The following is a 45,295-nucleotide window of genomic DNA, read 5'->3' on the forward strand; positions in this document are numbered from 1 at the left end:
GGTGCACGGCTCCCTCGATCTCCCGCACGATGCGAATGGCGTTTGCTCCCGGGCGCTTGGCGATGGCCAGCGTGACGGCGGCCTCCTCCGGAGCGGTGGGGCTGCCGAAGAGAACATAGTCGGCCGGTTCGGCGGGGGATTCGATGACGTTTGCGACGTCACGCAGAAAAATGGGTTTGCCGCCAGCCGTGCCGAGGACGACAGCGGCGGCGTCCGAGGCGTCGCGCAGGTAGCCGCCGACGTCCACGAGGATCTCGCGGTTGGCGGTGGACAGCGAGCCCGCCTGGGTCCTGGCGTTCGCCGCGCGCAGGGAGTGTGAGACGTCATCCAGCGTGAGCCCCCGCGACGCCAGCCTCGCGGGATCGACCTGGACACGCAACTGACTGCGAAGTCCGCCGATGATTGTGGTTTCGGCAATCTCCGGCAGGGCCTTGATGGCGTCGTCAAGCTGCGCGGCCAGACGCCTCAAGGCATGATGATCCTGGGTTGCGCTGTGAAGGGTGAGTGCGGCGACAGGCACGTCATCTATCGTGCGCGGTTTGACCAGGGGCGGTGAGGCTCCCGGCGGGATTTGGTCGGCGTGCGCGTCGAGCTGCTTGTGGAGCCGGACCAAGGCGGTCTCGAGGTCGGAGCCGACCTTGAAGCGGACAATGACCATCGCCTGTCCGGGGCGCGACGTCGAGTAGAGGTACTCGACGCCGGGAATCTCCCAGAGAAACTTCTCCAGCGGTCGGGTGACGCGGTTCTCAATCTCATGCGCCGTAACACCCGGCATGGCCACAAGCACATCGATCATGGGCACCTTGATCTGCGGTTCCTCCTCGCGCGGGAGCATGATCACGGCGAAGGTGCCCAGCAGCAGCGAGGCCACGATCGCAAGCGGCGTCAGCCGCGATGCGGTGAATGCAGTGGCCAGGCGGCCGGCAAGAGTGTCGCGCGCTGGCGGAGCGGGCAGGCTCATGGCTCGGTTGTGACGGGTGAGCCGTCGCGAAGTGCCGCAGGCGGATTGAGGATGACGCTTTCGCCCGCCGAGAGGCCGGAGAGAATTTCGACCCGTTCGCCGATTGTCCTGCCGACCTTGACGAGGCGGAGGACGGCGTGTTGTCCAACGACAACGAAAATGCGTTCCATCTGGCCGAAGGAGGTGACGGCACTGGCAGGGACGACGATGGCCGTGTCTGATGCGCTTGGAATGAGCAGCCGCGCAAACTGACCGGAGAAAGCCTCGGGTGTCGAGAAGGACAGTTTTGCGAAGCGTGTGTGGGTCAGCGGGTCAGCCGAGGCGATCTCCTCTATGCGCCCGGTCACCGGCGGTGCCTTGCGATCGAGCTGGACGCCGAGCTCCGTTCCGACAGCGAAAGAGGCCGAGAACTCCTCGGGAAGAGAGCCTTCCGCGCGGAGGTCCTGCGTGGATTCCATGACAAGCAGCGATGCGCCCGGTGTGGCAAGGTCGCCGGAGAGTTTGAACTGCGTTGTGACCCGGCCTGCGAATGGTGCGGCGATCCGGGTGTGGGCGACGAGTGCCTCAGCCGCGGTGACGCCCGCCCGGGCGATGCGGAGTGCATCGGTGGCTGCGCGCAGCGCTTCGGGAGGGCTGACGCGGCGCTCCACCAGGTCGGTTTCACGCGCGACGGCGCGCTCCGCCTCGGCGAACTGGGCGCGGGCGAGGCCGAGCCGGGCGTCCGCGTCGGGCGACGAGAGGCGCACGAGTGGATCACCGGCGGACGCCTTTTGCCCCAGCAGAGCGATTTCAACGATGGCGCCCGTAATCTGGGAGGAAATGTCCGCGCGCAGGGCGGGGCGCACCACAGCGGGAACCTCGACGAAAGCGGGGATGACTTCGGCGGCGGCGCGCGTGGTTTTCACCGCAATGGCAGCCTGGTCCCGCGCGTCATGCGCCGGCGGCGACTTGTGGCAGGCCGCAAGTGCCAGGACTGCGAGCAGGGAAGGGAATGCCCGGGTGCGCATGTTGGTCTTCAGGCGCGGGGACGGCGGATGCAGCTCGTGGTCGGATCGATCCATCCCAGTTTCTTCAGGATCAGCAGCGGTGGACAGAAACCGGTGAAGGCCGACTGGATCAGATTGAAGCCCACGAAGGTGGGGAGGAGGAGCCAGCGGAAGTCCACGAAGACGGTGAGGGCGCATCCCACCAGGACAACTGAACCGGCAAGAACGCGGATGAAGGATTCGGTTTTCATGAAGTTATGTATGAGCAAACAATCAAATACTTGAGTTATAGTCAAGACCTGATATGGTCTGGGAAATGAGCAGGCACTCCCTTTTCTCCGACGAGGCCCTTGAACTTGTCGCCCGTCGTTTTGCGGTGCTGGCGGAGCCGATGCGGCTGCGCATCATCCAGTCCCTCTTCGACGGCGAAAGAAATGTCTCCGAGCTGGCGGCGGCCACGGGCGGCACCCAGGCGAACGTGTCGCGCCACCTGCAGACGCTGACCACCGCCGGCGTGCTGGGCCGGCGGAAGGAGGGGCTGCAGGTGTTCTATCGGATAACCGATCCGACGATCCCCAAGCTGTGCGACCTGGTCTGCGGCAGCCTGGAGAAGTCGCTCAGCCGCCAGATGGCGAGTCTGGGTTGAGAAACCCGGGGGCCCGGGCTTCCCGGCTGGCCACAGCGGGCACTTTACGTCCGGACTGCGGGCGTCTATCGATCGTTCATGCGTCCTCTGGAAGGAATCCTTGTCCTCGATTTTTCGCAGTTTCTTGCCGGCCCCATGGCCTCGCTGAAGCTCGCCGATCTGGGGGCGCGCGTCGTCAAGATTGAGCGGCCCGGCACGGGGGACCTGTGCCGTCAGCTTTTCATTTCGAATCTCGAGCTCGATGGGGACAGCACGCTTTTCCACACCATCAACCGCAACAAGGAGAGCTATGCGGCGGACCTGAAGAACCCGGTTCATTTCTCCGCCGTGAAGCGGCTCATTGCACGGGCCGATGTGATGATCGAGAACTTCCGCCCGGGCGTCATGCAGAAGCTCGGGTTCGGCTGGGATGCGATGCGCGAATTGAATCCGCGGCTCATCTACGGCTCGGTGACGGGCTATGGGAGCAGTGGTCCGTGGGTGGACAAGCCGGGCCAGGATCTGCTTGCACAGTCGCTTTCCGGTGTCACCTGGCTCAGTGGCGACGCCACCCAGGGACCCGTCCCCATGGGTCTCGCTGTTGCCGACATGATGGCGGGCAATCATCTCATGCAGGGCATCCTTGCTTGCCTCGTGCGCCGGGGAGTCACGGGCGAGGGCGGCCGTGTGGAGGTGAGCCTGCTTGAGTCCGTCATTGATTTCCAATTCGAGGTGCTCACCACGTACCTCAACGATGGCGGGCGCGCGCCGCGGCGCAGTTCGGTCAACAATGCCCACGCCTATCTCGGCGCGCCCTATGGGATCTACGCCACGGCGGACGGCTTCATCGCGATTGCGATGGGATCCGTGCCGGTGCTCGGCAGGCTCCTGGGCTGCGCGCCCCTGCTGGCGTACGAGGACCGAAAAAGCTGGTTCACGGAGCGCGACACGATCAAGGCCGCGCTTGCGGCGCACCTGTTCGCGCAAGGCACGGCGCACTGGCTCGCGATTCTCGAGCCGGCGGACATCTGGTGCGCCGATGTGCTCACCTGGGAACGGCTGTTTGCGCATGAAGGCTTTCGCGCGGCTGACATGGTGCAGGAAGTCACCCGCGCCAATGGCGCACGATTCCGCACGACGCGCTGTCCCATCCGCATTGACGGCGAGGTGCTGAAGTCGCCTGCCGGCGCCCCAAGGGTGGGCGAGCACAATGCCGCGCTTGCGGAGGAGTTCCTGACCTGAAGGGTGGGCGTCCGCAATGGCTCGCGCGGTTCGCGCAACGATTCTCAAGAACCATGAAAAATCCGAATCCCGATCCGACGAAGCATGCTGAGATTCCAGTTTGGAATGCCGAGAACTGGTTTTACGAGGACATCGTCATTGGCAGGAAGATCCGTTCGATCCGGCGCACGATCAGCGAAGGAGAGAGCATGCAGTTCAATGCGCTTGTCCTCGACATGCATCCCTATGTGGCGGATGAGCTGTTTGCGAGCAAGGAGGGCCTGTTTGGCCGGCGTCTTGTAGCCGGCGCCTTTGTGTTTTCCGCCGGCCTGGGGCTTGTCGCGACGAATTGCGTCAACGCCTTCAGTTACGGCTACGACAAGCTCCGCTTCATCAAGCCGGTCTTCATCGGCGACACGATCTACGCCATCAAGACGGATCTGGAGAAGACGCCCAAGTATCCGGAGATGGGCCTCTGCCGCGCGGCCTATGAGATCTTCAAGAATGACGGGGAGCTCGTCCTCTACTGCGAGCATTTGCAGACGGTGAAGTATCGCAATGCGCCGGGCTGCGCTGGGACGAAGGAGTGATGCGGGTGGGACATTGCGAGAATGAGACCTGGCGACACGGGAGTGAAATGCGTGGAAGGGAATATGCACCGGCGTTGTGGCGCGACGCGCGATCCCTGGGCATGCATGCCGGCCCATCGGTCGGGGTGCGGCGCTTTCTGGCTTTTCCAGGCGCGAAGGCGGGGCTTTTCCTGACCCGCCGCAAGGCATGGCGCTGCCGCCTGCGCTACAGTGCGTGAATGGCGCTCTTTGAGACGGCGAGGCCTGCTTCCTTCAATGCCTCGCTCATCGTGGGATGGGCGTGGATCGTGCGGCCGAGGTCTTCGGCGCTTCCACCGTATTCCATGTGGGCCACGATCTCGGAGATCAGCTCGCCGGCATTGGCCCCGAGAATCTGGGCGCCGAGAATCCGGTCGGTCTTTGAATCCGCGATGATCTTCACAAAGCCGTCGGTAGCCCCGGCGGCGATTGCGCGGCCATTGGCCGCGAAGTTGAACTTGCCGACTGTTACTGAAAGGCCCTGTGCCTTGGCCGCATCCTCGCCGAGCCCGACGGAAGCAACCTCCGGAGCCGTGTAGACGACGCCCGGCACAAGGTCCCAGTTGATGTGGCCCGCCTTTCCGGCGATCCATTCGGCGACGGCGGCACCGTCCTCCTCGGCCTTGTGCGCGAGCATGGGGCCGGCGACGACGTCGCCGATCGCCCAGATGCCGGGCGCGCTGGTTTTCAGGCGGGCGTCGACCTTGATGCGCTTTTTCTCGTCAAGAATGACTCCGGCCTTTTCAAGGCCGAGTTCATCGGCAAAGGGTCGCCGGCCCACGGCCACGAGCACCTTGTCGGCGGGAAACTCGAGCGGCTTGCCATCGCGTTCGGCGGTGAGGACGCCCTTGGAATATCCGGTGACCTTTGCTCCAACCTCGATCTTCAGGCCCTGCTTCTGCAGGATGCGTGTGAAGCTGCGGATGACATCGTCGTCAAAGGTCGCGATGATCTTTGGAAGAAACTCGACCACCGTCACCTCGCTGCCCAGGCGCGACCAGACCGAGCCCAGTTCGAGTCCGATGACGCCTCCACCAACGACAACGAGCTTCTTTGGAACCTCCTTGAAGGCGATGGCGTCGTCGCTGGAAACCACGGTTTTCCCATCGAACCTGAGGAAGGGAAGCTCCACCGGCACGGAGCCTGTGGCGATCACAATGTTTTTGCCGGAAATTTCGGTGACCGCGCCGCCTGGGGCGGTTATGTTCACTGTGGATGCGGAAGCAAAGGCTGCTGCGCCGGTGAAGACCGAGACCTTCCTGCCCTTTGCCAACTGGGAGACGCCGCCGACAAGTTTGCCCACGACGGCGTCCTTGCGTTTCATCATGGCCGCGAGATCAAAGTCGACCGCTCCCAGCTTGATGCCGTGCTCGGCGGCGTGCTGGCGGGCGAAGACAAGGTGCTCGCTCGAATGCAGCAGGGCCTTGCTCGGAATGCAGCCCACGTTGAGGCAGGTTCCCCCGAGCGTCGCCCGCTTTTCGATCAACGCCACCTTGAGGCCGAGTTGAGACGCGCGAAACGCGCAGACGTAGCCGCCGGGTCCGGCGCCGATGACGATGAGATCGAAGGATTCCATGGCAGAAAGACTGGTGGACAGGCGCGACGACAGCGGCCGTCGCGGGGTCCGGACAAGGGTGGATGCGCGCCTAGATGGACAGCAGCAGGCGGGTGGGATCCTCGATCGCCTGCTTGACCTTGACGAGGAAAGTGACGGCTTCCCTGCCATCGACGAGCCTGTGGTCGTAGCTCAGCGCAAGATACATCATCGGGCGAATGACGACCTGGCCGTTGATGGCGACGGGGCGTTCGTTGATGGCATGCAGGCCGAGGATGCCGCTCTGTGGGGCGTTGAGTATCGGCGTCGAAAGCATCGAGCCGAAAATGCCGCCATTGGTGATGGTGAACACGCCGCCTTCGAGGTCGGCGAGCGTGATCTTGTTGTCGCGGGCCTTTTTCGCCGCCTCACCAATCGCCTTCTCGATATCCGCCATGCCCAGCCTGTCGGCATCGCGGATGACCGGCACCATCAGGCCCTTTTCGGTCGAGACGGCGACTCCGATGTCGAAGTAATGATTCTGGATGATCTCGTCGTCCGCGAACTGGGCGTTGATGGCGGGCACCTCCTTCAGCGCGTGAACGACCGCCTTTGTGAAGAAGGACATGAAGCCGAGCTTGATGCCGTTCTTCTTCACGAAGTCGTCCTGGTATTTTGCGCGCAGGGCCATGACGGCGGACATGTCGACCTCGTTGAACGTTGTGAGCATGGCGGCCTCGTGTTGCGCCTGCACCAATCGTTCGGCGATGCGTTTCCGGAGCGGGGAAAGCTTTCTGCGGGACTGCCTGGCCGCCGGTGATGCGATGGCAACCGCGGCAGGCGCTACGGGAACCACCTCGGCGGAGCTTCTGGCTGGGGCGGACATTTCGCGCGGCGCGGATTCGGCGGCGGCGAGGACGTCACCCTTTGTGACGCGTCCGCCCTTCCCCGATCCGGCAAGGCCGGACGGATCGATGCCGGTCTCCTCCGCCACGCGCCGCACGGCTGGCGACAGCGGGAGGGATGCGCCCTTCGCCGCGGAGGGCACGGGTGCGGTCTTGCTTTCGCCGGCCTGTGCGGCAGGCGCCGCGGGGGCGGCGGCATCGGTGTCGATTGTGGCTACGACCTCGCCGATCTTGACCTCCGTTCCAACCGCGACCTTGAGCGCAATCCGGCCGGCGGCCTCCGCGGTCCCTTCGGACGTTATCTTGTCGGTTTCGAGTTCGAAGAGAGGCTGATCCCTCTTGACGGTGGCGCCGTCGGCGACATGCCACTTTGCGAGCACGCCGGAATTTATGGATTCGCCGAGGGGGGGGATCTTGACTTCGAGAAGAGGCATGAGGAGTTCGGTTGAGAGTGCGCGCGGCGGAGAGGGCCGTCAGATCGAGAAGGCGGTCTTGAGAAAATCAGCGAGTTCCCTGCGATGCAAGGCCAGGGCTCCCACGGCGGGCGATGCGGCGGGTTCGCGCCCCGCGTAGGCGGCCTTTTGTTTGAAGATTTCCTCAAGCGATGGAGCGATGTGGCTCCACGCGCCCATGTTGTGGGGCTCCTCCTGCGCCCAGACGAGACGGGCGCCCGCATGCTGGCTGGCAAGTTCGGAAAGCCGGTCCCGGTGCAGCGGGTAGATCTGCTCCACGCGAACGATCGCGGTGTCGGTGATCCTGTTCTTCTCCCGGTAGTCGGCGAGATCGTAGTAGACCTTGCCCGCGCAGAGAATGAGGCGGGCCGCCTTCGCCGGCCCGGCCGGATCGTCGATGATCTCCTGAAACGAGCCTGTAGTGAATTCGTCGATACGCGAGACGACCGCGGGATGGCGCAGCAGGGACTTGGGTGACATCACCACCAGCGGCTTGAGGAAATCGCGCTTCATCTGGCGCCGGAGCACGTGAAAGAAATTGGCCGGTGTCGTGATGTTCACGACCTGGATGTTGTTTTCGGCCGCAAGCTGAAGAAAGCGCTCCAGGCGGGCGGAGGAATGCTCGGGGCCCTGGCCCTCGTAGCCATGGGGCAGCAGCAGCACGATGCCGCTCGTGCGCTGCCATTTCGACTCGGAGCTCGCGATGAACTGGTCGATGACGACCTGCGCCCCGTTGGCGAAGTCGCCGAACTGCGCCTCCCAGATGCAGAGCATCTGGGGATAATCGAGCGAGTAGCCGTAGTCGAATCCGAGGACGGCGGCCTCGGAGAGGAGGGAGTTGTACACGCAGAACTTGGTGGGTCTGCCGTCGTCGAGGTGCTTGAGCGGCGTGTAGCTCTCGCGGGTCTCGTGATCGTGAAGGACGGCGTGGCGGTGGCTGAAGGTGCCGCGTTCGCAGTCCTGTCCGCTCAGGCGCACGGGCGTGCCGTCGAGCAGGAGGGTGCCGAAGGCGAGCGCCTCGCCCAGGGCCCAGTCGACCGGACCGCCTTCCTTCAGGGCGTGCAGGCGCGCGTCGAGGAGCCGCCTGATCTTGGGGTTCACATTGAAGCCGGCGGGGAGCGTGGTGAGGCCGCGGACGACTTTTTCGATCTCGGCGTGGGGCACTCCCGTGGGAACGGGAGCGTGGCTGAAATCGGGCTGAAAAACGGCGGTGGATCCGGCGAACTTCGCCTGGGGATCCGCCGCCTTCGCCTTGCGCCTCGCGGTTTTTTCCGCCTCGCGGGCCTTCGCCTTCTCGAGGTTCGACTCCAGGGCGGCGAGGTACTCGGCCTTGATGGCCTCGCACTCGGCCGGGGTGAGGCTGCCCTCCGTCGTGAGTTTCTCCGTGTAGAGCGTCGAGACCAGCGGATGCGTCGCGATCTTCCGGTACATTTCGGGCTGCGTGAAGGCGGGCTCGTCGGACTCGTTGTGTCCGTGGCGGCGGTAGCAGTACATGTCGATGACGACATCCCGCTGGAACTTCACGCGGAACTCGAGGGCGAGCTGGGCGACCATGCAGACGGCCTCGGGGTCGTCGCCGTTGACGTGGAAGATCGGCGCCTCGATCATCTTGGCGACGTCGGTGCAGTAGCGTGTGGATCGCGCCTCGCTGGGCAGCGTCGTGAAGCCGATCTGGTTGTTGATGACGAAATGAAGCGTGCCGCCGGTGCGGTAGCCGGGCAGCTGCGAGAAGTTCAGGGTTTCAGCGACCACGCCCTGGCCCGCGAACGCGGCGTCGCCGTGCACCAGGAGCGGCAGGACCTTGCGGCGCTCGACATCGCCGCGGATGCGCTGGCGCGCACGCGCCTTGCCCTCGACCACCGGGTTGACGATTTCGAGGTGGGACGGATTGGCCGCCAGCCTGATCTCCACCTTTCCGCCGGTGGTGGTGTCGAGTATGGACTCGTATCCCAGATGGTACTTCACGTCGCCGTCGCCGGCGACCGTCTCGGGGATGTAGTTTTCCGAGAACTGCTCGAACAGCAGCTCGAAGGGCTTGCGCAGGATTGAGGTCAGGACGTTCAGGCGTCCGCGATGGGCCATGCCCATGACGATCTCGGCGACGCCCTGGGCGGGCGAATGCTCGACGATTGCATCGAGCGCAGCGATGAAGGTTTCGCCGCCTTCGAGCGAGAAGCGTTTTTGTCCGACGTATTTCGTGTGAAGGAAACGCTCGAACAACTCGGCCTTGTGCAGGCGTCGCAGGATCCTGGTCTTTTGAGCCTTGGAGAACTGAGGCTGGTTGCGCGACGTCTCCATGCGGGTTTGCAGCCAGTTGCGGACTTCGGTGTCCTGAATGTGGAGATACTCCACCCCGATGCGGCCGCAGTAGGTTTGCTGCAGGGAGTCGATCAGGCTTTGAAGCGTCATCTGGCCTTGATCCAGGTAGTGGCCCACGTCGAAGGATCGGTTGAGATCAGCTTCGTCGAGGCCGAATTCACCCAGCGCCAGCCGTGGAGACGGCGGCGGGGGATCGCTGAGTGGATCGAGATGGGCCTGAACGTGCCCGATCGAGCGATAGTGATAGATCAGGCTGTGGACCTGGGACTGTTTCAGGCTTTCGGCCAGTTGGGCGGGCTCCGCTGCAACCCGCATGGCGGCGCCGTTTCTGGACGTGGCTTGATTTCCAAGGGAAAAGCCCTGGAAGAAGGCCTGCCAGGTCGGATCAACGGAGTCAGGATTCTCGAGCCAGGCGCTGTAGGCGGCATCGAGGATGTCGGCGTTTGCACGCGTCGGCAACGGAAGTGGTCTCATGGAAAGTGATGAGAATCAGGGTGGAGGGAGGTGAGGGTGGATCGGAAAATGCAGGTTGCGGAAACACAATGGAGGCTCTCATTCAAGCTTCTGACGGTTCGAGAGGCAAGCGGGTGAAGGCCGGGGAGCCTGATTGAAAACTCGCTTAACGAACTTAGCATGAACATTAGAAACGGGTTTCTCGACCATGGAACAAGCGATCAAAGATTCACTAATGGAGTTGATGGAGGGCATCAAGCAATCTGATGCCGAACGGATTGCTTTGGGATTGAAGCGTTTGGATGAACTGATGGAGGCCTCCCGGGATGAACTTCATCCGCAACTCATTCACTACCTCGAAGGACGCAGCTATGCGAAGGCGATGGCTTTCCTTGGCGGCGAAGGTGGGATCCCGGCGGGAATCTGCAGGGGACCCGGAAGAAACCCGCGGTCATCATGAGTGCGCCAAGGAAAGTTTCAACTTCCGGCGGCGACGCCTTGGGGCAGAATCCGTTTGCGGCGCTGGATACGGTTCGAAGCGACCTTCCGCCTGCCCGGGCTTCAAGCCCGGATTCAAGTCGGGGGAATGGCGATGAAGGCGGTGGAGCACGAAAGAACCGCGGTCGTGTGGATATTCGCCGGACAACGGCGGGACGCGGAGGCAAGACCGTGACGGTGATCGATGGCTTTGTCGGAATTGGCGTCGCGGAGAAGGAAAGTCTGGCCAAGACAATGCAGAAACGCTGCGGCTGCGGCGGCACCGTGAAGGATGGCCGGATCGAAATCCAAGGGGACAAGCGGGAAGCGGTTGCACAGGTGCTCGAGGCCGCTGGGTTTCGCCCGGTGTTCGCGGGAGGATGAGCGTGAGCGCGAATGTTCCGCCGGTCACCGTGCTCTGCGGGTTTCTCGGAGCAGGGAAGACGACGGTGCTGAATCATCTTCTCCCACAGAGTGAGGGCCGGCGCTGGGCGCTCGTGGTCAATGATGTCGGATCGATCAATATCGACGCCCGCCTCATTGCGCAGCGGACGGTTGAACTTTCCGGAGGTGCGGGTCGAGGGCAGCCTGTGATCGAACTCGGCAACGGGTGTGTCTGCTGTTCGATCAAGGACGAACTTGCGGAGTCGCTCGCGGAACTGGCCATGACGGGCCGCCCGGGCGGACCCCCGGGCGATCCCTATGATCACATCATCGTTGAGGCGACGGGCGTGGCTGAACCGAGGGGCGTGGCGCAGTTGTTCATTCAACGGAATCCCTTCGGCCGATCGCTCGCCGACCTCGCCGCTCTGCGCTCGCTCGTCACCGTGGTTGATGCGTCCCATTTTCTCGGGCTTTGGAATGCCCGTGTGACAACCCGCCCGCGGGGAGAAATCGCCGGCGCCGGGGAAACCGCCAGGGACCTCTTCGATCTGATGCTCGACCAGGTGGAGACGGCGGATCTGATCGTCGTGAACAAGTGCGATCTGGTGTCGGAGGATCAGCGCATGATGCTGAGCGCCGCCATTGAGGGCGTGAATCCGAGGGCGGAGCTGCAATTCGTGGAGCACGGGCGGGTCTCGCGCGATGTTCTGCTGGACCACCAGCGATTTGAGCCCCGCACGACACTGTCCGGCGCGCGCTGGCTTCAGAGTCTCAACGCCGTTGCGCCGCAACTCCGCGGAGCTGCGGGCGCATCGGTTGTCAAGCCGCGCGCAGCGGCGCCTTCCTACGCGTTGAAATACGGCCTCTCCAGTTTTGTCTACCAGGCGCGCCGTCCGTTTTCGCGGGCGCGCTTTGAGGCGCGGATTCTCGGGGGCTTTCCCGGATTGGTGCGGGCGAAGGGATTCTGCTGGTGGGCGGAGTCGCCTGACGAGATGGGATTCCTGTCCGTCGCGGGGAGTCGTGCAAAACTGGATACGCTGAATTTCTGGTGGGCGTCGCTGATTGAGCATGGGCGCGCATCTCCCGGGGACAGGCCTGAGATGATTCGGGCGCTCTGGGTCGAGCCCCATGGAGACCGCCGGCAGGAACTCGTGTTTATCGGGCAGTCCATGGATGAAGCGGCGATTCGTTCGGCGCTGGATCAATGTCTGGTGGACGGCTCTTGAATGACCGTGAGGGCTGCAGTCTCGTCGGACTCCTGACAACGCATCGATTTCCGGGAAGGGAGGGATAAGTTGTTTGTGATTAGGAAAGTGGCGTTCGGACAAGCGGGGTGTGGGCTCAACCGCGTCGAATTGGCTTACACTCGCACGAAAGCGCAAACACGAGACGTTTTGGAAAAAACTTGAGGGGTTCTGAGAGTAACCAATTCAGATATAGCCACATATATCTACGTAGATTTGCAGCTGGTAGAAACACGTAGATTGGAATGCGACGTGCTAAGGATGCGCCGTTCCCATGTTGTTCTCACCAAATCGAGTCCATCAGTTGTCCGCTGTTTCAGGCAGTGCGTTGTTGTTGGTGGTGCCCATGCGCCTTGGCGCGCAGACGGTGCCCACGGCGCAGGTGAGTGAAGGTGGCTACACGCTGTTTTTTCTCGGACTCGGGCTGGTGGCGCTTGCCGTATACAATCTGCGCAAGCGGAAGTCGCGGGAATAGCGCGGTCGCACCAGCGCGGTTGTGAACGCCAGCGGGTGACGCAGCCACAACGCGCACTTGCATTGCCGCGACCTCGTCGCGACCGTGAAGCATGGATACCCCTTCGCGGCTTCCGGTGAGACGTCGGGAGATTTTCGGGTGGTGCTGCTTCGATTTCGCGAATTCGTCGTTCACGACGATCATCATCACGGTCGTCTACGCGACGTACTTCAGCAAGGCCGTGGCGCTCGGCGATCCGGCTGCCTCGAGCTGGTGGGGAAGGGCGCTGTCGTTGTCGCAGGTCATCGTGATTCTCTTCTCTCCGTGGATAGGCGCAGTGGCGGATTTTACGGCCAGGAAGAAGCGGTTTCTCATGTGGTCGGCGGGTGTGTGTTCGATCGCGACGGCATGCCTCTATTTCACCGGGTCGAACGACGTGCTGCTCGCGCTCTCGATCGTCGTGGTGGCCAACATTGCGTTTTCCGTGGGCGACAACCTGTGCGCGAGTTTTCTCCCGGAGATCAGCACACCGGAGAACGTCGGTCGCATCTCGGGGTTCGGCTGGGGTTTCGGATATGTCGGCGGACTGCTGAGCCTGGGGCTGGCGCTTGTCATCATCGAGGGACTGAAGGCCTCGGCGAGATGGACGTTCCTGATGACGGGCCTGTTCTTCCTGCTTGCGAGCCTGCCCACGCAGATCCTGCTTCGCGAGCGCGCGGTGCCGAAGCCGCTGCCTGCGGGCGCGAGTCATTTCTCCGTGGGGTGGGGTGCGATTGCGAGGACCCTGCGCGAGCTTCCGGCGCATCGCACGCTGGCGATATTCTTTCTTTCCTTCACGGCGTTCATGTCGGGGCTGATGGCGGTCATTGTCTTCGCGTCACTTTTCGGCCAGAATGTCCTTCATCTGACGCAGTCGGAGAACATCATGCTTTTCGCCGCGCTGCAGATCACGAGCACGCTGGGCGCGCTTGGCTTCGGCCTCCTCCAGGATCGTGTGGGGGCCAAGCCGTCCCTCGTCATGTCGCTCCTGATGTGGCTGATCGTTTCGGTCTGGGCGGCGTATTGCCGGACCAAGATGGAGTTCTTTCTGATCGGCGGCATCGCGGGCTTTGCGATGGGTTCGCTGCAGGCGACGAGCCGCGCGGTGGTGGCGTCGCTGACACCGCCCGGAAGAAGCGGGGAGTTTTTCGGATTCTGGGGACTTTTCGGCAAGCTCGGCGCGGTGATCGGCCCCCTGGCGATGGGCGAACTGGCCACCCTGCTTGGCTACCGCACGGCGGTGCTTCTCAACGGGATTTTCTTCCTTTTGGGTTTGATGATCGTCCTTCCGCTCTCGCTGGCGAGGCCATCGAGGCGGTAGCGCCGCGCGGGCGTTTGGGAGAGCAGCCTCACGGACGCGTCTGACCGATCGCTGCGGGTGTGGTGACGCGAAGGATCCGCCTCCACACCAGGAACAGGATCCAGGCAATGAGAGCCGTCACCACCGTGTGGCTGAGAAAATGCGCACCTTTCGCCATTTGATAAAACCCCATGATGCAGCCTGCGGCGAGTCCCGGGACGATCGTCAGGACGCGTGCACGCCGGGAGCTGGCGAGACCCACGAGGCCCAGCAGCGCGAAACCGCCGCTGGCGTGACCCGCCGGAAAGCAGTGTCCGCACCGGGTGGGCCTGTCTGAATCGGAATGGCGCTCGAGAACCCGGACGTAGGGTTGGTCCCCTCCATAGGCGCGTATTTCAGACGGGCAGAAAACATTCGTGACCGACTTCAATTCCCCGATGAAGGCGGGAACCGTTCCGAGGGTTAGGAAGGCGACGAGCAGATTTCTTCGGACCGGCTCCGGAACGTGAAGACGGTTCCGCCAGGATTGCGGTCCGACAACGAGCGCGATGAGCGCGACCCCCATCGTGATGAGCACCAGCTTGGGACCGGTGTAGAACAATGCCCGCGGCACTGCGGCATGGGCATCGATCAGCCAGCGCCTTGCCGCGAAGTCATACAGATGATTCTGGACGAGCAGATCGAGAGGCGTGACCTCGAACAGCAGGAATGTCAGCGCCAGTGTGCCGACGGCTGGCCACAGTGTCCGGTCAATTCCTGTTCGCGACATGCTGCATGCTCTCCGAACTCTGGATTGCGCCCTGGCCGCCGTGCGCGAACAGCCAGCTCGCCGATTGATAGTACGCGATGGCATCGTCGACCAGCGAGGGGTCCGTCGGCTGGGGCGTGCCTGACTGCCGCATCTCGTCGTACTTGAACGCGAGTGACTGCCGGACAGGTTTGAGCACGGTCAGCGTGCCGTCCTTGAAGTATCCAAGCTTCTGGTAGTTTCCCAGCAGGGCCCGCCCGGAAAATCCGTCGGGCTGGTCGATCACATTCCATCCGTAGAACCGGCTCGGGTATGTCCACCCGAGCAGAGCCAGAAGCGTGGGAGCGACGTCGATCTGACTCGTGATGGTCTTCACGACACCCGGCTTGATCTGTCCGCCGGGCGCATAAATCAGCAGCGGGATGTGATAGTTCTGCAGTGGCAGCTCGGATTTGCCCGCGCTTGAGGCGCAATGATCGGCGACGATGATGAACACGGTGTTCTTGTACCAGGGCTTTGACTCGCAGTCGTGAAGGAGCTTCGCAATCGCGTAGTCCGTGTATTTCACCGCTCCCAGCCTTCCGGAAATCTTGGAAGGCAGGTCGATGCGCCCGGCCGGATACGTGTAGGGGCGGTGATTGGACGTGGTCATGACGAATTGAAAGAACGGCTTGTGCTCCTGATCGCTGCGATCGGCGCTTGCTATCGCCCAGCGGAACAAGTCCTCGTCGCACGCGCCCCAGACGTTCGCGAAGGTGACTTCGCTCCCGGGCACGGCGTTTCGGTCGATGATCTCGTAGCCGTTGCCGCCGAAAAAGTGGTTCATGTTGTCGAAGTAGCCGAATCCCCCGTAGATGAACTGCGTGCTGTAGCCGCGACTTCGAAAAACCGACCCGAGGGTGAACAGATTTTCGTTTCCGGGCCTCTTGATCAATGAGCGGCCAGGGGTGGGCGGGACGGAGAGCGTCAGCGCCTCCATGCCGCGGTCGGTCCGGTTTCCGGTCGCATAGAACGCATCGAACACCAGGGCGTGAGGCACCAGTGCGTCCAGGTTGGGGGTCACGTTGTCCCGGCTGCCGTAGCGTGCCATGAAGCTGGCGCTCAGGCTTTCAACCGTGATCTGGATGACATTGAGGTGTTTCTCCGGCCCGTGATTTGAGACCAGGCGCAGCAGGTTGTCCTCGGCGCCGCCAAGGAAGCTGGAATGATCGCCCGCGGTGATGCCGCGCACCCGATGAAATGCGGCCTCCGTCGGCAGTGTCGGATAGAAGCGATCGTAGTCGATCTCGTTGGCGCGAAATGCGGCAAACAGGGACCACAATCCGTTCCTGGCCAGTTCGCGGTTGTAGTTGTTCGAGAAATTGGGAATCGCCCCCTCGCTGAGCGCCAAACCAAGGGTGAGGCAGAACAGGCATGCGAGCGCTGCGGTTCTCCAGCGGCGGCCCGCGGGTTCATCGGCATTGTCCAGCCAGAGCGACAGCCATCCGAGATTTCGGACAGCCAGATACATCGCCGCCGCGCCCACCGCGATTCCGGAAAGTATCAGCGGCATCGGATAGGATTCCCGGATGTTTCCAATGACCTCGGTTGTATAGACAAGATAGTCGACGGCTATGAAGTTGAAGCGAACGCCGAATTCGTCCCAGAACACCCATTCGGCAACGGCGCCAAAGAGCAGCGCATAGGAGATGACAAACACGAACAGGTGGACTCCAAGGCGCGCCCAGGCGGAGGAGAAAAAGCGGCGCGGGAGGGCGGCGAGGATGAGCATGAGCGGGATGCAATACCATGCCGCGCTGCCGAGGTCGAAAAATTCGCCCAGGGCAAAGGCGCCCAGCAGGCTGCCGTTCCAGGACACCTCTCCAGCGGACTTGACGAGAAGGGCGATGCGCACCGCCAGACTGACGGTGAGCGCGAGAAGGGCGACCAAGAACGCCAGACCGCAGCGCTGCTTCAGGCCCGCCTTGGCGACGCTCACGATGTTTGTTCGAGTCGTGTGTGCTTGCACGCCTTGTAGGAGCGGCGTTCGCGGCAAATGTTAGAAAGATTACGCGATCGTAATGTTTTCGACATGCTCCCGTAATCCTCTCCCAGAGATCGTCGGAGCGGCGTTGAATGCAATGAGCATGCGGCATGGGAGAGGCCCCCGCTTTCATGTCGCTCTGCATCGGGATTGCCAGCTGGCGGAGCTTCCTTTCTATCGACCGTGGCGTCGCGCAAGCGTCATTGTCGCGACCCGTACCCATGCGCATCCTGGTGGTTGAGGACGAAAGGAAGGTGGCGGCCATGATCAAGGCCGGTCTGGAGGAGCGCGGATACGCTGCGGAAGTGTGTCATGATGGCGAATCGGCGATGGCGCGGGTCCTCGGCGAAAACTTCGATGCCATGATACTCGACGTCATGATTCCCGGCCGGGACGGCCTCAGTGTCCTGCGGAAACTGCGGGATGACGGCTGCGTGGTCTCGATCGTGCTTCTCACCGCGAGAGGGGAGCTCAACGAGCGCATTGAGGGCCTTGATCTCGGGGCCGATGACTATCTGTCGAAGCCGTTCTCGATGACCGAGCTCTTCGCGCGACTGAATGCGGTGCTGAGGAGGCGCACGGGCGTCGGGCTCAACATTCACCGCTATGCGAATCTGACGCTGAACCTGGCGACGCGCGAGGTGCGGCGCGGCGACCAGGAGATCGAGCTCACGATGAGGGAGTTCGCGCTTCTCGAATGCCTCCTTCGCACGCCGGGCAAGGTTGTCAGCCGCGTCGAGCTGAGCCAGAACGTCTGGGGACACCAGTTTGATCCGGGCACCAATTTCGTCGATGTGGCGATGCAGCGCCTGCGCCGGAAGGTGGACGATCCATTTCCGGAGAAGCTTCTCCAGACCCATCGGGGAGTGGGCTACGCGATTCGCTCTGAGTCATGAAGCCGCTCCCCATCCGCTGGAGGTTTGCCGTCTGGACGTCGGGCATGACGACCTTCATTCTGCTCATCTATTCCGGATTCACGCTGCTCAACTTCTTTCAGGAGCAGATCGAGGCGGTCGATCTGGAGATAGCGGCGGAGGGAAACCGCCTGCTTGGCATGAAGGACCTCGCCGAAATGGAAGAGGAGGCGAGGGAGGTTGAATTGTATGCCCCCTGGCTCGGGCATGCGGTGCTCGATGACATTGGATCGGTGAACTTCCGCAGCGCCCGGCTGACGGACAGGCTGGTGCGGGCCGCGCACGAGACGGGCGTGCCGCGAACGTTTCAGGAAGGCGGGGACAGCTGGAGGATCGCGGTGTTTTCCCGTTCGGGGATGTCGGTTCTCATTGCCTACAACCTGGACGAGGTTTGGAGCACCCTGGAGGACCTCGTGATGGCGTATGCGTTTTCGCTGGCAATCGTGGTGGGCATCACGGCCGCATGCGGCTGGTGGATTTCCGGACGACTGCTTCGGCCGCTTGGGGAACTCACTGCGGCGGTGGAGCGGGTCGAAACGGAGAAACTTGGCGAACGCATGTCTGTTCCGGCTGCGCGGGACGAACTTCAGCGCCTCACCATCGTTTTCAATGCGATGCTTGCGCGGCTGCAGGAGAGCTTCGAACAGGCGCAGCGATTTGCCGCCGACGCATCCCACGAGCTGCGGACACCGCTCACGATCATGCGGGGTGAGGTGGACGGCTTGATGCGCGCGCAGGACATTACCCCGGAGCACCAGAAAAGGCTGGTGAGCGTCCAGGAGGAGATTGCGCGCCTGCACCATATCACGGACAATCTGCTGTCGCTGGCCCGGTTCGACACGGGATCAGTGCAGATTCCCATGCAGGAATTGGATCTATCCGCGCTCGTTGCGGAGGCCTGTGACGATGCTGAGCTTCTCGGGGAGAGCCGGCATGTCCGGATCGAGCGAGATTTGAACGGGCCGCAGAGGGTCGCCGGAGACAAATCTCACATCCGCCGCGTGGTGCTCAATCTGCTCGACAATGCGATCAAGTTCAACGTGCCCGGCGGGGTCGTACGCTGCTCGCTTGCCGCCGAGCGCACGGGAGCCGTGCTTCGAGTCGGAAACTCCGGGCCAGGCATCCCGTCCGAGATGAGGCCCCGGCTCTTTCAGCGTTTTTTTCGCGCGGATCTAAGCCGGGGTGACACTGATCGGGGGCATGGTCTCGGCCTGAGCCTCAGCCGCGAAATCGCGCGGGCGCACGGTGGCGACCTGCGGTTGTCGGACTCCACGACGGCCGATTGGACGGAGTTCGAGTTCACGATGCCCCCGGCGTTTGGAATCCCGGGATCCATGCGATCGTGAATGCCGGATCGAGCGCGAGCCATTGACGCAACCACGGGACAACCTAGCTTGGGCGGGTGCGTCTTGATGAACTTTCCAGCTTGCAGCAGTTGGTGCTGCCGGACCGGTGGCAGGCGGAGGCCATTCAGGCGCTGCGGGCGGGAAAGGATGTGATCGTCGACGCACCGACGGGGGCGGGGAAAACCTATGTTTTCGAGCGGTGGGCGGAGCAGACCAATTTTTCTAGGCGCGCGCTTTTCACCGTGCCGACGCGCGCGCTCGCCAACGACAAGTACGCCGAGTGGCGCGAGCGCGGCTGGCGGGTCGGCATCACGACCGGCGATCTCACCATCGACTCCCAGGCCCCCCTGGTTGTCGCCACGCTCGAGGCGGTGCAGCACCGGGTTGCGGCTCCGCGACACGAGTCGGGCGGCGATACGCCGCCGGAGTTCCGGCTGCTCGTTGTCGACGAATACCAGTGGCTCGCGGATGAGCACCGCGGCTCCCATTACGAGGGAGTTCTGCTTTCCGCCGCGCGAGGCCTGCAGTTGCTGCTGCTCTCCGGCGCGGTCGGGAATCCGGAGGATGTCGCAGCCTGGCTGAGGCGGCTCGGTCGCGACGTTGTCGTTGTTCAAACACGGCGGCGTCCCGTGCCGCTCGAGGAAGTCGAGGCTGATGATCTTGTGCGCGGTCTCCCGCGAACGGTGGAGGGATTCTGGTCGCGGCGCGTGGCGGGGGCGCTGCGCGAGGGGCTCGGGCCCGTGCTTGTCTTTGCTCCGCACCGCTCCGAGGTGGAGCGTCTGGCGCGACAGTTTGCGCGTGAGCTTCCCCTGCCGGATCCCCTGACATTGTCGCAGGAACAGGAGAGCGTCTGCGGACCTGGGCTGGCGAAGCTGCTGAAGGCGCGGGTGGCGTTTCACCACAGCGGTCTGACCTATGCGCAGCGCGCGGGTGTGATCGAACCGCTTGCGAAGGCCGGGCAGCTGCGCGCCGTCGTGGCGACGCTTGGTCTGAGCGCGGGCATCAATTTTTCCCTGCGCTCCGTCATGATCACGGCGGGAAGCTATCGCCACGGCCAGCGCGAGCACGAGATCGAGCCGCATGAACTCCTGCAGATGGCGGGACGCGCGGGACGCCGGGGCCTCGATGAGATGGGATACGTGCTCGTCAGCAGCTCGACGCCGCGGCTGCGGCGCGCGGCGCAGATGCGTTTGAAGCGTGCAGGGCCGCTGCCGTGGGCCTTCATGCTCCGGCAGCTCCGCGCCGGGGAAAACGTGCGCGCTGTGACGGCCGCCGCCGCGCATCGTTTTTTCACCGAGCAGCCGATGGTGCTTGGTGCGGAGCAGACAGGTCGGCGGCGATCCGGCGGTCTGCCGTGCGACCAGCGCACGGACACGGGACGCGCGAGACTCGTTCGACGGGAAAGGAACCCCTTCCCGGCGTGCCGCACCTGCGCGCATCGCGCGGAGTGCCTGGCACTTTCGCCGCAGCCCACGCTGCTCTGGCAGCTTCAGCGCGTGGGCGTGCTGGACCAGGAGCTCAGGCTCACGGCGCGCGGGGAGATTGTATCCAATTTTCTAGGACCGGAGGGGCTTGCGATCGCGGCGGCGCTGGAGGATCGTGCCTATCCCCTGGATGCGATCGTCTTTGACATCGCGAACATCACGTCCGGCGAACGGTTTTCCGGAACCAACCCGCGCGTGCTCGGACGGCTCTCAGCGGTCTGTGAGAGGACCTATCGACGCCAGACAATCGAGGGGTATCTCGAGAACGGCATTCCACCGCAGTATGGATTCGGTGCCGCGGACGTTGTGAAGGCGCGCGTTGAAGGCGAGCGCCTTCGCGCGCTTGTCGATGCGCAGGAGACCGCCGGTCGTGGGGACATTGATCGATTGATGACGGAGTGGCGCTCGCTGCTGAAACAGATCGCATCGGCTTCGCCGATCAGCGAAACGGCGGTCTCTCACGGTTCCTGCTCACGACAACCCGGTGGAGAAGCGGCTGCGATTCGACTCATGGAACGGTGGGACAACCTTCGCTCACTCGCGCATGCTCACCTGAGTGAACTGCGCCCTGGGAGCCTGCCGGAACTGCCCGCGCTTCTGGCTGAGCAGCGGCGTCCGATCAATCATCGCTTCCACTCGCGAACGCATGCGCAGACAATGAATCCCCTGGCGCGAAGGCCTGCGGTTTCCGCCTGAGCGGAGCGGCGGATCGCAGCGTGAAGAAGCTGGAAGCTCGTGCCGGGTTGCCAGCGGGGCGTGTGCATCAGCCGGTTTTCTCAGGACCAGCCGGACGCGAAGAGAAACCACCGGTCATGGGCGGCGGCGATTGAACTGCCGGTCTCCGCCGATTGGAATGGCAGCGTTTCGAACCGGGGAAAATGCCCTGACAGGAGGCGTTCGAGTTCGATGCGCGCCGAGGTTCCGGAATTTTTCCCGCTCAGCATGAGACCCTCCGTGGCGAGGCGCTTGAGCTCCGGCATCCAGGGCTCAAGTTCCGCGGGCGTGGTGTCGAGTGCGAGCGCGAACTTGAATCCTCCGGAACGGTAGGGTGTCGAGAAGTTCCGCGGCCGCGCGTGGGGCAGGCCCATCGCCGCGAGAAACTCGCAGGCTTCAGGACGGCCCTCGATGCCATGCCAGTGAATTCCGGACAGGCAGAGGCTGCGCCCCACGTCACCGCGTCCACAGTTGAGCTCAACGATGCGATCCGCCGGTGAATGCAGGCTGCGTTTGATCAGCCGGGCCAGCGCCGGATAGGCGGGGTGACGCTGGTGTCCGGGCGACGGCGGGTGCGGCGGCTCGGCGGAGGCTGCGAATGCGATTGAGCGGTCGAGTGTGCCGACCAACTTTTCGCCGAGGAAGAAACGGAGTTCGACCGCGACTTGAGGCCGGGCTGGTATTGCCGGTGGAAACAGTCCGAGCGCGAACCCAGGTCTGATTGTCCCTGGCAGTGAAAGTGCGGCTGTCACGTCCTCCCGTGGAAACCAATGCAGCGTTCGTGCGGCGCATCGTCCATCGATCCATGCCTCGACTGAACTGAGCTGGGTGGGCGATTCCGGACCGACCGCCCAGCCTTCGAGCAGGACTCCACTGAGATTGCAGGTGGTCTGCGTGGTTGGTGCATCCAGACAGGCGCGCATGCCTTGATTGACAGTTCAAACAAGACAGACGCCGAGAGGAAAGTGAGCCGGAAATTTCGATTGCGTGTGAAGAACTCGCGGACGTGGAAAGGCCGAGGGGCGTCGTAAGAAATTCGCAATGAAATATCGTTGTTTTATATCTTATTTAATACCAGTATATAACAATAATAGTTCAATAGGCGAAATCGAGTGAAATTGCGGAAACCAGCGTGCTGTACGTTGACGTTGATCTTGTCACATTTTAAGGTGGGACATGTCCAAAACATCCGGGCAGCAGAAAGCACCGGGCTTGAGGGCTCGGCGCTAAAGAAAAGGAACTGCGGAAAATCAGACCGTCAGTGTTTCTGCCAACGATCGATTCTGGTGAATTCTGGTATCAGGAAAAGTGGGTGCAGATGCCGTGCATCGGTGTTGCAAAGGCTGCTTTGTGTCGCGCTTCAGGGGCGCCTCGTGAGATTGAGGCACGCGTATTTCTGGAGCATGCTTTTGCGCCAGTGATCCTCGTTTCCGCCCCGAGGATTTCGGCTGCGGCAAGGACCTTTGGATTCCGTTTGAGGTCGAAATACTGTACCCCAACGCTTGCTTCACGACGTCGATATTTATTTGAGGCTCCTTGGAACGATTCTGGGCGTCCCGGATCTCCAGGACAGCGCGGCGAAGCCGAGCAAATGGGAGGTCGCCTGATGCGGCGAAACTGACGAGAAGCTCTAGAATCTCATTGGAGGCGTAGGGAAATTCAAGCTGAGCAACGGCCGCGATATCCGCTCTATTTGGCGCTGGATTCAACCTTGCCCACTTCATGATCCTTCCGCGAAACTGATTGGTGTTGAATCCGGTTGTCCTCTCCATCTCTTGGATTCGTCCGGTAAACTGTGGGGTGACAACCAGGACGACTGGGATGCCGCGATTCACAAATTCGGTGCGGATGTATTCCAATCGCTTCATTGATGCGCGTTGCGATAGCCCGAAAAGACAGTGGGCTTCATCGAAAATCAACATGAGGTCACGGCTTTGGGTCGCTGCGCGAATCTGTAGCCGCAGTTCGCCGGTATCGCCCTTGTTGGATTCGCCACAACCGATGGCTTTCCAAATCTCCTGGTAGAACTGCTGGTCGTTGGTTCCCGCCGTGAGGTCGATCAGCCGTGCGCAATCGGAATTACACTCCTGCCAAAGGCGAACTCCCATTGATTTCCCCAATCGTTCAGCTCCCTCAATTACGCCGAGCGTTTTTGATTGATGGCAGAAACGGAGGACGTCCGCCACATGCGAGGTGATAGATGTCTGTGCGACGCGATCGCGCGCCGATTGCCTGCGGGCCTCAATGGCGGTCCAAAGCACATCCATGACTCCTTCAAAATAGGGAAAGTGAATCTTCCTGCCAGGCGACAAACAGAAATCATGAAGCACGCGCGGCAAGAGAAGGACGCGTTCACGGCATATCTTGATCAACTCCGCTCCTGTGGCTTTTCGATTTCGCGGATTAAGGTCCGCACTTAATTTTGAATAGTCCCTATCGTTCCAAGCCATTTCCATCTTGATTGCATCTATTGAGCGATGGTCGTGGTGGTCGATCTCTCCGCAAATCGCCTCATAGACTTCTCCACTGTAGATACTTTGCAGGCTGACGCCTGCGGCGCGAAGAGACGGCGTTCCAAGCTTGTCGGGTACGACCCGCTTCAGCATTTCAAAAGCCAACTGAACGAGACCGCCCTCCTGATGAGAGATCGCGTGAAGCAACCACGCGAGACGGCGGGATTCCGAATTCGCAATGCTCTCGACCGCCGTTGCAACTTTCTGGGCAGGGAGCGGCGGCTGCGAATGGTCCGCGCGCAGTTCAGAGAGTTCGATTGGTGCAGTTGGACTCATCCCTCGTATGGATTGATTTCCTTCACGCCCAAACGGGCAAGGTGCTCGAGACTTGCGGTGAGTTCCGGCGTGATGGACGAACTCCGCACTGTGGTGCCGACAGATTGAGCGGCTCTCGTAGCGCGATTCGCGAGGCGGTTTTGCTGTTGCATGGATGCGTGCATCTCCGCCTGCTGACTTTCCATCTGAACGCCGAGCCGTGATGTCGGAGGATCGGCCAGGATAAGATTGCGGCGCACACGAAGGAACTCCTCGGGGAAGTTTTTCTTCAGATGGCCAAATAGCGTGCGCGCATGTTTCGTGTGCGCGTGATTTTCTCGCTGCGCCTGGGAGATCTGCTCGGCGGAGGCATTGTACGCGTCAACCTTGGTTGACCGTTGAACGGTAAACGGATTCCGGCTGTCGAGATCGGTGATGCAGATTGAGTTGGGATCCTCGGGATTGAACCATGCAAGGACCTTCTCTCCCTGCTTTGCGCCCGTGAACTCGTTCTTGTAGGTAAATTTTCGACGACCGATGGAGATCGTGACACCGTTGGCTTTCACACGTGTTTCGACCCGACTGCGACTCAAAAGGAATCGATATTCGGATCCCAGTCTTACGGGTGGATCACGACGAAGGGTGACAAATGCGGACTCAGGGGATTGCCCGTTCAGCAGCTTCCCTTCCTGCCGTTCAGTGTTGTAGACGTTGCAGATGGATTCCAGTTCCGTCATCCATTCCGGCATGGAAAAGAAGAATTCCGCCGGGTGTGCTCTTCCTGCCAGGACTGCCTGCAATGCGCGCTTGGTTTCCTCCGGGCAGTCAACCCGCTCATCGCGGCCGCAGTAGCCTCGCAAACGGTTCATCTTGTCCTGGAGCGCCCCGAGAACACGCTCGACGATCTTGGCGCGGGGGGTATGCGCATGACGCACGTTCACCCCGAGCGCCGAAAGGCCGTGCGTGAAATCTTTCCACGGAGTGCGTGTGTGCCGCGAGCCGTCGATCAGCTTGGATTCCCAGATGCCTCGCTCGAAATACAAGGTTTCCGGGAGACCGTACTCATCATGAAGGCGTGCAATCCCTCGGACGATCTCGATCGAATCGTAGGTCTTTTCGGGAATGAGCTGAAACGTGACAATGTAGGTGGTGCGCGTATCAATCCACGGCAGGAACTGACCTCTGGTGAGAATGGGCTGCCCCTTCTCGTTCAAGCGCGGGCGGCCGCAGGCGTCAGGCTCCCAGAAGTAAACAGGCAGGGTGCAATCGTCGCTTTGGAATTCCAGCCCGGATGCCATGTTCCCATAGTCGCGCTCGATGTATGGCCCTTGGAGCTTCGCGTGGTGCGGGCCGATGACGTGCGGCCTCAGCCGTTGCACTTCCGGGCCGAGCGATCGCCGAATCGAATGCGGGACGTGTGATTTGCGCGCAGACAATACGTCATAGGTGGCGCACACAGAGTCAGGCATCCATCCTTCACTGGCGGCTTCACGCCATGCCTGGGCGAGGCCCCCGGCACTGTGCATTGCGCGAGCGACAAGCTTCTCTCTAAACCGGCCGGGAATCTCGGAGGCGCGGCAACGCCCGTTGGCGATGCGACCGTCGGTCAACGCAACCAAGCGGCGGCCTCCGGCGCGCCATTTCGCGATGACCCGTGAGATTTTTCGTTCCAAGGCGCGTCCTCGCGCCGGAATGAACGGCACTTTGTTTTCAATCACTCGGCGAAGGTCCCGCAAGGCCTTCGTCTCTGAAACTCCTTCACAGGTCGCTTCATGCAGGCAGGAGCAGGCGGAGTCCCAGAACGTTGAAAGAGCCTTGTCGTCAATTTGGCCCTCCTTCATCAGAAGGACCGAGGTGTGAAGCATCCCGTGCCAGCGCTCATCTGAACCAACGATGATTGTGGAAGTCTTTTTGCGGCTGAGACGGTCGGGAAGATAAATTTCCAATCTGTCCCATGCTTCGGCGCCGCGATCGCGGGATAGCGTGCGATCAATGAGCCGATCAAAGTGGCGGCGAGAGACCGTTGAACCAAACGTCGACGCATACGCTCTGAGGCCGGCATCGATGACCTGCTCACGATCGATTGCGGAGAGGCTCAGTTTTTCAAGGATCGATCCAAGGACACTTTGAAGTCGCTGCGCATGCTGCAGTGTTGCGGCTGGAAGTTCCGCGAGAGGGATGGATGGCTCCCAATTTCCTGGAGGATGAAGCAGGAGGCGCTCAGTCGAATTGTATCCCCGGCGGGTAGCTTCCTCTTCGAGGCGTTTCTGAAGGTCAATCGGCAGCGAACAAAACAACCAGGCTGCGGTTCTCTGACCGTTCACCAATGCAACGCCGTCCGGGGTGACCTCAAAAAGCGCGCGACGTACGCTCCGCGGTGGCCGGGACAAGGCGTCAGCGATCGCAACGGCCGTGTACATTCCGGCGGTGGGCATCACTGGATATTGTGGCAGGATTTGTTGTAGGAGACTCGACATCCCGAAAGCAATCAGGCTGGTTGCCCGATATTGGAAAAGGTCCCTGCCGCGGGGCCGGCTACGCAGATTTGTAGCTCGTTTGATTCACTCATTCTGACCGTGATATTCAGGAGCACCCGTCCATTTGCGGTCTCAGCGTCCTTTTGATTTTTTGCCGCCCACATGCGCGGCTCGCACACGCGTTGCCAGAAGGCAGACAGAGCGCCATTGCCAACCTGCAATCCAAACTGAGCGAGAATTCGGCGGCGCGCTTCTGCATAGGTCACCCGCTCTTGCGTCAGCCACATGAACAGGCTGTCCTGGTAGTTCGATGGAAGCTGCAGAAGCACGGGAATTTTTGCTGGTTTAGGCATGGCGGGTGGATTGCCGCAGTCGGAGGGTTGATCGCAGATGGCGCTTGCCGCGGACCGCAGGCCGTTTCAGCGCATCGCGCTTTTCCACTAAATCGAAAGCCTCGCTCACAAGACGTGAAGTTTCGTTCTCAAACCACCGGATCACACTGGAACGCCTGATGCCGGTGCCGGCGGCTGCCTTATGTTTTGGCCCACATTCCAGGAGGCACGCCAATGCGCGGCCCAAGTGAAGCGACTCAAACACAAGCTCATCGATCTTCGTTTGGAGACTTTCGACAGTAAGATTGCGAATGCGTGTGGTAGACTTGCCATAGAATCCAATTCCTGGGCATTTTGACCCGCACCCGCGGTGTTGGTATGGATTTGTCGGGAAAGTCTCTGCAAGGGCAGTTGCAAGCGCTGCAAGGAGGCAATGCGCCGGTTCAATCAGCATCATGGCGCGCATCTATTGGGAAAGCGGCTGCTTTTCCACTTCCGCCGTATCCTCGGCAACGAAATCCTCAACATATCGCATCGCGATTTCTTTTGCCGACTTTCTCGTGGCAGGATCGTTGAGGTCGCTGAGGTGTAGGTTTGAAAGCACACCGTTGAGCGCGGCTGCTTTGTAGAGTTGTCGTACCGAAAAGGAAGGCGATCGACGCTTGTATTGGTTCATGAGAAATTTTGCTGGCCCCTTGTGCTGAGTATCCGCTGGGCCGACGTGATGTTCGAGGTCATGGGCGGGAGGCGGCGGAGTTATGCGCTGGTGCGAGTTTGGCCTTCGAGCGGGCGTGTCCTATCCCCTTTGGCGAAACGACTCTTTGCGGGCTCTTTCGGACGTCTCTCAACCTTTAACGCGGCGAGCGTTTGGCCGTTTGAAGCTTCATACTGGCGATTGCGGATCCGGAAAAGAAACTGCTCGAATCTCTGATTGAACCTCGTCACCTCAGCATAGGCTTCTCCGAATGTGATGTCGCTGCCTTCTGGTGCCTTTCCTGGCATCGAACCCAATAGTTCGATCTGCACATCGAGAGGTTGCTCATCCAGGCGGTCCAGAAGGTAGGTGAACGCTGGCAGCTCCCCGTCATACGGACACATTTCTTGAAGCTTCAATCGAAGCGCCGCCGCATATCTCCCAACGGTTTGAGCGGCATCGAAGAACTCGTCGGCCAGACGATGGCACTCCTCGCAGATTTCCGGCTCATACCAGAGGAGTGCAGCAGACTTGAGAATATTCGCCCGCTTGAAAACTGGTTCTGAGCGGCTCGTGTCCAGCGTGAAGTACAGGAGATTGGCCGGGCCATTTTCATTTTCGCTGAAAGGCATTTTCGAATTCATTTTTGGAGATTGAGGGTGAGGTTGATGGAGATGCTTTTGTTGTCGGAGCTGGCATCCACGGTAACTTCAGGATGGCGCTTCAGGGGCAGGCGGCGGGACAAACGGGTATAGGCGCATTGCAGCGCGCCCACGCTGATTTTTACGCCGAACTCCTTCAGGATTCTGTTCGTCGCCGATTGGTAGGAGATGCCCCGACCCAATGATCCGCCTGTCGTCAGCCAGCCGAATACGAGCTGCTTTTGATCGAGCGTGAGACGGTCGAAAGTCGAAACATGACTTGGATTCAGTTTGCGGAGCGTGTACATCTTGAATCGATTTGTTGTCCCGAACCCCTCCGCTCGGGACCACACGGATGGTCTTCCTGATCACATGCGTGTCAGGAGTCGGGAATTGTTAGGCCTGCGGCTCTTGATTCGCAGGAACTTCAACAGGCGCGCCAGAGGCAGCGCCGAGCGATTGACCTGCGATCTGCTCGTCTGATGCGCGATCATTGGGATCGGTGGGGTCATTGGGAACGCGCTGCGCTGAATTCTCGCGAGGCGGAAATTTCAATGGAGCCACAACGCGGCCTGCCGACATCGGTTCCCCTGTCGGATTGAAGGGGCTGCGTGTGGGCAGGAAACGCATCCAGTCCGGCACCTTTTTCGCCGCCTCAATGAGAACGGTTTCGATTGCCTCGGCGGCGACGAGCAGACTGGACCTCTCTTGGTATCCGGGAAATTCCTCGAAAGGCTGATTCACGTAGGCCGAGTCCATACCCAGAAACCGAAAGACGGCGATCTGGCCGTCGGCATAGCAATGAGTGCGCCTTGCGGCCTCCTCAGCTGACTGTTGATCAGCGTAGAAAGGTTGCAGCGCGGCGACAATCGTTTCGAGCCTGTTTGCGAGTACAACAGAGAGTATTTTCGCAATCAGCTCACCCGCGGGGCGAATCATCTCCCGAAGCGACTTGCACGCCTCAAGCATGGCCATTTTGCGGACCTCTTGTGCCTTGCGGCAGACATCGAGACGCACCTGCATCTCTGTCGCCCGGCGGATTGCTTTGTCGTTGGTGTAGTCAATGTCGCCCGCGGCAGCGATGGCCTTGACAAATTTTTCCTCGTCTTCGATCGCGGTGAGCCAGGCCGTCCGCATGCGGGCGACAGTTTGAAGAGAATCTTGGATCTTCACCAAGAAACCCTTCGCAGTATCTATTCTTTCGGGATCAATATTCATAGCATTCTTGAAAGCAGTTGTTACCGATTGCGGAGAACGGACAGGAGCATCGGGAGTCCATACCCGACAGCAAATTTCGAGCTGCCTGGCTTCGGCGCGTCCGGCAAATCCTTGACCGTATCGCGCATGCGCGCTTCAGGCTCTGGGAGTAATTGCAGAAATTGTTCCAGAGCGGTCCGCTCGGCGGCGCGGTTCCTCGCGAGGGATATCGAACGACTCAACGAGGAGGGAATCGATGTGGGGTATCGTATCGCGGGCATTGGCTCAACGGCCGCGAGCTTCAGGCCGGTTTTTTCACTCAGCTCCGCAGGGTTCACCCGGAAGCCGGCGGCTGCGGCTTTCACCGCGTGTTCCAAAATCGCACCTGCATCCCGCTTGGTTCTTGGAGCTAGCTGGAAGTATGCGAGAGCCGGTTGATCGTCGGACAAACCCAGGATGGCACGGTCAAATTGACGCTGGAAGATTTCAGATATCTCCACGGCCTCCGCTTGCGCGAGGATTTCGAAAGTGTTCTGGTGCGCAGCGCTCAGGCCGGTCCCGAGGCCGGTGGGCACCGCCAGCATCGTGAGTTTGCCAGCTGTGCCGGCGAGAACGAGCTGCTCATCCTGGTAGCTCAAGTGATCGCGGAATGGATTGATCCCGCGCGCACCGTCGCCCGCCGTTTGGATCTTCGCCCCCGAGGGAAGCGTGCCGCGCATGTCGCCGATCACAGCCTCGGCCATGGCCTGGTATTCGGCCTCCTTCCCCTGCGGAGTATTGGCGGGCATCTCGACGAATGCCGGCGGCACACCGTACACCTCGACGAATCCATCCCAGTCCTTCTGGGAAAGGTTCTTGCGCAGGAAGCAAACGAGCCCGATCTCATTGATCGGCGACTTCACTTCGCGTAGCAGGAAGTGCTTTGAATCAATTGCCTGTCCGCAAGAGGCCCGATCGCTGGCATCCGCGTGATAGCGCCACTCCCCGGTTTGAGGATCCCGCGACCAGTGCCATTGCTCCACGGGTTCGAGCCGGATCACATCTGAATGAGATGCCGCTCCTTCATAGTGCTTTTCCAAGTGGGAATACCCCCGGAATTCCGCAAGGGCAAGAAACGCAATCGCCTCACGCAGATTGGAAATTTTTTCGTATGCATCGCGGAGAATCCTCGCCTGGGTGTCCGCCTTCAGGGACTCGGCGCCGCTCACCTGCTTGATGTCCCAATCAAGTTTCTGGATCGCTCCAATGCGAAGCCGAAGCAAGCCGCGGAGGGTTGCGTCCCGCTTCTCAATGAATCGATAGGTCCATTGCAAGTCTGCAAACCTTCCGCGTTCTCCCTCCTCGAGAAATGCGACTGCCCGTCCAAGCGTGATCCCGCGGAGTGGGTTGTACTGGGCGCGCCAGCCAGCAGATGCAATTTTCCCCAGGCTCATGTTCAAACGACCCGTCGTTCGAGAATTCGCGCGATGTCCGAGGCGATTCCCTGGAGGGTTTCTTGGGGCATCGCTTCCAGATGCTGGTTGCGACTGGTGCTGCTCACGCGGCAAAGCATGAATCGATGGAACTCCTCCACTGAAACACGCAGCGTCTGACGCGTGTTGATGGAGCGGCCGAGATGGAAGGCTCCCAGAGTCCCGTCATGAATCAGGTTTGTGACGTGGTCTGGTGACACCCTGAGAACCCGCGCGATTTCACCGACGGTGAGTGTCTTCCGCCCAGGGAAACTGAGAATGCAATCGACGTTTTCGCTCATGGGGATTCCGGGGTCTGCCTGTGCATGGCGGCCATGGCGAAGACCGCATCCTGCTTGGTCGTTCGCATCAGCCCTTCGAGAGCCGAGATCCGCCCGGCGAGCTCGGCACGCTGGGCACGGCTCTTGGCGGTCGAGCCTATGATCGCATCGCCGTCATCCATGAGCTGGAGAATCTGATGCAGGACAACCAGGTTAGCTTTGACCCTCTTGAGTGAAACCTGCAGTGTGTTCATGCGACGTGCTGCAGCGGCGCTGCAGGGACAAAGAAACCGTGTTTCTCGAGGGTTTGCCGGCTGATGGTCGAGCCCTCGGGATGCCCCGGAATGTTCGCCGTGAGGTTCCACAGTTCGATCGAAGGGAAGACGCCAAAGCCGTCTTGGATGCCGTGGAAAACGGCGGGAGCGATGGGGCGCAAGTTCATGCCTCGCCCTCCGTTTCATGTGTTTCAAGAGAGCGGGGCTTGCACCAGTTGATAGTTGCGCCCAAGGCGATCTCGACCTTCGTTCTACCGCGCTTGGACTTATTTCCCCCGCAAGCGATGTTGTACACCGTGCGAATATTGAGTCCCGTGAGGCTTGCGAGGTCTTCGAATCGAAGGCCTCGGGACAAGAGCACCCGATGCAAAGGGGTGATCGAAAGTTCTCGTGCGCGGGCCGGGGCTTTTGCGATTGAAAGCTTTACACGAGAACTCATATTCTGGTGTTAACCACTACACATAAAAGATAGTGAATCAACACAAAAAAGATAGTTTGTCTCGAACATTTGCGCGTTCGCTTCGAGCGGCCAGAGGGGAAAGATCCCAAGCAGAATTTGCTAGGTATTTGGGAATCAAACACCAACAAACGTATCAACGATACGAAAATGGCCTAATTCCTGGAGGCGATACCCTACACGAAATCGCTCTCCGTATCGGTGTCACAATTGATGCGCTTTTGAGCGGCGCACAACCAAAGGAGCTTGATCAGATGCCACCCGCTGGACGATTCGACTCCTATGACATTTATACGCTAGGGTCTGTTGAAGTGATCCGTGTGTTTTGCCGACGAATGACAGCGGATCAGTTGTATCTAGTTTCGGAGGACGTGCTAAAGGATGAGACGTTGACGGATTCTTCGCGATGCTTTTGGGTAAAAATATTGATGCCCGAACTGTTGAAAGCCATCAAAGATGAGCTTGGTATTCCTAAAAGCGAGCAGGCCAAAGATACGTCAAAGGAGCAGAGTTCCTGAGCACCGGAAGCCTTGACGAAAGCGACAAAGAAGGGCACCCCGTGAGGAGTGCCCTCTTGCCACCCGGTGCCTGGATGCCGAAGCCCCCTGGCCGAACGTCCGAAACGCGGCTGATGCGCAGTTCGAAACCAACATCTTTGAAGAATGCCCGCAAGCCGATTTGGTCCTCCTCTATTATAATAGAGGAGGAATTCCGGGACTCGGACCTTGCGATCGCCGTGCGGGTCGATTGCATCGCGTCGGCCATCGCGGCCGTCCCGGACGTTAGCCTTAGGGGAGGAGCAATCCTCATCTTTTGACGCGGTGGCCATTTCTCTTTTGCACGGATGAAACTCGTCAGCGTCAGGGCCTCGCAATTTTCGTTGCCGGGAGTTTCGCTTGGAATGGCAGCGAGCTTGAAGAATTCTGAAACACTGGGTCTCCTTCGGGGTTGATTGGAGATGAAGCTACACGGCGGGCTTGCAGATTGAGGCGGGAGCGATTGTATCGGCTTGGCCATCGCGGCCGTCTTGGACGTTAGCCTTAGGGGAGGAGCAATCCTCATCTTTGACCGCGGTGACCACTTTGTCTTCGAGAGGATGATTTTTTGCGAGTGTCAGATTTTTCTCCGCCAAGGGAATGACGCTGCAAGGTGACTTCGATCAACCTGCAATTTTCGGCTTCTGACGGCGTCATCGATACGCCGGGGCGGACCATCTCGGGAAAGACCTGAGAGATGTAATTGCCTATGACTATCGATTGAAAGTGTCCCACGTCCCACCTTTTGTTTACGATGATCTTGTCACATTTTAAGGTGGGACACTTCTGTGAATATCAGCATTACCTGCTGCTAATTAGTTAGATACGCCGATCAGAAGTTTGTGAACATGTCCTACCTTAAAGTGGACAAGATCAAAAAAGGTGGGACAAGATCAACCTGAGAAGTGGCATTTAGATTGTCGCCTAAGTCGTTGATCCATGGGACAGTTCAGGATAATCCATGCTGGTGCGCTGATTTTCTGAAATGTGACAAAATCAACGTCAATCCTCAGCTGTGAATAACTTGTTGGTAAAAAACCCGTAAACGCAGCTCTCTTTCCTTGACCGAAGTGGCATAAAATGGGGAAATATGTGGCGAAGTGGAGGACGGTCGCCACTCCCCTATGTCCACCATTGGCACAACGTTTTACACCGGCCTGTTCAGGCATTCCCTCGACGAGAAGAATCGCGTTACGATTCCATCGCCGTGGAGAGCTGCGCATGCCGATGGGGACCAGTTCCTGGCGACGTGTCATCCGAATGGTTACATTGCGGTTCTGCCTCCGGCTGAAGTTGAAAAGCTTCGCGAGCGGGTTTCGGAGATTCGTCTCTCCGATACATCCGGCCAGGACTTTCTGGCGCGGTTCTTTTCGAAAACCCAGGCGGTCTCTTTCGATTCCCAGGGACGTGTGATGTTCAATGCCGATCTGCTCCGGCATGCCGGCATTGGCAGGGAGGCCGTGCTTACGGGCACGATGAACAAGTTTTTTGTGTACAGTCCGGAACGCTGGGCCCAGGTCGCGGAGCGCACGGGTGGCGAGTCCGAGCTCGATGTCATGCGCCGGGTGGGAATCTAGTCATGGCCCGCGACAATTTCAAATCCCTCCACCTCCTGCTGCAGGCAACGCAGCGGCCCGCCCATGCACAGCTTGCCGGCTGAACTGGACATCGAGCCGATGGCAAACGGTCACACGCCCGTCCTTCTCGCCGAGGTGCTGGACTTGCTCAGACCCCGCGCCGGCGGTCGCTACCTCGACTGCACGTTTGGTGGAGGAGGGCATGCGGCGGCGATACTCGACGCGGCGAAGGATGCCGCGGTCGTGGCGTTCGACCGCGATCCCTCCGCGCTGCCGCGGGCGCAGGAACTGGCGTCGCGCCATCCCGGGCGCCTGACATTCATCAACGACGACTTCGGATCGCTCACCGATCTGCGGCAGGCGGGTTTCGACGGGGCGCTCTTCGATCTCGGTGTGTCGTCGTATCAGCTCGACGATGCGGAGCGCGGATTTTCCTTTCGCACGGACGCACCGGCGGACATGCGCATGGACACGCGCAGCGGCGTTCCCGCGCACCGCTGGCTGGAAACGGCGACCGAGGAGATGCTTGTCCGCGCCGTGCGCGACCTTGGGGAGGAGGCGAACTGGCGCCGCGTCGTTCGCGCGCTGCTCGCCGCGCGCGGCACCGGACGTCTGGCGCGGACCGCGAGCCTCGCCGCGGTGATAGCGGAGGCGATTCCCGCACGGGAGCGCTTCGCGTCGCGCATCAACCCCGCGACCCGGACATTCCAGGGCATCCGCATCGCCGTGAACGACGAGCTTGGGGCGCTTGAACGCGCGCTGCCGGCGGCGTTTGAGCGGCTCGCGGCGGGCGGCGTGCTTGCGGTGATTTCCTTCCACTCCCTCGAGGACCGTCCGGTGAAGCGCTACTTCCGCCGCCTCTGCGGGCAGCCGGAGAGCGCCGACGACGGCAGGCCGCAGGACCTGCGCGACAAGGTCGCCGAGCCGCTGACGCGGCGGCCGGTCACGCCCTCGGAGGTGGAACTCGAGGCCAATCCCAGAAGCCGGTCCGCAAGACTGCGCGCCGTGAGAAAACTCAGCACCGCGTCACGCCACCACGCATCATGAACAAGTCCGAAAATCACGCCTTCATCAACCAGCTGCTCGTCTACACGCTCTGCATGATCTGCTTCAGCGGGGGCATCGGTCTCGGCACCGTCTGGCTGCGTCACCAAATTTCGGATACAGCGAACGTCGTCCGCCGCCTGGAGGCGCAGGTTGTCGAGACCGAGCGCAGGCTGGCCGACACGCACACCCAGGTGGCCCGCGAGGAGACTTTCGAGAATCTCGCGCGCCGCAACGCCGAATGGAAGCTGGGCCTTGCGGCGCCCGTGGAGGCGCAGGTCCGGCGGATCATCGGATCGCCCGAGCGCCGCCTGACGATACTGCGCAACCGCGATCTCTACAACCGTGACTCCGCCCCCTCCGGCGACCGGAAGGAAACCGCCGGGCCTGGAGGCGTGAATCGCTGAACCCATGGCGCGCGGGTTTGCCTCCAACTACCGGATCGTCCTCCTGGGCGCCGTCGTCACGGCGGCGTTCCTGGGGATCGCGATGCGGCTCGTCGACCTGCATGTGATCGACCGCGAGCGGCTGACACGCTATGTCGACAAGGCGCGCCGCCAGGTTGTCGTGGAGAAGGCCCGCCGCGGGGACATCCTTGATTCGCGCGGACAGATTCTCGCGACTTCGCGTCCGCTGATTGTGATCGGTGTGGATCCGCAGGTTGCGCGTCCGGAGGACGAGGCCCGGTGGCCCGACCTGGCGCGCCTGCTCAAGCTTCCCTATCCGCAGGTGGCGGCCGCATTCCGCACCAGGAACCGGGTGGTGTCCCGGCTGGCGGAGGTTGCCGCGCGTGCGGGTGGCGACGAGTATGGCGGCGACGCCACCGACGATCCCGAAGGCACGGAAGTTCGCTGGGTGAAACTGAGCGACACCGTCGACGAGCCGACCTACGACCGCATCATGGAGCTCGGCATCAAGGGTGTGTATGCCCCTCCGAAGAGCTACACGCGCGCCTATCCCAACAATGACCTGGCGGCCCATGTCATCGGCTTTGTGAACAAGGAGCATGTCGCCGTGCAGGGTGTCGAACGCTGGGCGGATTTCTACCTGCGCGGCCAGGACGGCTGGCGGGAATCCGAGAAGGACGGCAAGCGCCGTGAGCTTCCGCAGTTCCGTACGCGCGAGGTGCCCGCGGCCCAGGGGTACACGGTCGTGCTCTCTCTCGATTCCTTCGTCCAGCACCTGGCGGAGGAGGAGCTTGCGCACATCACGGCAAGCTACCACCCGATCAAGGCGACGATCATCGTGAGCGATGCGAACACCGGGTTCATCCTGGCGATGGCGAATTCGCCGACATTCAACCTGAATGAGTACAACAAGCTGTCCGGGGATGAATTGAAGTGCCTGCGCAACATCGCGGTGGCGGACATCCTCGAGCCCGGTTCGACGTTCAAGATCGTGGCGGCCTCCGGCGCGCTCAATGACCGGAAGGTCAACCTGACGCAGAGTTTCGACTGCAGCCTCGAGCGCATCGATTACCGCGGGAAGTCGCTGGACATGCCAGGCGAGGCGCATCGCTTTGATCATCCGCTGACGCTCTCCGAAATCGTCTCCCATTCATCAAACAAGGGGGCCGCCCAGCTTGGGATGCTCCTGGGCGAGCAGCGCATGTGGGAGTACGCAAGGGCGTTTGGATTCGGTGAGTACACCGGGTTTCCATCGCTCTATCCGGAGTCGCCCGGCATGCTGGCCAACTACACGAAGTGGCGGGGGACGGACATCACGCGCATTCCCATGGGGCATGGCATCGCGGCGACGCCCCTGCAGATCCACTATGCCATGGGTGTGATCGCGAGCGGCGGGGAACTGCTTCGCCCGCAGATCGTCCGCGAGGTGCGTGATGCACGCGGCGAGGTGCTTTACACGTTTGTGAAGTCGGTGCGTCGACGGGTGATAGAGGCGGGCACCGCGAAGACGGTTGCGCAGATGCTGCACCGGGTTACGCTTCCGGGTGAAGGCACCGCACAGGATGCAGCGATTCCCCAGTTTGAGGTCGCGGGGAAAACCGGAACGACGCAGAAACTCATCGACGGTCACTATTCCACGCAGCATCACATCGGTTCGTTCGTCGGGTTCTTCCCGGCGAGCCGGCCGGAGGTTGTCATTTCCGTCTTCGTCGACGACGGCCAGATGCCCCCCGGCAAGCTCAACTACGGCAGCGCGGTCGCCGTGCCCAGCTTCCGGCGCATCGGTGAAAAGCTCGCCCAGTATCTCCGGATCACGCCGGTTGCCGCCTCCCCCGTCCGGTCGTTGCTGGCCCTTGAAGGAGGTCATCGGTGATCGGCTATCTCACCCACAACCACGCCCTGATCCACGCGTTTCGTCCGCGCACCCCAGCGTTTGCGGGCAGGACGCGGCGGGAGTCGGGGATCGAAGGGCGAATCTTCAAAATGGCACCTCTATTATCCGAAGTCTTCGCGAATGAGACGGTCGTGGCTGCGCGCGGCGCGATGGACCGGCCCGTTTCCGGCCTGGCGATGGACAGCCGGCGCGTGGTGCCGGGTCAGGTGTTTTTTGCGCTCGCCGGGCAGCGCACCGATGGCACCCAGTTCGTGGACGAGGCCATCAACCGCGGCGCTGTCGCCGTGGTGACAACGCGGATTCCGGCCACGATTCCGTCCCGGGTGACGTTCATTCAAGTGAGCGACCCGAGGGCGACGCTGGCGAGGGTGTCCCAGGCGTACTACCGGTTTCCGGATCGCGACATGGAGGTGATCGGCGTCACGGGCACCAACGGGAAAACGACGGTGACGCACCTGATCAAGCACCTGCTTGAAGGTGAACGCCGGGTTGGAATGCTGGGCACGATCAACTATGATCTCGGCGGACGCACCGTTCCGTCGTTCAAGACGACGCCGGAATCTCTGGACATCTTTGGCATGCTGGCCCAGATGCGCGATGCGGGATGCCGCCAGGCGGTCATGGAGGTCAGCTCGCATGGCATCGACCAGAAACGCGTGCTGGGGCTTCAGTTTGGCGTCGCAGTCTTCACCAACCTCACGCGCGACCACCTGGATTATCACCAGACGCTGGAGGACTATTTTGATGTGAAGACCAGGTTGTTCACCGGCGTCGGCGGACCGGCGCCGCAGATTGCGGTTGTCAACCTGGACGATCCGCACGGGCGGACGCTGCTCGCGCGGATTCCGGCGGGCGTGCGCAGGATCACGTTCGGCGAGGACAGCCAGGCGGAGGTCCGCGCGGAGGAGGTCGTGCTCGATTTCCGCAGTTCCTCCTTCACGCTGGTCTGGCCGCGCGGCCGCGTGCGAGTGGAGTCGGGACTGATCGGCCGCTACAATGTCAGCAATCTGCTCGCCGCGGTTGCCACGGCCTGGGCCCTGGGGCGCGACCCTGCGGATCTGCTGCAGAGGATCCGCGGCTTCCGCGGTGTTCCGGGCCGCATGGAGCGCATCGACGAGGGGCAGGAGTTCAATGTCCTCGTGGACTATGCGCACACGGATGACGCCCTGCGCAATGCCCTGGGCATGCTTCGGGCGATCACCCCCGGACGCCTGCTTGTGGTGTTCGGCTGCGGAGGAAACCGCGATCGCACCAAGCGGCCCCTGATGGTGGAGGCCGTGCAGGCGTACGCCGACTTCTCATTTGCGACCGCCGACAATCCGCGCGGCGAGCCCCTGGCGCGGATCTTCGATGACATGAGGGCCGGCATGAAGTCGCCCGAGAAGATGGCGTGGATAGACGACCGCCGGCGTGCGATCAGCCTGGCGCTCGACATGGCCAAGCCGGGGGACAGCCTGCTCATCGCCGGGAAGGGCCATGAAAGCTACCAGGAGTTTGCGGACACGGTGATTCCCTTTGATGACCGGCAGGTCACGCGGGAACTCATCGGAATAAAGGCCATCAAGTAGCCGGGTTGGGAATCCTGAGCAACGCGCACACCGCCATGCCGACGTTCAACCCTGAGTTTCTCGCCCGTGTCACGGGTGGAAGCTGGACCCGGTTTCCGGAGGTCCCTCTCAGCGGGTTTGCGCACGACACCCGGCATCTGGCGCAAGGGCAGGTTTTTGTAGCCATCCGGACGGAGAAGCGCGACGGACATGAGTTCGTTCGCGACGCCATGCGGGCGGGTGCGTCCGCAGCAGTGGTGTCGCGCGGCGATCCGTCGCTTGAGCTTCCCCAACTGATCGTCCCGGAGACGGTGGATGCGTTTCAGTCGATTGCCCGCGAGCATCGCAGGGCGTTTCGCGGTCCGGTCGTCGGCATTTCCGGCAGCGCGGGGAAGACATCCACCAAGAACCTCCTCGCGGCGCTTCTCGGGGGAGAACCCGCTGTTCTGGCGACCGAGGGAAACCTCAACAACCACCTCGGTGTTCCTCTCACACTGACCCGGATCGATCCGGCGATTCACCGTTTTGCGGTGATCGAGGCGGGGATAAGCGGGGCGGGGGAGATGGCTCCGCTTGCGCGGATGATCGAGCCTGACATCGGCATCATCACACTGGTGGCCCCCGCGCATCTGGAGGCGCTGGGATCGCTCGCCAATGTTGCGCGCGAGAAGGCGGCGCTGCTGTCCGCGTCCGCCTTGGCGATCTTCAACCGATCGTGCCTTGAGTTCGCGGCATTTCGCGATCTGGCGGCGCCCGCGCTGGTGGTTGAGTCTGCGGAGGTGGTGCTTCCCGCCGGGCATGCCGGGGACGGGGTGTATTTCGCAATCTCCCACCGGGAGGATCTGACGTCGACGTCGATTGCAATGGGGGCGGTGCCGTCGCAGGTCTTCACCTTTCCGCGCGTGTCGGACGGCATGGCGCGCAATGCGGTGCTCGCGATCTGCGCGGCGCTCCGGCTTGGAATTGAACCGGAAAGGGTCCGCCAGCGGCTCAGGGCGTGGCACCCGGCGGCGATGCGCGGGGAGATCCGGCGCGAGGACAACCGCCTGGTCTATCTCGACTGCTACAATGCAAATCCGGCGTCCATGGCGGACGCGCTGGCGAACTTCTACCAGATTGCGCCGCCGGCGGATCCCCGCCTCCTGATCATCGGAGGCATGGAGGAACTCGGCGAGGACTCGCGACGCTATCACCGGGACCTCGGTCGCATGCTGCACCTGCGTCCGGGTGACTTCTGCTATGTGATAGGATCGGAGGCTGAGGCGGTCCGCATGGGTGCGATCGAGAGTGGGAATCGTTCTGAGCAGATGGCCATCGCCTCGTCGGTCGAGCCGATTGCGGCGCATGTGGCTGCGTTCAACGGATCCGTTTTTGTGAAGGGAAGCCGCCGCCACGCGCTCGAACGCGCGGTGTCGCTAGCGGCGCACTAGAGACATCATGCTGAGTTATCTTGCAGAATTCGAGTCCGAGTTCGGCCCCCTGCGCCTGCTGCGCTTCATCACGCTGCGCACGCTGCTTGCGGCCATGTTCGCGCTCGTCATTGGATTTGTGATCGGCCCCTGGCTGATCCGGCGCCTGAAGCGGCTGAAGTTCGGCCAACACTATGACGACGACCGCGTGGGCGATCTCGCCCATCGTTTTGACAAGAAGAACACGCCGACGATGGGCGGCCTGATGATATTCATCGCCGTGTTCGCCAGCACGGTGCTGTGCGCGGTGCCGAACGTCTGGGTGTGTGTGGCGCTGTTCGTCTTTGCGGCTCTGACGGCGGTCGGCTTCCGCGACGACTATCTCAAGGTCGTCCGCAGGAATCGGGACGGCATTTCCTCCAGGGAAAAGCTGGTGTGGCAGACGCTGGTGACCGCGATTGCGCTCGCCGTCCTGATCTGGCATCCGACGAGCGCGGCAAAGATCCGCGAGCTGTGGATTCCATTCGTCAAGTTCCCGGTGTTCGTCGGCATCCCGGTGATCGCCCTGTTTGTGCTGATGTTTCTCTGGGTGGTCGGATTTTCCAATGCGATCAATCTCACGGACGGCCTCGACGGCCTGGCGATCGGATGCACGATCACGGTGGCGCTGGTCTACGGCATCATGGCGTATGCGGCGGGCAATGCCCGGATCGCCGACTATCTGCTGATCAGTTTCGTGCCCGGCACGGGGGAGCTGGCTGTTATCTGTGGAGCGCTGGTGGGGGCGGGCATGGCCTTTCTCTGGTTCAATTCGCATCCCGCTGAGGTGTTCATGGGGGACACCGGCTCGCTGGCGCTGGGCGGGCTCATTGGCGTGGTCGCGTTCATGGTGCAGCAGCCGCTCACCCTCGCGATTGTCGGCGGTGTGTTTGTGATCGAGGCGGTGTCGGTGATGATCCAGGTGGGCGTGTTCAAGGCCACGAAGCGCTTCAGTGCGGCGGGGCAGGGCCGGCGCGTGTTTCTCATGGCACCGCTGCATCACCATTTTCAAAAGAAGGGCTGGCCGGAGACCAAGGTGGTCCTCCGGTTCTGGATCGTCTCGCTCTTTTGCGCGCTTGTTGGACTGGGAACGCTGAAACTCCGCTGACTGAGAACCGCCCGATGCTGACACCTCCGCCATTCCTGGTCCCCCTGCTCAAGAGCCCTGTCGCGGTTCTTGGCGGAGGTGTGAGCGGAAGCGGTGTCATGGAGCTTCTGGCGGCGCTCGGTGTGGAGGGCGTGCTCTATGATGAAAAAAAGGACTGCGCGGATTTCGGGGCCGTGCCCGCGGCCGCGCACCGCCTGGTCGTGCATTCACCCGGCTTCCGTCCGGACCATCGCTGGCTTGTTCGCGCCAGGAGCAGCGGCCTGGTCTGCCTCGGAGAGCTGGATTTTGCGTCGCTCTTCTGGCGCGGGTCGGTGATCGCAGTCACCGGGACCAACGGCAAGACGACGCTGACCGAATTCCTGACGCACGCCCTGCTGCTTGCCGGCAGGGATGCGAGCGCGACTGGAAACGTCGGCTTTCCCTTCTCCAGGCTTGTGGCGGAGCGCGGAGGCGGGGCGCCGGATTCCGTCGCGGTGTGTGAAGTCAGCTCGTTTCAGTCCGAAGCCTTCCAGGTGTTTCGCGCCGATGCGGCGATCTGGACAAATTTCGCTGAGGATCACCTGGAGCGGCATCCGGGTCTGCAGGCCTATTTCATGGCGAAGTGGCGGTTGTTTGAGCGCACGGTTGGCGGGGAGGTGTATGCGGGAACAAGCGTGCAATCGTGGGCTGCGCAATTCGGCCAGACGCTGCCGCACGGCGCCTGTGTGGCGACACTCGGCCAGCCCGGGGACGTGCTGCTGCGGCACACGGCGTTCGACGAATATCCTCAGCGGGAAAACTTCCTGCTGGCAGCGGCCTGGTGGCGCGGCGCCGGGCTGCGGGAAAACATACTCTATGCCGCCGCCCAGTCGTTCAGGATCGGCCCGCACCGGCTGGCGAAGGTCGCCGAGCGGTCGGGGGTCACCTGGTGGAACGACTCGAAGGCCACGAACTTTCATGCAACCGAGGCGGCTCTCGAGCAGTTTCGCTCCCCGGTCGTGATGATTCTCGGCGGCAAGGCCAAGGGGGGCGACATCGCGGGCTTTGCATGCAGGATCGCCCCCAAGGTCAAGCATGCTTTCCTGCTCGGTGAAACGGCTCCGGTTCTCGCCGAGGCCTTTCAAGGCTGCAATGTGCCCCACACGGTCGCCGAAAGCCTGAAGTCCTGCGTTTCCGGCGCCGTGCGACTGGCGGGGGCGGGCGACCAGGTCCTGCTGAGCCCCGGCTTCTCGAGTCTCGATCAGTTTCGCGGGTACGATGATCGCGGCAGCCAGTTCGAGAACCTCGTGAACAACCTGTGAATCTTTCCCTTTTTAGATAGCATCCCGATCCCATTCCAATCACATTTTTCCCAATGAAAATCCTGCACATTTTTGGTGCGGTCGTAGCAGTCCACCTCGCCGTGTTCCTCATCATCTTCGCGGTGCCCGGGTGCCGCACGACGGACAAGACCCGACAGGCTTCATCCGCCTCGTCGGAGAGCACATCAGCAGCGAGCGCAACGGCGGAAACGCCGCCTCTCGCGCCGGCCGCTGACGCGCCGGCTCCGGTCGGGGCCTACGCGGCGCCGGCGTCGGTGCGATTCAGTCCGACGCGCCCCGGGACGGCGGAAGCCGCGACGGTGGCGCCCCTGCAGCCGGCGAGCGCTGCGCCAAAGCCTCCCGCGACCTACGTGGTGACGCGCGGAGACAGCCTTTGGTCCATTGCGAAGAAACACGGCATGACGGCCGGCGAGCTGGCGGCGGCCAACAAACTCGGGTCGAATGCCTCGCTGCAGATCGGACAGAAGCTCACGATCCCCGCCGCGGCCTCCGCCAAGGGAGCGGACGCTTCTCCGGCGGGAGGGGACCAGACGGGGCCGACGCACGTCGTGAAGGGAGGAGAAACGCTTGGCCAGATTGCGCGGATGCATGGGACAACGGTCAACACGATCAAACGAATGAACGGGCTGAAGAACGACTTGGTCCGCCCAGGCAGGGTTCTGCTGCTTCCCGAGGGTTCGGTCAGCTCCATGGAAACCGCTGCCCCCGCCAAATCATCCTCTCCCAAGGTCGCTCGAGGCTCCAATCCCGTCAAACATGCGGTGCAGCCGAATGAAACGCTGGGTGCCATCGCGCGCCGCTATGGAATCACGGTGGGCGAACTCGTGACGGCAAACCACATTCAGGATCCATCCAGGATCCGTTTCGGCCAGGAGCTCATCATTCCTGGATGGAGTGCGCCGAAATCCGCTGCACCGCCGGTGGAGACGAAACCCGCGGCGGACGCGACTCCCTCTCCAATCGCTCCGACTGAACCCGCATCGCCGCTCACGCCCGTGACTGAACCTGCAGCGGAGGCTGGTTCGCAGATTCCGGTGATCAAGATTGAGGATCCCACTCGCACGGCGGGCGCCGAGGGTCCGCGGGCACCCTGACGTTCTTCTCCGGATCGATCCGAGTTCAAGCAGCAGCCTTCGATGCCGTCCCAGCCCCAAGCGCAGATCCAAGCACACGCCCGCAGCCATTCGGTCCTGAATCCGGCGACGCTGATCGTGATGTGCGCCATCGCGCTGATGTTTCTCGGGATCACGGTGCTTTTCAGTGCGAGTGTGTCCTTCGCGCAGGGGCCGTTCTACTATCTGCTCAAGCAGGTGGTGGGTGTTGGAATGGCCGCGGGGCTTTGCGTGCTTGTGAGCCGGATCGATCTGGAGCTGAGCCGGAGGTACGTCTGGGTCATTGGCGGGCTCGGCATCCTCGCGCTCCTGTTCGTTCTGGTGCCGGGCCTGGGCATTTCCGTAAAGGGCAGCCGACGCTGGCTCGGATTCGGCAGCTTTCGTGTGCAGGTCTCTGAGTTCGCCAAGCTGGCGATGGTCGTCTGCGTGTCCCACTACCTTGCGTCAAATCAGACGCGCATTTCCGAGTTTCGGCGGGGGTATCTTGTGCCGATTGTCATCGTCTGCTCGTTTGCCGGGCTGATTCTCCTCGAGCCGGACTTTGGCACTGCGGCGCTTACGGTCGCGGTCGGTCTTCTCCTGATGTTCCTGGCGGGAGCCCGCTGGGCGTACATCATCCCCACGGTTGTTGCGGCGGCGGCGGGGTTTGCCGTGATGGTGATGCACAATCCCAATCGCCTGCGCCGCTTCACGGCATTCCTGGATGTCGAGGGCAACAAGCAGGGCGGCACCTACCAGCTCTACCAGTCGCTCGCCGCCTTTGCCGTCGGAGGCACCGAAGGCGCGGGACTGGGCCAGGGGCGCCAGCAGATGAACTTCCTCCCGGAGGCGCACACGGATTTCGTGTTCGCCGTCGTCGGTGAGGAACTCGGCCTCTGGTTTACGCTCGGAGTGGTGGCGGTGTTTTTGATCCTGTTTGTCGCCGGACTGGTTCACCTGCGCCGTGCGCCGAATCTGTTTCAATACCTGCTGGTGGCCGGGGCTCTGCTCCTGATCACCCTTCAGGCCGTGATCAACCTGGGGGTTGTCACGGGGATTTTCCCCACAAAGGGGATGTCGCTGCCGTTCATCAGCGCGGGGCTTTCCAATCTCATGCTGATGGGGCTCCTGCTCGGCATCCTGACAAACACGCAACGATCCTGGGTCCGGCCCACCTGGGCGCGCGGATCCCGCGGATTGGAGGAGGTTGCATCTTGAGTCGGTTCCTCATTTCGTGCGGCGGAACCGGCGGGCACCTCTCACCCGGAATTGCGCTTGCCGAGGGACTGGTTGCGCGTGGCCACCGCGTGCGCCTTCTCATCAGCCAAAAGAAGGTCGACGCCCGTCTCATCGAAAAGTATGCGAACCTGGAATTCGAGCCCATCCCCGGCACCGGCTTCTCCTGGCGACCTGCGCAACTGGTGCGTTTCCTCTGGCAACAGTCGCGTGGATTCCTCAAGAGCCTGAGTCTGGTGCGTCGATTCAAGCCTGATACCGTCATCGGATTCGGCGGCTTTACTTCGGCAGCATTCATTGCCGCCGGAGCATTCACGGGACTTCCCGTGGTTCTGCACGAGG

43 protein-coding genes (1 of these 43 only partly in view) are annotated in these 45,295 nt (G+C 61.7%); 23 read left to right on the top strand and 20 right to left on the bottom strand.

Going from position 1 to position 45,295, the window contains the following annotated elements:
- The 3 genes in view from HS122_08545 to HS122_08555 are tightly spaced (each overlapping or abutting the next) and all read right to left on the bottom strand, a layout consistent with a single transcriptional unit that may run on beyond the window.
- Window positions 1-961: the 5' portion of an efflux RND transporter permease subunit gene (locus HS122_08545; GenBank protein MBE7538446.1), read on the bottom strand. 2,306 nt of this gene lie to the left of the window's left edge; only the first 961 of its 3,267 coding nucleotides appear in the window; the start codon lies at window positions 959-961; the stop codon falls past the left edge of the window.
- The gene (locus HS122_08550; protein MBE7538447.1) at window positions 958-2,022 is read right to left on the bottom strand and encodes an efflux RND transporter periplasmic adaptor subunit; all 1,065 of its coding nucleotides are present in this window, start codon (window positions 2,020-2,022) and stop codon (window positions 958-960) included. The genes HS122_08545 and HS122_08550 overlap by 4 nt, the downstream gene beginning before the upstream one ends.
- Complete coding sequence (locus tag HS122_08555) at window positions 1,977-2,198, bottom strand: DUF2892 domain-containing protein (GenBank protein MBE7538448.1); 222 nt, start codon at window positions 2,196-2,198, stop codon at window positions 1,977-1,979. The genes HS122_08550 and HS122_08555 overlap by 46 nt, the downstream gene beginning before the upstream one ends.
- Before the next feature lie 65 nt (window positions 2,199-2,263).
- Here HS122_08555 and HS122_08560 point away from each other — a divergent pair, with 65 nt between their 5' ends.
- From HS122_08560 to HS122_08570, 3 genes are all read left to right on the top strand, one after another.
- Complete coding sequence (locus HS122_08560; protein MBE7538449.1) at window positions 2,264-2,593, top strand: winged helix-turn-helix transcriptional regulator; 330 nt, start codon at window positions 2,264-2,266, stop codon at window positions 2,591-2,593.
- Between the two features lie 78 nt (window positions 2,594-2,671).
- Window positions 2,672-3,814 carry a CoA transferase gene (locus HS122_08565; protein ID MBE7538450.1) on the top strand — a complete coding sequence of 381 codons (1,143 nt, stop codon included), beginning with the start codon at window positions 2,672-2,674 and terminating at the stop codon, window positions 3,812-3,814.
- A gap of 53 nt (window positions 3,815-3,867) precedes the next feature.
- On the top strand, window positions 3,868-4,383 hold the full coding sequence (locus HS122_08570) for a MaoC family dehydratase (protein ID MBE7538451.1): 516 nt from the start codon (window positions 3,868-3,870) through the stop codon (window positions 4,381-4,383).
- A 205-nt stretch (window positions 4,384-4,588) separates the two neighbouring features.
- Here the strand turns inward: HS122_08570 and lpdA are convergent, their stop codons facing one another.
- From lpdA to HS122_08585, 3 genes are read right to left on the bottom strand one after another with little or no spacing between them, the layout of a single operon-like run.
- Window positions 4,589-6,127, bottom strand: coding sequence for a dihydrolipoyl dehydrogenase (lpdA, locus tag HS122_08575; GenBank protein MBE7538452.1), 1,539 nt, complete (start codon window positions 6,125-6,127; stop codon window positions 4,589-4,591).
- Entirely contained in the window at window positions 6,048-7,274 is a 1,227-nt protein-coding gene (gene odhB, locus HS122_08580; GenBank protein MBE7538453.1) for a 2-oxoglutarate dehydrogenase complex dihydrolipoyllysine-residue succinyltransferase, read from the bottom strand. Before odhB ends, lpdA begins: the two co-directional genes overlap by 80 nt.
- 39 nt (window positions 7,275-7,313) lie before the next feature.
- Window positions 7,314-10,085: a 2-oxoglutarate dehydrogenase E1 component gene (locus HS122_08585; protein ID MBE7538454.1), complete on the bottom strand. Its 2,772-nt coding sequence runs from the start codon at window positions 10,083-10,085 to the stop codon at window positions 7,314-7,316.
- 187 nt (window positions 10,086-10,272) lie between these two features.
- Here HS122_08585 and HS122_08590 point away from each other — a divergent pair, with 187 nt between their 5' ends.
- The 5 genes from HS122_08590 to HS122_08610 all read left to right on the top strand — a co-directional run bounded on the left by HS122_08590 (window position 10,273) and on the right by HS122_08610 (window position 13,983).
- Window positions 10,273-10,524 carry a hypothetical protein gene (locus tag HS122_08590; GenBank protein MBE7538455.1) on the top strand — a complete coding sequence of 84 codons (252 nt, stop codon included), beginning with the start codon at window positions 10,273-10,275 and terminating at the stop codon, window positions 10,522-10,524.
- Window positions 10,521-10,925, top strand: a complete 405-nt coding sequence (locus HS122_08595) for a translation initiation factor (protein MBE7538456.1) — start codon at window positions 10,521-10,523, stop codon at window positions 10,923-10,925. The genes HS122_08590 and HS122_08595 overlap by 4 nt, the downstream gene beginning before the upstream one ends.
- A gap of 2 nt (window positions 10,926-10,927) precedes the next feature.
- Window positions 10,928-12,151, top strand: coding sequence for a GTP-binding protein (locus tag HS122_08600; GenBank protein ID MBE7538457.1), 1,224 nt, complete (start codon window positions 10,928-10,930; stop codon window positions 12,149-12,151).
- Window positions 12,152-12,443: 292 nt separating this feature from the next.
- A complete protein-coding gene (locus HS122_08605; GenBank protein ID MBE7538458.1) occupies window positions 12,444-12,644 on the top strand; it encodes a hypothetical protein in 201 nt (66 codons plus the stop codon).
- A gap of 91 nt (window positions 12,645-12,735) precedes the next feature.
- Window positions 12,736-13,983, top strand: coding sequence for an MFS transporter (locus HS122_08610; GenBank protein ID MBE7538459.1), 1,248 nt, complete (start codon window positions 12,736-12,738; stop codon window positions 13,981-13,983).
- A gap of 28 nt (window positions 13,984-14,011) precedes the next feature.
- On the opposite strand, the gene HS122_08615 is transcribed toward HS122_08610, so the two are convergent.
- The gene (locus tag HS122_08615; GenBank protein MBE7538460.1) at window positions 14,012-14,731 is read right to left on the bottom strand and encodes a phosphatase PAP2 family protein; all 720 of its coding nucleotides are present in this window, start codon (window positions 14,729-14,731) and stop codon (window positions 14,012-14,014) included.
- Window positions 14,712-16,388, bottom strand: a complete 1,677-nt coding sequence (locus tag HS122_08620) for an LTA synthase family protein (protein MBE7538461.1) — start codon at window positions 16,386-16,388, stop codon at window positions 14,712-14,714. The genes HS122_08615 and HS122_08620 overlap by 20 nt, the downstream gene beginning before the upstream one ends.
- A gap of 566 nt (window positions 16,389-16,954) precedes the next feature.
- On the opposite strand from HS122_08620, the gene HS122_08625 reads away from it, so the two are divergent.
- From HS122_08625 to HS122_08635, 3 genes are read left to right on the top strand one after another with little or no spacing between them, the layout of a single operon-like run.
- Window positions 16,955-17,629 (top strand): response regulator transcription factor, encoded by a 675-nt coding sequence (locus HS122_08625; GenBank protein ID MBE7538462.1) that lies wholly within the window; start codon window positions 16,955-16,957, stop codon window positions 17,627-17,629.
- A complete protein-coding gene (locus tag HS122_08630) occupies window positions 17,626-18,993 on the top strand; it encodes a HAMP domain-containing protein (protein ID MBE7538463.1) in 1,368 nt (455 codons plus the stop codon). Before HS122_08625 ends, HS122_08630 begins: the two co-directional genes overlap by 4 nt.
- A 56-nt stretch (window positions 18,994-19,049) precedes the next feature.
- Entirely contained in the window at window positions 19,050-21,173 is a 2,124-nt protein-coding gene (locus HS122_08635; protein MBE7538464.1) for a DEAD/DEAH box helicase, read from the top strand.
- Between the two features lie 80 nt (window positions 21,174-21,253).
- On the opposite strand, the gene HS122_08640 is transcribed toward HS122_08635, so the two are convergent.
- The 12 genes from HS122_08640 to HS122_08695 all read right to left on the bottom strand — a co-directional run bounded on the left by HS122_08640 (window position 21,254) and on the right by HS122_08695 (window position 31,474).
- The gene (locus HS122_08640; GenBank protein MBE7538465.1) at window positions 21,254-22,114 is read right to left on the bottom strand and encodes a hypothetical protein; all 861 of its coding nucleotides are present in this window, start codon (window positions 22,112-22,114) and stop codon (window positions 21,254-21,256) included.
- A 327-nt stretch (window positions 22,115-22,441) separates the two neighbouring features.
- Complete coding sequence (locus HS122_08645; protein MBE7538466.1) at window positions 22,442-23,980, bottom strand: ATP-binding protein; 1,539 nt, start codon at window positions 23,978-23,980, stop codon at window positions 22,442-22,444.
- Window positions 23,977-26,394 (bottom strand): hypothetical protein, encoded by a 2,418-nt coding sequence (locus HS122_08650; GenBank protein MBE7538467.1) that lies wholly within the window; start codon window positions 26,392-26,394, stop codon window positions 23,977-23,979. The genes HS122_08645 and HS122_08650 overlap by 4 nt, the downstream gene beginning before the upstream one ends.
- Before the next feature lie 53 nt (window positions 26,395-26,447).
- Window positions 26,448-26,789, bottom strand: coding sequence for a hypothetical protein (locus tag HS122_08655; protein ID MBE7538468.1), 342 nt, complete (start codon window positions 26,787-26,789; stop codon window positions 26,448-26,450).
- A gap of 445 nt (window positions 26,790-27,234) precedes the next feature.
- On the bottom strand, window positions 27,235-27,444 hold the full coding sequence (locus HS122_08660) for a hypothetical protein (GenBank protein MBE7538469.1): 210 nt from the start codon (window positions 27,442-27,444) through the stop codon (window positions 27,235-27,237).
- A gap of 80 nt (window positions 27,445-27,524) precedes the next feature.
- On the bottom strand, window positions 27,525-28,106 hold the full coding sequence (locus HS122_08665; GenBank protein ID MBE7538470.1) for a hypothetical protein: 582 nt from the start codon (window positions 28,104-28,106) through the stop codon (window positions 27,525-27,527).
- The gene (locus HS122_08670; GenBank protein ID MBE7538471.1) at window positions 28,103-28,411 is read right to left on the bottom strand and encodes a hypothetical protein; all 309 of its coding nucleotides are present in this window, start codon (window positions 28,409-28,411) and stop codon (window positions 28,103-28,105) included. The genes HS122_08665 and HS122_08670 overlap by 4 nt, the downstream gene beginning before the upstream one ends.
- Window positions 28,412-28,499: 88 nt before the next feature.
- A complete protein-coding gene (locus HS122_08675; GenBank protein ID MBE7538472.1) occupies window positions 28,500-29,240 on the bottom strand; it encodes a hypothetical protein in 741 nt (246 codons plus the stop codon).
- A gap of 101 nt (window positions 29,241-29,341) precedes the next feature.
- Window positions 29,342-30,733 (bottom strand): DUF935 family protein, encoded by a 1,392-nt coding sequence (locus tag HS122_08680; protein ID MBE7538473.1) that lies wholly within the window; start codon window positions 30,731-30,733, stop codon window positions 29,342-29,344.
- Between the two features lie 2 nt (window positions 30,734-30,735).
- A complete protein-coding gene (locus HS122_08685; protein ID MBE7538474.1) occupies window positions 30,736-31,053 on the bottom strand; it encodes a helix-turn-helix domain-containing protein in 318 nt (105 codons plus the stop codon).
- The gene (locus HS122_08690) at window positions 31,050-31,286 is read right to left on the bottom strand and encodes a hypothetical protein (GenBank protein MBE7538475.1); all 237 of its coding nucleotides are present in this window, start codon (window positions 31,284-31,286) and stop codon (window positions 31,050-31,052) included. Before HS122_08690 ends, HS122_08685 begins: the two co-directional genes overlap by 4 nt.
- Window positions 31,283-31,474 (bottom strand): hypothetical protein, encoded by a 192-nt coding sequence (locus HS122_08695; GenBank protein ID MBE7538476.1) that lies wholly within the window; start codon window positions 31,472-31,474, stop codon window positions 31,283-31,285. Before HS122_08695 ends, HS122_08690 begins: the two co-directional genes overlap by 4 nt.
- Before the next feature lie 304 nt (window positions 31,475-31,778).
- On the opposite strand from HS122_08695, the gene HS122_08700 reads away from it, so the two are divergent.
- The 12 genes from HS122_08700 to HS122_08755 all read left to right on the top strand — a co-directional run.
- On the top strand, window positions 31,779-32,282 hold the full coding sequence (locus HS122_08700; GenBank protein MBE7538477.1) for a helix-turn-helix transcriptional regulator: 504 nt from the start codon (window positions 31,779-31,781) through the stop codon (window positions 32,280-32,282).
- A 1,142-nt stretch (window positions 32,283-33,424) separates the two neighbouring features.
- Window positions 33,425-33,877: a mraZ gene (locus HS122_08705; protein ID MBE7538478.1), complete on the top strand. Its 453-nt coding sequence runs from the start codon at window positions 33,425-33,427 to the stop codon at window positions 33,875-33,877.
- 99 nt (window positions 33,878-33,976) lie between these two features.
- Window positions 33,977-34,924 carry a 16S rRNA (cytosine(1402)-N(4))-methyltransferase RsmH gene (gene rsmH, locus HS122_08710; protein ID MBE7538479.1) on the top strand — a complete coding sequence of 316 codons (948 nt, stop codon included), beginning with the start codon at window positions 33,977-33,979 and terminating at the stop codon, window positions 34,922-34,924.
- A complete protein-coding gene (locus HS122_08715; GenBank protein MBE7538480.1) occupies window positions 34,921-35,328 on the top strand; it encodes a hypothetical protein in 408 nt (135 codons plus the stop codon). The genes rsmH and HS122_08715 overlap by 4 nt, the downstream gene beginning before the upstream one ends.
- A 4-nt stretch (window positions 35,329-35,332) precedes the next feature.
- Window positions 35,333-37,201 carry a penicillin-binding protein 2 gene (locus tag HS122_08720; protein ID MBE7538481.1) on the top strand — a complete coding sequence of 623 codons (1,869 nt, stop codon included), beginning with the start codon at window positions 35,333-35,335 and terminating at the stop codon, window positions 37,199-37,201.
- Complete coding sequence (locus HS122_08725; GenBank protein MBE7538482.1) at window positions 37,198-38,790, top strand: UDP-N-acetylmuramoyl-L-alanyl-D-glutamate--2,6-diaminopimelate ligase; 1,593 nt, start codon at window positions 37,198-37,200, stop codon at window positions 38,788-38,790. Before HS122_08720 ends, HS122_08725 begins: the two co-directional genes overlap by 4 nt.
- A 35-nt stretch (window positions 38,791-38,825) precedes the next feature.
- On the top strand, window positions 38,826-40,199 hold the full coding sequence (locus tag HS122_08730) for a UDP-N-acetylmuramoyl-tripeptide--D-alanyl-D-alanine ligase (GenBank protein ID MBE7538483.1): 1,374 nt from the start codon (window positions 38,826-38,828) through the stop codon (window positions 40,197-40,199).
- A gap of 7 nt (window positions 40,200-40,206) precedes the next feature.
- Window positions 40,207-41,325 (top strand): phospho-N-acetylmuramoyl-pentapeptide-transferase, encoded by a 1,119-nt coding sequence (gene mraY / locus HS122_08735; GenBank protein ID MBE7538484.1) that lies wholly within the window; start codon window positions 40,207-40,209, stop codon window positions 41,323-41,325.
- A 14-nt stretch (window positions 41,326-41,339) separates the two neighbouring features.
- Window positions 41,340-42,605, top strand: a complete 1,266-nt coding sequence (gene murD / locus HS122_08740; GenBank protein ID MBE7538485.1) for a UDP-N-acetylmuramoyl-L-alanine--D-glutamate ligase — start codon at window positions 41,340-41,342, stop codon at window positions 42,603-42,605.
- Window positions 42,606-42,658: 53 nt separating this feature from the next.
- Window positions 42,659-43,720, top strand: coding sequence for a LysM peptidoglycan-binding domain-containing protein (locus tag HS122_08745; GenBank protein MBE7538486.1), 1,062 nt, complete (start codon window positions 42,659-42,661; stop codon window positions 43,718-43,720).
- Between the two features lie 42 nt (window positions 43,721-43,762).
- A complete protein-coding gene (locus HS122_08750; protein ID MBE7538487.1) occupies window positions 43,763-44,935 on the top strand; it encodes a cell division protein FtsW in 1,173 nt (390 codons plus the stop codon).
- On the top strand, window positions 44,932-45,295 hold a 364-nt coding region (locus tag HS122_08755), incomplete at its 3' end, for a glycosyltransferase (protein ID MBE7538488.1). The genes HS122_08750 and HS122_08755, both read left to right, overlap by 4 nt.

The organism is Opitutaceae bacterium (assembly GCA_015075305.1).
Taxonomy (GTDB): domain Bacteria; phylum Verrucomicrobiota; class Verrucomicrobiia; order Opitutales; family Opitutaceae; genus UBA6669.

Bases quoted from the DNA above. Each gene is read 5' to 3' on its own strand.
- HS122_08550 (MBE7538447.1), bottom strand. From the start codon at position 2,022: ATGGATCGATCCGACCACGAGCTGCATCCGCCGTCCCCGCGCCTGAAG.
- HS122_08555 (MBE7538448.1), bottom strand. From the start codon at position 2,198: ATGAAAACCGAATCCTTCATCCGCGTTCTTGCCGGTTCAGTTGTCCTG.
- HS122_08560 (MBE7538449.1), top strand. From the start codon at position 2,264: ATGAGCAGGCACTCCCTTTTCTCCGACGAGGCCCTTGAACTTGTCGCC.
- HS122_08565 (MBE7538450.1), top strand. From the start codon at position 2,672: ATGCGTCCTCTGGAAGGAATCCTTGTCCTCGATTTTTCGCAGTTTCTT.
- HS122_08570 (MBE7538451.1), top strand. From the start codon at position 3,868: ATGAAAAATCCGAATCCCGATCCGACGAAGCATGCTGAGATTCCAGTT.
- lpdA (MBE7538452.1), bottom strand. From the start codon at position 6,127: ATGGCAGGGAAGCCGTCACTTTCCTCGTCAAGGTCAAGCAGGCGATCG.
- odhB (MBE7538453.1), bottom strand. From the start codon at position 7,274: ATGCCTCTTCTCGAAGTCAAGATCCCCCCCCTCGGCGAATCCATAAAT.
- HS122_08585 (MBE7538454.1), bottom strand. From the start codon at position 10,085: ATGAGACCACTTCCGTTGCCGACGCGTGCAAACGCCGACATCCTCGAT.
- HS122_08590 (MBE7538455.1), top strand. From the start codon at position 10,273: ATGGAACAAGCGATCAAAGATTCACTAATGGAGTTGATGGAGGGCATC.
- HS122_08595 (MBE7538456.1), top strand. From the start codon at position 10,521: ATGAGTGCGCCAAGGAAAGTTTCAACTTCCGGCGGCGACGCCTTGGGG.
- HS122_08605 (MBE7538458.1), top strand. From the start codon at position 12,444: ATGTTGTTCTCACCAAATCGAGTCCATCAGTTGTCCGCTGTTTCAGGC.
- HS122_08610 (MBE7538459.1), top strand. From the start codon at position 12,736: ATGGATACCCCTTCGCGGCTTCCGGTGAGACGTCGGGAGATTTTCGGG.
- HS122_08615 (MBE7538460.1), bottom strand. From the start codon at position 14,731: ATGTCGCGAACAGGAATTGACCGGACACTGTGGCCAGCCGTCGGCACA.
- HS122_08625 (MBE7538462.1), top strand. From the start codon at position 16,955: ATGCGCATCCTGGTGGTTGAGGACGAAAGGAAGGTGGCGGCCATGATC.
- HS122_08630 (MBE7538463.1), top strand. From the start codon at position 17,626: ATGAAGCCGCTCCCCATCCGCTGGAGGTTTGCCGTCTGGACGTCGGGC.
- HS122_08640 (MBE7538465.1), bottom strand. From the start codon at position 22,114: ATGCGCGCCTGTCTGGATGCACCAACCACGCAGACCACCTGCAATCTC.
- HS122_08645 (MBE7538466.1), bottom strand. From the start codon at position 23,980: ATGAGTCCAACTGCACCAATCGAACTCTCTGAACTGCGCGCGGACCAT.
- HS122_08650 (MBE7538467.1), bottom strand. From the start codon at position 26,394: ATGCCCACCGCCGGAATGTACACGGCCGTTGCGATCGCTGACGCCTTG.
- HS122_08655 (MBE7538468.1), bottom strand. From the start codon at position 26,789: ATGCCTAAACCAGCAAAAATTCCCGTGCTTCTGCAGCTTCCATCGAAC.
- HS122_08660 (MBE7538469.1), bottom strand. From the start codon at position 27,444: ATGAACCAATACAAGCGTCGATCGCCTTCCTTTTCGGTACGACAACTC.
- HS122_08665 (MBE7538470.1), bottom strand. From the start codon at position 28,106: ATGAATTCGAAAATGCCTTTCAGCGAAAATGAAAATGGCCCGGCCAAT.
- HS122_08670 (MBE7538471.1), bottom strand. From the start codon at position 28,411: ATGTACACGCTCCGCAAACTGAATCCAAGTCATGTTTCGACTTTCGAC.
- HS122_08675 (MBE7538472.1), bottom strand. From the start codon at position 29,240: ATGCGGACGGCCTGGCTCACCGCGATCGAAGACGAGGAAAAATTTGTC.
- HS122_08680 (MBE7538473.1), bottom strand. From the start codon at position 30,733: ATGAGCCTGGGGAAAATTGCATCTGCTGGCTGGCGCGCCCAGTACAAC.
- HS122_08685 (MBE7538474.1), bottom strand. From the start codon at position 31,053: ATGAGCGAAAACGTCGATTGCATTCTCAGTTTCCCTGGGCGGAAGACA.
- HS122_08690 (MBE7538475.1), bottom strand. From the start codon at position 31,286: ATGAACACACTGCAGGTTTCACTCAAGAGGGTCAAAGCTAACCTGGTT.
- HS122_08695 (MBE7538476.1), bottom strand. From the start codon at position 31,474: ATGAACTTGCGCCCCATCGCTCCCGCCGTTTTCCACGGCATCCAAGAC.
- HS122_08705 (MBE7538478.1), top strand. From the start codon at position 33,425: ATGTCCACCATTGGCACAACGTTTTACACCGGCCTGTTCAGGCATTCC.
- rsmH (MBE7538479.1), top strand. From the start codon at position 33,977: ATGGCAAACGGTCACACGCCCGTCCTTCTCGCCGAGGTGCTGGACTTG.
- HS122_08715 (MBE7538480.1), top strand. From the start codon at position 34,921: ATGAACAAGTCCGAAAATCACGCCTTCATCAACCAGCTGCTCGTCTAC.
- HS122_08720 (MBE7538481.1), top strand. From the start codon at position 35,333: ATGGCGCGCGGGTTTGCCTCCAACTACCGGATCGTCCTCCTGGGCGCC.
- HS122_08730 (MBE7538483.1), top strand. From the start codon at position 38,826: ATGCCGACGTTCAACCCTGAGTTTCTCGCCCGTGTCACGGGTGGAAGC.
- mraY (MBE7538484.1), top strand. From the start codon at position 40,207: ATGCTGAGTTATCTTGCAGAATTCGAGTCCGAGTTCGGCCCCCTGCGC.
- murD (MBE7538485.1), top strand. From the start codon at position 41,340: ATGCTGACACCTCCGCCATTCCTGGTCCCCCTGCTCAAGAGCCCTGTC.
- HS122_08745 (MBE7538486.1), top strand. From the start codon at position 42,659: ATGAAAATCCTGCACATTTTTGGTGCGGTCGTAGCAGTCCACCTCGCC.
- HS122_08750 (MBE7538487.1), top strand. From the start codon at position 43,763: ATGCCGTCCCAGCCCCAAGCGCAGATCCAAGCACACGCCCGCAGCCAT.